The organism is Stenotrophomonas lacuserhaii (assembly GCF_039674585.1).
Lineage (GTDB): Bacteria > Pseudomonadota > Gammaproteobacteria > Xanthomonadales > Xanthomonadaceae > Stenotrophomonas > Stenotrophomonas pennii_A.
Genome location: NZ_JBDJNU010000003.1, coordinates 56,579 through 113,028, shown reverse-complemented (window position 1 = coordinate 113,028; position 56,450 = coordinate 56,579). Strand labels below are relative to the sequence as shown.

Below are 56,450 nucleotides of genomic sequence, written 5' to 3'. Positions count from 1 at the left end.
AACAGCCTATCGGCGTGAGCATAAAGGCTCTCGATGTACCGGAGCTTCTTGATTAGGCTGGACTTGGCGAGGTGGGATCCATCCATGAGTGTCCAAACGGCGACCCAGTACCTAGGAAGTCCATGCTTGCCGTCGACGAGCAGCGGCCCCTGGAGTAGCCCGGGCACATGATTGTCGGCAAGCTGCTGAAGCATGGCGAGTTCCTCGCTGCATGAACCGTGGCTTTTGTACCATTGATCAGCTCGGTGTTGCGGTAACAAGGTCTAGCCAAGGACCTTGCGCGCAACACCAGCAAAAGTACCAGCTTTTCGCATAATGTATATTATGTTATTGCGTCGCGCTGCTCTCTCATCGGATGAAACAGCTTTTGTCCGCAGCACCCTACCGATGTCATCTGCTCCTTAACCATGACATGCCCCTTAATGATGTCATCCCCTAAGGAATGTGCTCTGCAAAATCAATAAGCTAGCCGACTCAAAGGCTCTTGCTGGCGAGGTCGGGCTTATTGGCGATTTCCCTTAATCGTGTCGTGATCCGATATCGTGTCATCGCCCCGCACCATCACGGCTTCTTCTTACTTCCAAGACTTGGCGGCTTGTCGTTGGTCCTATTTGATGTCCTTCGATGAGCGCCAAGCAAGCCGGCACTCCTATTTCGTGGCCTTGGATGAGCTCTTCTTAGCCCGCTTTTGGGTGCTTGTCTTCCGTAGATCAGGAGTCACCTGGCTTCGCCTAAGCGCAGCCTCTAGATCCGCTGGTAAGTTCTGGAGCTTGGCCAGCTGATCTTCTAGAGCTTCACATCTGCCACGCTGCTTGTCCGCCATCTGTATTGCCGCCGCGGTGGCTGAGCGCGCCTTTTCAAGGCTGTGCCGCATCTCTGTTTCAATCGACGCATTCCTTTTTACTGCGCTGGCAAGCTTCGTCTGCAATGTCTTGGCCTCTTGTCTAGCGCGATCGAGATCACCCAGCGCTCGATTTTCGACAGATCTGACGTGCTCAGCCAGGGTCTCGCGCTCGGATCTCGCCGATTCCTCGGTCTCTTGCAGCCTGTCGTAGAGAACCTGCCGTGAGGTCTCCACTTGCTCAAGTCGCTGAATAGCGGAAGTTCGCTGCCCAGCGAGTTCCGCAGCCTGCAGCTGAAGCTGATCGACCAAGCGCTGCAATTCCGTGACCCGGGCGCAGGCTAGGCGTTCGGCGACAAGGGCCGCCTCCGACTTCGCATGGACAGCGCTCATCTCACCTGCGAGTGCTTGGGCCCGGACAAGAAGTTCCTCTTGTTTGAGTGTAAGCTCCTGGCGCACCTCGGAGAACTCAGCAAGGACGGCATCACGCGCATGTTCTAGCGCCAACGCCCACCATTGCCCAGCAAGCTTCCCCACCACAGCCGGAGCGTCTTTCACGCTTGGCTTCTCAGGATGCAACCGACTTCCAAGGCTTAGCCACCAAGTCTCAAGCAAGCGGGTAACCGTGTTGGGGGAGCCCGTACCCAGATGGGCCCGAACGCGCTCCACTGTCGGGCGCTCACCCTTTGCGACTAGCGCGTCAGCGGCGCCGTGCACGTCTAGTTCCGTGATGCCGCGAGCCATTGAATAGTCTCCTGTGCGGGCGCCCTGCCCCGTTGATTCCGTACTAGTGATAAGTGATGATTATCGTGGCTACGCCTACTTATTCGTAGCGCACATTACATACTATGAATGATAATTCCACTAGTGCCGCCCTCGTCCAGACCGTCCACCAGCTGGTACTGCCCGAACAGCTGGCGCAACAGGCGGCGGACGCGGTGCGCGAGCTGCTGGCCGAAGCAGCGGCCGAGAACACCACCCGCAGCTACACCAGTGCCCTGCGCTACTGGGCCGGCTGGCATGCGGCGCGCTACGGCATCGAGCTCGCATTGCCGGTGCCCGAAGCCACCGTGCTGCAGTTTGTGGTCGACCACGTGCAGCGCCGCTCGACTGAGGGTGAGCTGGCGTGGGAGCTGCCGCCGATCGTGGACCAGGCCTTGGTGGCGGCCGGCCTGAAGGCCAAGCTTGGGCCCTGGACCTTGGCCACCGTGCGGCATCGGGTCGCCGTGCTGTCCACCGCGCACAGGCTCAAACAGGCGACCAATCCCTGCGAACAGCCAGCGATCCGCACCGTGCTCAGCCGCGCCGCCCGAGCCGCAGTCAAACGCGGCGAGCGGCCGCGCAAGAAGACCGCGATCACCCTGCCCGAGCTGGAAGCCCTGTTGGCCACCTGCGACGACAGCCTTGAAGGAATACGGGATCGCGCCCTACTCTGCTTCGGGTTTGCCAGCGGTGGGCGCCGGCGCAGTGAGATCGCCGCCGCTGACTTGCGCGACCTGCGCCGGATCGGCGAGTCGGGCTACATCTACCGCCTGGAGCACAGCAAGACCCAGCAGGCCGGCGTCACCGCGAGCTCGACCCCGGACAAGCCGGTGCTCGATCGGGCCGCCCTCGCGCTGCAGGACTGGCTGGACGCAGCCGGGATCACCGAAGGGGCGATCTTCCGACGGCTGTGGAAGCAGCGCGTCGGCCCCGCCCTGTCTCCGGCCGCGGTAGGCGAGATCGTACAGCGGCGGGCGCGTTTGGCCGGGCTGGAGGGAGATTTTGGCGGGCACAGCTTGCGGTCTGGGTTTGTGACCGAGGCCAGTCGCCAAGGCGTGTCGCTGCCGGCGATCATGCAGTTGACCGAGCATAGGTCGGTGTCGAGTGTCGTGGGGTATTTTCAGACCGGCGGAGCCACAGCTAACCCCGCTGCTCGACTGCTTGAAGACTGAAGGGCGCCGCCATTAAGGCTTGTTGGAGCGGGTGATGGGAGTCGAACCCCTCAAATCGAAAATATTGAGGAGCGGAACGTAGCTTGTGCCGATGGGCGAAGGCTATAGAGCGGGCACCTTGAACCTGTCCCCCAACGACTATGCCAAGACACTGAAGCCAGCCGCGTGACCCGCTGCTTCTTGGCGTCCGTTCTTAGGGGGCAGGTTCAGAATTCCTGTCCGGTGGCCTATTAGACGACGTAGGAGGCACTCAGACATCGACCAAGTCGCTGCGGTCGCCCAAAGGACTGGGCTTTGCGACAATCGCTCGATGCACCCCCTCTTCGATATCCAGACCGACCACATCCGCGCCTTGGACGACGCGCAGGCTAGGGAGCTGTTAGCTCGTCTATGCCGCTCCCATGTTCAACGAGCAGGCCTCGACCCTGCTGCCGTGTTCTGGGCGGGGAACCAACGGGCCAGTGATGGCGGGGTCGATGTTCGGGTCGACTGCCAACCAGCCACAGACCTAAGCGGCCCCCTAAGCCGCAGCGTGGCCATCGTCCAGGTCAAAGCCGAAGTCTTTGAACCCCACAAGATCGGGCCAGAGATAGCGCCCAAGGGGGCCATCCGTCCTGCGATTGCTTCGCTGGCAACGGATGGCGGCATGTATGTGATCGCCTCCACCCGCGACGATCCCGCTGATCCGAGGCGGGCCGATCGCGTGGCTGCCATGGAAAAGGTGCTCGATAAGCACGGCTTGGCGGGCAAGATCAAGGTCGACTTCCTCGGCGCGCGACAAATCGCCGATTGGGTCGAGGAGTTTCCCCCACTTGCCATCTGGGTGCGCGAGCGCATCGGAAAGCCTATTCGGGGATGGAAGGGTTATGGTCCCTGGGCTTACAAGGAAACGGACCAGGATGCCGAGTTCGTTGTAGGCACGGAGCCGCGGGTTTTCGGGCCGGGTGCTACCGATGGAATGACTGATCTCCAAGCCATTGAGGCGATCCGGCGCGACTTGTCGGCGGGCGGCACGGTGCGCTTGATTGGGTTGTCTGGTGTGGGCAAAACCCGACTAGCACAGGCCCTGTTCGATCCTCGCATCCAAACCGACATGCCTGCCCTTTCCCAGGACTGGGCGATCTATACCGATATCTCGAACGGCCCTAATCCGTCCCCAGAAGCCATGATCGAGGCGTTTACGGGATCCAGCGCTCCGTCGATCTTGATCGTGGACAACTGCGGGCAGAAATCGCATGCGGCCCTCGTCGAGCGCAAGGCAAAGTCCGCCAAGACGCTTGGCCTGCTGACTATTGAATATGACATCCAGGACGACCTCCCCGAGGACACGGTGTTTTATCGTTTAGAGGGCGCATCTGACGAAACGATGTCGGTGCTCTTGCGTGCACGCTATCGGCATCTTTCGTTGAACGATGTGCACACCGTCATTGCCGCAAGTGACGGCAACTCTCGCCTCGCCTTCGCGCTGGCTTCCACTTCCAAATACACCGATGACTTGTCTTCACTGAAAGATGGTGAGCTGTTCCGGCGCCTGTTCGAGCAATCCCAGGGCGCCGGCGACGAATTATTGCGCTGTGCCAAGGCTGCGAGCCTGATCTATTCGTTCGATGGTGAGGATGTGTCGTCCACCTCCGAGATGGCGATCCTGGCGGCGTTCGCAGGCACCACGGTCGCCGATTTCCGGCGCAACATGCTCGACCTCAAGCGACGGGGTTTGCTGCAGGAACGTGGGAAATGGCGCGCATTGCTGCCCCATGCAGTTTCAAACCGTATGGCCGCGCAGGCCCTGGAAGAACAGCTCGCACCGGAGGTCGAGGATCGACTGTTCACCAATTCGCCAGAGCGTGTGCGTTCCTCGTTTGCACACCGCCTAAGCTTCTTGCATGGATCGAAGGCAGCCCAATCCCTAGTCGCTCGCTGGATGGCATCAGACGGTCCAATTGGAGCGCCAGCCTCGTTGTCCGACCACAGCTTCCATATATTCCAGCGCCTTTCTCCAGTTAATCAGGTGGCCACCTTGGATGCGGTCGAGCGATCTGTTTCCTCTAAGAAAGCCGATGATCTGGACGAGTTCCGGATCGAGAAGTTGGCCAACATCACTAGTTCCCTCGCCTATGAGGCACTCAACTTCGATCGCTGTATTGATGTGCTGATCAAACTGGGGCTCAAGCAAGCGGCCAACCGGAGCCACCGCGAGCGACAGCCTGAATACCTGATCGCGTTGTTTCAAGCGTATGGCTCCGGCACGCTAGCCCATGCCTCCCAACGCGCACCTCATATCAAGCGATTGCTGGCATCCGGCAATGGAACCGAATACGAGATCGGTGTTGCATTGCTGGCCGAGACGCTCAAGGTGCGCGGCTTCCGCAGACATGGCACGTTTCAGTTCGGGGCACGGACACGCACGCAAGGATGGCGGGCGAAGAACGGAGCCGAGCATCGCCAATGGTATGAAACCTTCCTCGCCATTGCCGAACCGATGGCGCTGCAAAACAACCAGAGCGGCAAGACCATGCGCGCCGCCTTGGCCAAGACAGTTGCAGGATTTGTCTACGATCCGTTGCTTCTACAGCATCTAGAACGCCTCGCGCCCGAGTTCATCCGCATCGACGGCTGGCTTCCGAGCTTACATGCAGTCAGGCAGCTGCTACGCGACAAGGAGCTGCGCGGAGACCCGCGCACGCGAGCAGAGGCGTTTGAGCAACTCGTGAGCCCCCAGGGGCTGCGTGCGCAAGTCCTGGCAGCAATTGCAATGCGAGACCCTTATGACTACGCCAAGCTTCGCGAAGATGGCGACGATGTCTATGAGCGAATGACAGCGAATGGTCTGGCCCTGGGCCGAGAGTTGGCGGGTGAACCCGCACTCCTACAGGACATCCTCCCCCGACTGTTGGAAGGCGAAATTTACGGTCAGGCGCATTCCATCGGTCAAGGAGTGGCTATCGCCTTTGCCGATACCAAGCCACTCATCGATATGGTGCGCACGGTGGTCCAAGCCGCAAGCGAACGGAAGTCGTGCAATCTGACTTTCGTCGGTGGCTTGTTTCGAGGTTGGCACGAGCGCGATCCAGCGTTGGCATCACGCCTTCTAGATGAAGCACTTAATGATCCGATCTTGGGCCCGTGGTTCCCGACTCTGCAGCTGCAGGTGCCATTGGACGCTACGGGAGCGACCCGGCTGGTCGCATCAATTGACGCCGATCTCGCTCCCATTCTGTCTTACCAGTTCCTCGGCCCCTCGCTGAAGACCCTCGATCTCGTCAACATCGCCTCCGTTCTCAATGCCTTAACTACTAAGGGCCCGGAAGGAAACTATTCCGCAATCGATGCTCTGTCATATGTCGTGTATGCAGCTAGCGATCGCGAGCCGGAGTGGAAAGACGCTCTGGCGACGTTCTGCCGAGACTTCATGGTGCGGGCAGAGTGGCCGCACATCCGCGAATTTGGTGAGCGCTTGGATCACGAAATATCTCAGATCCTCGCATTCGGAGTAAGGCATTCCCTATCCTTCAGGGACGTTCGTCCCTTGCTCAAACGTGTCGAAGACTACCGCAGAGAAAGCTCGGGCTATGTGCCAAGCGATAGCGGCAACTACTTGGCGCCGATCCTACAGCGCTACCCGGTGGAAACGCTGAGCGTTCTCAACCAAAGGCGCTCGATAGAGCAGCGGCACCGGGTGGACGACATGGTGCTGGGCGCCTGGCATACGGATCACCTGGGTTTGCCCGGGCCGGTGATGGCACCAGATACCTTGGTCGAATGGTGTGCCGGGGATCCTCCCAAACGGATCGCATTCGCATCTCGGATCTGCCCACTAGACTTGCCCGTCGAGGGAGCGCCTTCTGCGGTGGCACGGCTGCATGCACTCGCACCCGACAAAGGTGTCTTCATCCAAGCCGTCTTGGGTCGCTGCATGCGGGCGACCACTTCCAGCGAAGACCTTCCCAACTTAAATGCAGGCATCGAGCTTCTCAAAAATTTGCCGACAGCCTCTGGATCCCCAGAGGCAATCCAGCGAGATCAAGCTGTCCGGGACCTGCGAGAGCGCATCGAATGGTGGAACCAGATGCTGGGACGCACGGGGCGTGAGCGAGATGAAGGATTTGAGTGAGGGCCCTAGAGCCGATCCGGAAAACCAGTGTCGCGGTCCTCACCAAGACTTTTGCTGTTGGAGGCGACAAGAGAAGCTTTGCCTACCCTCGATAAATATCCCTAATCCTAAAACTGGATAGCGGCTCCCCTGTCCTATCCGGTGGGCCAAGGTCCGCTTTCGGCCAGAAGCGGACCACTGACCACCCACTCCGCTCAGATTCCGGCGAGCACGCCCGGATCACCGGTCCTCCAGACGTTGTCCACTATCACATGCTTGATCTCCCACCCCGCGTCGCGGCGGGCCAAGAAAACGTCATAGCGGTTCTTCATCAGATACTGGCGTGTGCCGTCGACCCTCGATACGTGCTGCGCTTCGACCAACACATCCACCCGGGCCGTATCACCGTCCACCGCCACCCTCGGGTTGCTGAACGAGTGGGAGGTATCGAGCCCGTTGAGCGAAGTGGACAGCGCCTCGACGATGGTTTCCCGCCCCTGCAGCACCGGGTACTCGAAGCCCGCCTTTGCGCCGGCGGGGCGGAAGTCGGAGATGGCGTCCTCTGTAAAGGCCGACGAGAGCAGCTTGCGGTCGCGCAGATCGATACCTGCGGCGAAGCGGTACAGCGTGTCGACCACGGCATGTGTATCGCGAAGAGTATCGGAAGCGTTGAGGGGCAATGACATGGGGTGGATTCCTTAGCGAGGCGTGGGGGTGGTTGGGTCAATGAAGGTGATACGGGTGTCGGCGATGGTCTCTGCGAAGCCGCTGCCGAATACACCTACAGGCGTCTGGAAGCCTGGGCGCGCTTCCCCTGCCAGCACACGGCGCGCAGCCACGACCGCGGCCAGGGGCGTGAAGCTGTAGCCGTTCACGGTATCCAGCACCGCGCGGGTGATGGCACCGTCGGCGCCTACCACCTCTACCGCTGCCTGGTACCGGTTGTCGGCGCGCTCCTGCGCGGTGGGTCCATCCGGCAGTGCATCGATGCCGCCTTCGGGGAACGCGCTGCCAGACACATGCACGTAGGTTTCGATATCGCCAACCCCGGTCTGCCTGGCGATGGTGATCAGGTCAGGCAGCGTCACCGGGAAACAACTCACCAGCCCATTGCCGAAATCGAGGTCCTGCAGCACGTCCGGCGCATGCGCCGTGAGCACATCATCCTTTCGCATCAGGCACGTGGCCGTTACGTGCTGGCTGGCACTGAGCGCCGATCCGCGCGACATCGACCCCGCCACATGCAACGCGATACGGATGGACAGCGGTGACGGCACACGCTCAACGGCACGTGCGGCCAGGCTGCCAAGCATCGCCACGCTACCCCCGCTACCCGGCATCAGCATTACCCCCGCCTCAGTGGCGCTCAGGTCATGGCGCTCGGCCAGCTGGTAGCTGTCCAGTTCGGCTGCAATATCCAGGTAGTGGACACCGGTACGCAGGCAAGCCTCCATCAGCGCCTCTGCGGTATGCGCGAACGGCCCAGCGCAGTTGAGCAGCACCGCGATCTCCTGCAACCCGTTGTCCACATCGCCAGCGTTATCCAGCGCGAACACGCGGTACTCCACGCCAAGGCGCGTGGCCAGTGCCTGCAGCGGCGCTTCGTCGCGCCCCGCCAATACCAGCCTCAGCCCAGCTTCCTTCGCGTGCGCGGCAGCCATGCGCCCGGTGTAGCCGGATGCACCGTAGATCATCAATGTTTTCATGGTGTGTTCCTCGCCACCCTATTCGAGGGCGGCGTCAATGCGGGAGATGCGGCCTGCGGAATCCACGGCCACCAGAAGCAATCCGATCTCGTGACCGAAATCGCCAGTGAAATCGACCCGGGCCCGTGCACGTGCATCGCCAAGACCTTCCAGCGACAGCAGCCGGGTAACCGTGTGGTAACCCACGAAGTACTTTTCCAGATAGTCCCGCACACCGGCGGGCTTGTTGAAGGTGCATCCGGTGGACGGGTCATCGATCACGGCCGTCGTGCTGAACAACGCGAGGGCCCGCTCGATATCGAAGGCGTTCGTTGCGCTGATGAAGGCCACTACCGTGGCCTGCACGGGGTGCGTCGCGGCTGCGTCATTCATGGCCGTGCTGCCAGCTCTTGTAAACGAACTCCAGGCTGTAGCCATCCGGATCGCGCACCTGCGCGGCGTAGTAGCGCGGGTCGTAGTGCAGCTGCGGGCCGGGCGGATGGATTTCGCTGGCGCCAGCGGCCATCGCGGCGGCGTGCGCTGCATCGACCATCGCCCTGGACTCTGCCACGAAACCAACATGTGCCGCCTGCGCCGCCGCCACGCCCTGCCGCAGCCAGAAGAAGACCCGGCCGCCTGCGCCGAAACCCTTCAGGTCCGGGTGGCCGGGTGGGCCCTGCCGGCCGTCGTAGTCGAGCCGGTTGACGATGCCCAGCGGGGCCAGCGCGGCCGTGTAGAACGCAACCGAGCGGGTGGTGTCGGTGACTGTGAGGAAAATGTGGTCGAGCATGTCGTACTCCCGTTGCGAACTAGATGTTGTAGCCGCCTGCCACTTCAATGGTCTGCGCATTGACCCAGGCCTGCTCATCACCGAGCAGCCCGGCAATGACGCGGCCCACGTCGTCCGGCTCACCTACCCGGCCCAGTGCCGTCTGCGCGGCCAGCAGGGCTTCGAACTCATCGTTGAGGCCGCCACCCAGTTCGGTACGGATCGCCCCGGGTGCGACGGCGTTCACGCGGATGCGGCGCTCGCCGAACTCCTTGGCCATGTAGCGGGTGAGCACCTCCAGCCCACCTTTGAAGGCGGCGTATGGCGCCACCCCGGCGGTGGCCACGCGCGTGGTGGCACTGGTGACGTTGACGATGCTCGCGCCAGTACTCAGCAGCGGCAGCAGTGCCCGCGTGAGGAAGAACGGCCCCTTCAGGTGCACGTTGAACAGACCGTCGAACTGCTCCTCGGTCACGGTCTCGATCGGATTGAACAGCCCGAACCCGGCGTTGTTCACCAGGCCACACAGCGCGGAGGCGCCCCAGGTGCCCTGCAAGGTGTCGTTCACCATCGCGGCGAATGCCGCAAAGCTGCCGGTGTTGGCCACATCCAGCTGCAGGGCCACTGCCGTGCCGCCTTCTGCCTGGATGCGCTCCACTACCTGCTGGGCAGCATGGGGCTGGGCGTTGTAGGTGAGGATGACGCCCATGCCGCGCTGCGCACAGTGCAATGCGGCGCTGGCACCAATGCCACGGCTGCCGCCGGTGATCAGTACATTTTTCATGCAGGTACTCCTGTGCAGTGAAGGGTGATCCACAGGCTAGGCTCGCTGGCCGTGGAGCGCCGCCCTGATCCTCGCTATTTCCTGCCTATTCCTGCTCCTCGCCTTGCCAGCCCGCTCCGGTGGGTGTCCAATGTGGCCATGGAAAACGCACTGGATGAACTGCGCCGGCTCGCGGCGCATGCCGAAAATCGCCGCACTGATACGGGTATTCCCCGTGTGGCCATGGTGCAGGGGGAGATCCCGGAGCATGCCTTGGCGGCCGTATACGAGCCGATGATCAACCTGATCCTGCAGGGCACCAAATCCATGACGGTGGGTGAGAAGACGCTCCACTACGACCCCGCCACTTATTTCATCATGTCCGTGGACCTACCGGCGGTGGGTGCCGTGCACCCGGCCAGCAGCGGCGAACCGTACCTGGCGGTGAGCCTCACGCTGGACCCGAGCATCCTCGCAGCGCTGCTGTGCGACACCACCGATGCCGCCACCGGGCGCGGCGAGCCCTCCACCCAGACCGAGGCCTTCAACGTCGCTGCCGTCACCCCGGAGCTGATGGATGCGTGGGTGCGCATGCTGCGCCTGATGGAACGCCCCGGCGAGATACCTGCACTGGCCCCGGCCTACGAGCGCGAGATCCTGTACCGCGTGCTGCAGGGACCACACGGATGCATGCTGCGACAGTTGGCCACGCCGGATTCGGCGCTGGCGCGTATCAGCAGCGCGATCCAGCGCATCCGTAGCGACTACGCCAAACCGCTTCGAATCGCCGCCTTGGCCGAACAGGTGGCAATGAGCGAGTCGGCCTTCCACCGTCACTTCAAGTCCGCCACCGCACTGAGTCCGCTTCAGTACCAGAAGCAGCTGCGCCTGCTGCAGGCACGCCAGCTGTTGACGGCGCATGGCAAGAGCGTGACCGCGACCGCGCTTGATGTGGGCTACGAAAGCCCGACGCAGTTCAGTCGAGAGTACGTACGCGCGTTCGGTCTGCCGCCTTCCCGGGACGCTGCACGCATCATGGCGAGCGTCCGCGGACCTGCACTCGCCTAGCCGGCGGGTGCAGCCCTGCCCCCGGTCAGCTCTGGGAAGCGCCACCGTCAGCAAACAGCTCTACGCCATTGACGTAGCTGGCTGCATCACTTGCCAGGAACGCGACGGCCGACGCGATTTCCTCCGGCTCGCCGATGCGGCCCAGCGGACTTTTTGCCGTCAGAAACGCCATGCCCGCCTCGGCATCGTCTCCGAAAGCTTCGCGCAGCGATGGCGTATTGGTCGGCCCAGGGCTCAGGATATTGATCCGGATCCCCGTCCCTTTGAGTTCGGCCGTCCAGCTCCGGACCATGTTGCGAACTGCCGCCTTGGTACCGCCGTAGATGCTCATGGTAGGGCCCGGATCCATGGAGGACGTCGACCCGATGATCACCACGCTCGATCCGGAGCCAAGCAGGGGCAGCGCACCCTGCAGCGTCAGCACTACGCCCTTTACGTTGGTCGAGAACTGCTGGTCGATCTGCTCCTCGGTGATCTTTCCAAGTGGTGCATGTACACCACCACCTGCGTTGGCCACCAGCACGTCGATCCCGCCGAAAAGCCGTTTCACCTCGGTATACAGCGCCTCCAGGCTGGACGCGCTGCTGACGTCGGCGACCAGCCCGACCGCGTTTTCGCCCAGCGTGGCAAGCGCTTCATCCAGTACCTGCTGGCGCCTGCCTGTGATGACCACCCGGGCCCCCTCCTGCGTCAGCCGTTTGGCGATCGCCAGGCCGATTCCACTGCCACCGCCAGTCACAACAGCTGTTTTATTGTTCAAGTTGTACATTGCACGCTCCGCGTTGTAGTGATCACTAATCTAGAATATAGTGACCACTAAAGCAACGGACGCAAACATGCCACTGCGTCCTCGCAACACTTCGCCACCCACGCAGCTACGCCGACGTCGGAGGAAACCATGAGCCAGAAACTTCCAGGATCGACCCGCTTCAAGGATTCGCCTTCGTCGGCGCGGCCATCACGGCGCCCCTTTGACCGCGAGGCGGGCGTTCTCATCGCAAAAGATCTTTTCCACGAACGGGGATATGACGCGGTGGGCATCTCCGAGCTCGTCCGCGCGCTCGACATCAATCCACCGAGTCTGTACGCCGCCTATGGAAACAAGGCTGGCCTGTTCGAGCGATGTCTAGCGGTTTATGTGGAAGAGGCGAACCTGCCAGCAGACAGGATCCTGACGCCTGATCGGCAGCTGGGTGAGGCCATCAGCGACCTCCTGCTGCATGCCGCAGCCCTCTATACCAGATCGAAATCCCGGCGTGGCTGCATGGCGGCCGAAGGGATGCGCGCTGATGATCCGCAGGCGCGTGCATTGGCCGGTGCCTACGCGGACGCCTCTGCCACCTTCATCGAGCATTACATCAGCCGGTCAGAGCCGCAGCGTGCGCGCGAACTGGCCGATTACGTCGTGACGACATTGCAGGGCTTGTCTGCTTCGGCACGCGCCGGATTGTCCAGGCCCCGAGTGACTTCGGTCGCCAAACTTGCCGGCCTCGCCTTCGAAACGTTCTTAGCTACCTCGGAGCAATCCACGTCATGACGATCCTTGATCACATTGAGTTTGCGGTCAGCGATGCTGAGACATCCCGGCGCTTTTACGAAGCCGCCCTGGCTCCTCTAGAAATCCTCCTCGTCATCACCATTGGCCCCGAGCGCACTCGCACCGGCGGCTCCCGCCATGGTTTCGGCAAGGAGGGCTATCCATGCCTATGGATTCACGACCATGAGGCACCGGGGACGGGCACGCACATCGCGTTCGCGACCGACAGCCGGGCAGCCGTCGACGCATTCCACCGTGAGGCGGTGGCCGCTGGTGGTGTCGACAATGGGCCACCTGGCATACGGCTGCAGTATCACCCGCACTACTACGCCGCCTACGTGCTGGACCCAGATGGCGTCAACGTGGAGGTGGTCTGCCAACGTCAGTCCTGACCGTGCAGAAGCTTCCTGCCTTGGTGATCAGCAGTATCTGCTCCCGCATGTTTAAGGAACTAGTAGGAATAGTTGGACTAAGGGCTTTCTCTAGCAAACGGGGACGCGCGGGCGACGGTGTGGTCTCGTCAACCTTAGTCGTGATCTGGAGCCCTGATCCATTGCTCGGGGAACGCTTGCTTCTGCCAGTAGCGAAACTCCGCCTACCCCCGATAAACATTCCTAATCCAGCGGCGGAATTCCGGCATTTCCACCCCGTGGTCCTACCGGTGCCTGGCTCGCCGCATGTGGCAACCAGAACAGTTGACGGCGGTGGTGGCTCCGCCGGACTACCTGCTCAAGCATGGACTCTCGGAGACACTGCATGACCCGATCGACCGCACCTGGTGGACTGTACGCGAGAGTTCGAGGAAATGGGCCGTCCTTAGAATGCGGATCGACCATCGGCTGGTGTCAGCGATATGGGCATCGTGCTGCTGGCAACTGCTCAGTCGTTTGGGATCGCCTTCGCGCTTGAAGAGCTGGTAACAGGCCTCATCGAGGCGGGCACACTTGTTCGACTGACCCGTACTGGCGCCCTGCCTTTCCCGGTTACAACACCTATTACCCACGCCGCCACCAGCCGTCGGCGGCATTCGCCTTGTTGGTGAGCGAGCTGCGCTCACGCGCCACCGAGGCGAAGACTCCATCCCGCATTGATGCACTGGGCACATAAGAGCATTCGCGAATCGTGCGGTTTTAGATAGCACCGCCTCGGCTAGGATCAGTGCAGTGAATCGGTGCCAGCACTTTCCTGCCAGCTGAGAGGCCCAGCATCATGACCCTGCTCGCCCGGGCGTACGCACGTCCTGATTTCTGCGTGGTGGAAAGCCGTCCCGAGGCATCTCGCCCATGACGGACGTTCGATTGACCCGAAGAGAGCTGCTGGCAATGGGCGCGACGACCACGGCGGGCGCCGTGGCAGCGCTCACTCCCTTGCCCGCCCATGCGACCGCCAGGGAAGATCACTCGAGAGCGTTGCCGGTCCACGAATCCACAGTCTCGCTGGAGGTCAACGGACGCCCCCTCGTGCTGCAGGTCGACAACCGAAGCAGCCTGCTCGATGTGCTGCGCGAGCAACTGCGCCTCACGGGGACCAAGAAAGGCTGCGACCAAGGACAATGCGGCGCCTGCACGATCCTCGTCGATGGTCGACGGATCAACTCCTGCCTGACATTGGCGGTCATGTTCGAAGGCGCTTCGATCACCACCATCGAGGGAATTGGTACGGCAGCGCAGGCTCACCCGCTGCAGCGGGCGTTCGTGAAACATGATGGCTACCAGTGCGGTTACTGCACGCCGGGTCAGATCTGCTCGGCGATCGGCGCCCTGGATGAGATCGAACGCGGCGTTCCCAGCTTCGCCAGTGACGATCCTGCCGCCATGCCTGAGCGGACGGAACCTGAGATCCGCGAGCGGATGAGCGGCAACCTCTGCCGCTGCGGCGCCTACCCCAACATCGTCGCGGCGATCCTCGAAAGCGTGGAGACCTGAGATGAAGCAGTTCACCTTCGAGCGCGCGACCTCGCCTGCCGATGCCGTCCAGAAAGCAACCCATACACCGGGCGCCCGCTTCATCGCAGGCGGTACGAACCTGCTTGACCTGATGAAGCTGCAGATCGAGTCTCCTGCCCACCTGATCGACATCAATGCCATCGGCCTGGACACCGTCGAATCGACGCAGGATGGCGGAATAAGGATCGGCGCACTGGTGCGCAATGCCGACCTGGCGGCGCACCCGCGCGTGCGCAATGAGTACGGCGTGTTGTCGTCGGCCCTGGTATCAGCTGCGTCGGGCCAGCTGCGAAACCGGGCCACGACCGGCGGAAACCTGTTGCAACGCACGCGCTGCCCGTACTTTTACGACACCAACCAGCCGTGTAACAAGCGACTGCCCGGGTCGGGGTGCGCAGCCCTTGGCGGTTACAGCCGCCAACTGGCCGTCGTGGGTGCGAGCACGGAGTGCATTGCCACCCATCCCAGTGACATGGCCGTGGCACTGCAGGCCTTGGGCGCGGTGGTGGAAACACAGCAGCCAGGCGGTTCGAGCGGACAACACACGCTGGAGGCGCTGTATCGCGCACCCGGCTCCACACCGCACCTGGAGACGGCGCTGATGCCAGGTGAGCTGATCACCGGGGTCCGCCTGCCCCCTCCCCCTGCGGGCCGCCAGGTGTACCGGAAACTGCGCGACCGCGCGTCTTACGCGTTTGCGCTGGTGTCAGTGGCGGCGATCGTTGATGGCCCGGCCATGCGCGTGGCCGTGGGCGGCATATCGCACAAGCCCTGGTCGCCACGCGGGCACGCTGGACATTCCGCTGCCGCGATCATGTCCGCACTCCGCGCTGAAGCGACAACCTCGGCGATAGCCACCGAACAGAACCGCTTCAAGCTGGATCTCGTCGAGCGCACTCTCGCTTCTATCCTCAACCGCACCACGTGATGCGCCATCTCCCGATGGAAGGAGGAACAACGTGAAGTTTGACCAACCCGCAGGCGAGAATCCGATTGATCGGCAGACCGTGGTCGGAAAGCCACTGGACCGCATTGACGGCCCGCTCAAGACCGCCGGCCAGGCACGCTACGCTTACGAACAGCATGACGTGGCGACTGGCCAACTCTACGGGGTGATTGTTGGCGCTTCCATCGGCCACGGGCGCCTGCTGGACATCAACACGGACAGGGCCCGTTCCGCGCCCGGGGTTCTCGCCGTGCTGACCGCGCGCAACGCAGGCCCTCTTGGCAAGGGAGAATTCTATGCCGCGACGCCGCTGGTTTCCGATGCGGTTTCGCATTACCACCAGGCGATCGCCGTGGTGGTCGCCAGCACCTTCGAGCAGGCCCGCGCGGCCGCGCATCTTGTCCACGCACGTTACGAGAGAGTGCGTGGCGCCTTTGATCTTTCATCCGCGGTATTTCCCGAGGAGCCGCCGGCCAACAGCCCCGACGTGCACATCGGCGATTTCGACGCCGCCTTCGCAGCCAGTGCCGTGACGGTCGACGAAATCTACGAAACACCGGACCAGTCCCACGCCATGATGGAGCCGCATGCCACGGTCGCCACCTGGAACGACGGCAAGCTGACGATCTGGACGGCGATCCAGATTGTTTCGTGGGGCATGCGTGACCTGTCGAAGATTTTCGGGACGCCGCAATCCGACATCCGCATCATCTCGCCCTACATCGGTGGCGGCTTCGGCGGAAAGGCCAGCGTCCTCAGTGATGCCGTGCTGGCGGCGGCGGCCTCGCGTCTTTGCGGACGCCCGGTCAAGATCGCCCTGGAACGCAACCTGATGTTCAACAACACCTCGCACCGGCCAGCCACCCGGCAGCGCGTGCGGATCGGCGCGGACAACGCGGGGCGGCTGCAGGCGATCGGTCATGAGACCTGGTCCGGCAACCTAGTCGGTGGGCCCGCGGAGCGCTCCACCATCCCCACTGCGTCCCTGTATGCGGGGGCGAACCGGCTGCTGCGCACACGGCTGGCCAGGCTGGACCTGCCCGAAGGCAACGCGATGCGCGCGCCCGGCGAAGCGCCTGGCCTGATGGCCTTCGAGGTGGCGATGGATGAGCTGGCAGAGAGGCTGCAGCTGGATCCTCTTGAGCTTCGCCTGCGCAACGATACGGACAGAGACCCGACGCTGGACAAGCCATTCAGTACACGCCGTTTCACCGATTGCCTGCGCATCGGCGCGGAGCGGTTCGGCTGGGACCGCCGCGCGCGCGTGCCCGGCTCCGTCCGCGATGGGGATGAGCTGGTGGGACTGGGGCTGGCAAGTGCCATCCGCGGCAACAACGTGACCAACTCAGCGGTGCGCGTCCGCCTGCAGGCCGGCGGCAGGCTCATTGTTGAAACGGACATGACCGACATCGGCACCGGCAGCTATACGATCATCGGGCAGACCGCGGCGGAGATGCTTGGACTGCCCCTTGAGCGTGTCGATGTGCGACTGGGGGATTCCAGTTTTCCCCGGGCGTCGGGCTCCCTCGGCCAGCGCGGGGCGAACAGTTCAACCTCGGGCGCCTTCGCGGCATGCCAGAAACTTCGAGAGGCGCTGTGCGCGGCCGCCGGCGCGGACCTTGCTGAGTGTGAGTTCCAAGGCGGTGAGCTGCTGCATGATGGCAAGCGCATACCGCTGCAGCAGCTGGTCGTGGGGCGTGAGCTCGTTGCCGAGGACGGCATCGAGTTCGACACGGCGCGGGGCGGGCTGGCCCACCAGACCTTCGGGGCGCACTTCTGCGAGGTACGCGTCAACCGTTTCACCGGCGAACTGCGCGTTACGCGGATGCTGGCGGTGTGCGCGGCAGGCCGCATACTCAATCCAAAGACAGCCCGCAGCCAGGTCATCGGGGCGATGACCATGGGCCTGGGCGGCGCACTGATGGAATCACTCGCCGTGGATCGGCGCCTGGGCTATTTCGTCAATCATGACCTGGCAAGTTACGAGGTCCCGGTGCATGCGGACATCATTGACCAGCAGGTGATTTTCATCGACGAACTGGATCCGCACTCCTCACCCATGAAAGCCAAAGGGGTGAGCGAACTCGGCATATCCGGGGTGGCAGCGGCCGTTGCCAATGCGGTCTACAACGCGACTGGCGCACGCGTACGCAGCTACCCGATCACGATCGAGAAGATCTTCCCGCACCTGCCTGCCTGAGGTGCAGGCAGTAATGCGCGGCGATTCATACCGTGGGCGAATGACTGATATCCGTTCCATGTCCTTCCGCCATGAGTCCGCGGCCGTTAGCGTTAGGACCTGCTACCGCGCGCTTCAGTGAAAGCCGCCGCGGTGATCGCGAATCTGGCTGAAAGGAACACCATGACCCGAACCCTCCTGCGCGCCACGATCCTGGCGGCGATGACCGGCCTGATGGCAGGCAACGCCGCAGCTGCAGACTACCGCCTCAATCCGTACTCGCTGGCTTACGAGGGGGCCATTTCCACCAATGCCGCCGGACAGGTCAACATCTATCCGGTCGTCTACCCGCTCAACGGGGTGGAAATCGCAGCGAACATCTACACCCCGGCGGGATATCCGTCAGCTGGCTCCTACCCTGCGGTGGTCGTGGCCCATCCCAACGGCGGCGTGAAGGAACAGGTTGCCGGACTGTACGCCCAGCGCCTGGCGGAACAGGGTTACATCGCCATCACCGCCGATGCCGCTTACCAGGGCGGCAGTGGCGGAACACCGCGCAACGTGGACAAGCCGGCCTTCCGCATTGAGGACATCCATGGCATGGCGGACTTCATCTCGCGCTATCCGGGCGTGGATAACGCGCGACTGGGCCTGCTCGGCCTGTGCGGCGGCGGCGGCTATTCACTGGCCGCTGCCGCAACGGACAAGCGCTTCAGAGCGGTGGCCACCATCAGCATGTTCAACTCAGGGCGCGTGCGCCGGAACGGATACGCTGATTCGCAGTTGCAGACCATCCAGCATCGGCTGCGGCAGGCCTCTGACGCGCGCGCGCAGGAGGCCGCAAGCGGCGAAGTCCTTTATTCCGGTGACGCCATCCTTTCCGAGGAGCAGATCGCCTCCCTCCCGTTCGATCTCTATCGGCAGGGGTATGAGTACTACTGGAAGACCCATGCGCACCCGCGCTCCACCTTCCGCTACACCACCAGCAGCCTGATGGATCTCATGCGCTGGGATGCGACCGACCAGATGGCGCTGGTCGACCAGCCGCTGTTGATGATTGCCGGCACCAAGGCCGACAGCTTGTACATGTCCGAGGATGCATTCGCCAAGGCGACCGGTACCGAAGACAAGGAGCTGTTCACCCTGGACGGCGCAACCCACATCGAAACCTACTGGGTGCCCCGCTACGTCAATGCTGCCGTCAGCAAGCTGGCGACCTTCTACGCACGCACTCTGGCGCCCGCAACCACCGGAGAGCGCTCGTGATCAGACTGATACTCGGAACCGCCCTGGCCGCAGCCGCCCCCTTTGCACAGGCCGATTCCGAGGTGGCCGGCGGGCAGACGATCATCCGCAAAGGCACGCGGCCTTCGGTGACCGGCCCGGCGGATCGGTTCACCGGCCACGTGCGTGTGGATCCGCTGTTTGCCGCTGATGAGGAGATCCCGGCAAGCGCAGCCTACGTGACCTTCGAGCCCGGTGCGCGCTCGGCGTGGCACGTGCACCCTGCCGGGCAACGGCTGGTTGTAGTCGCCGGTGCTGGCCTCACCCAGCAGTGGGGAAAGCCCGTGCAGGAGATCCATCCCGGCGATGTAGTGGTATGCCCTGCCGGGGTGAAGCACTGGCATGGTGCAGCGCCCGACAGCCCGATGACCCACCTGGCAATGGGCGGCGTGTCGGAAGGGAAAACCGTTCAGTGGATGGAGGCCGTCACCGATGACCAGTACCACGCCCGCTAGGCCCCGTTGGCTGTGCATGGCAGTTGCCTGTGCGTTGGCCGCGGGAGGCTTGATCTCATCTGCGCAGGCCATTGACAACCCAACGGAATCCTCGAACATGACCGTGTCCCCGCCGACCTCGCAGACTCTTACTGCACGTAAGCAGTCGATTCCCCTCATCACCGCCGCCGCCGCCACCGGCAACCTTCCGCAACTCGACATCGCACTGAATCGTGGGCTTGATGCCGGCCTTACCCTCAGTGAGGCGAAGGAAATCCTGGTGCAGCTGTATGCCTACGCAGGCTTCCCCCGCAGCCTCAACGCGCTGGGCGAATTGATGAAGGTCGTCGAAGCGCGCCGACAGCAGGGCATCGAAGATGCTCCAGGCCGCGAGCCGACCCGCGCGGTACCTGTTGGCGATGCGTTGCTGGCCGTCGGCACGGCCAACCAGACCCGCATTTCCGGTGCGCCGGTCAAAGGTCCGGTCATGGAGTTCGCACCGGTGATCAACCAGTACCTCCAGGCCCACCTGTTCGGTGACATCTTCGAGCGTGACAACCTGGACTGGCAAAGCCGTGAACTGGCCACCGTCGGCGCGCTGGCAGCGATGCCTGGCGTGGAGGCCCAGTTGCGCTCGCATATGGCAGCCAGCACCCGCGTGGGATTGTCCATCGCGCAGCTGCGGCAGGTTGTGCAACTGCTGGAGGACGCGGGTGAGGCGGCGGCAGCAGGACGGGCCCGCGAGGCCCTGGACCAGCATGTCGCCGCTTCGCGCTGACCCGCCGCATGGCCGCACCGCCGCCCTGTCGAAGCCGGCGCGCCCCACCAACCTGACCTGGAGTCCACGATGAGCACCCAACCAACCGATTCAAACCGTCGCAGGCTGCTGATCGGTGCAGCAACACTGGCCGCGGCCCCGATGGCCGCCTCACTGGTGGCGGGACACGCCGCCGCAGCGCAGCGCGCTGCACGCGTTGGAGGCACCGCAGCGGCGTCTACTGCACTCACCCGGCGCAGGAAACTGGGTGCGCTGGAGGTCTCTGCCGTGGGGCTTGGCGTGCAGAACATGAGCCGCACCTACCAGACCACCGTGCCGTCGCGCAGCGAGATGCACAACATCATCCGCACCGCGTTTGATCGCGGCCTGACCTTCTATGACGCGGCGGAAGCTTACGGTCCGCACGAGGTCGAGCGGATCCTTGGCGAGGGCGTCGCGCCGTTCCGCGACGAGATCGTGATCGCCACGAAATTCGGCTGGAACATCGACCTGCAGACCGGTGCGCGAGGGCCGGGCCTGATCAGCCGGCCCGACCACATCAAACAGGCGGTGGACGGCATGTTGACCCGCCTGCGCACTGACCGTATCGATCTGTTGTACCAGCACCGCGTTGATCCCCAGGTGCCGATCGAGGATGTGGCCGGCGCGATCAAGGACCTGATGGACGCAGGCAAAGTGCTTCACTGGGGGCTCTGCGAGATGGGGCCGCAGACGCTGCGCCGGGCGCATGCCGCGCTGCCGGTGACGGCCGTGCAGAGCGAGTACTCGCTGCTCTGGCGCGGACCGGAGCACCAGGTGCTGGGCATCTGCGAGGACCTGGGCATCGGCTTCGTGCCGTGGAGTCCGTTGGGCGTGGGCTTCCTGACCGGCGCCATTGATGAGAAAACCCGCTTCGCGCAGGGTGACATCCGCGGCAATGAAACGCGGTTCACCCCGGAAAAAATCACCCACAACCTCGCCCTGGTACGCGTCCTGCAGGCCTGGGCCGACCGCAAGGACTCCACGCCAGCACGCATCGCATTGGCGTGGCTGTTGGCGCGCAGGCCGTGGATCGTGCCGATACCGGGCACCACCCAGATGGCCCACATGTTGGACAACATCGGCGCGGCAGACGTGGTGTTCAGCAGCGGCGAACTGCAGGCGCTGGACGCGGCGGTTTCAGCGGTGACCGTGCAAGGCGAGCGCCTGCCGCCTGCGGTGCAGGTCTTCAGCGATGTCGAGGCGCCAACCCGGTAATACCGCTGCCAACCGACCGCATGCGATCCCCTCAGTCTTCGAACCGCAGGGCATCGCGCAGCAGGGTGAACGCCGGCGACGACTGCCGGCGACTGGGGTAGTACAGGTGGTAACCCGGGAACGGAGGGCACCAGTCCGCCAGCACCCGCACCAGTGCGCCGGACGCGATGTGGGCATGCACCAGGTCCTCGGGCATGTAGGCCAACCCGAGGCCTTCCAGCGCTGCCGACAGGCGCATGGCGATGTTGTTGAATACCAGCTGCCCCTCGACCCTGACCTTGAGTTCCTGCCCTTTCTTCTCGAACTCCCACGCGAAAATTCCCCCATGCGTCGGCAGCCGGATCGTGATGCAGTTGTGCTGGGTAAGCTCGTGCGGCGACTTCGGCCTGACATACCGCCGGAAGTAATCAGGCGAGCCCACCACCGCCATCCGCAGCTCCGGGCCGACACGCATCGCGATCATGTCCTTGGCCACCTGCTCGCCCAGGCGGATGCCGGCGTCATACCCTTCGGCGACGATGTCGGTCAGCCCGTAATCGACGATCACCTCGATGTTGAGATCGGGGTGTTGGGGTAACAGGCGGCCGAGCACGGGCTGCATGATGGAGATCGCCGCGTGTTCGCCAGCGGTGATGCGCAGGCGTCCCGCCGGCTTGTCACGGAACGCGTTGAGCTGGGCCAGCTCAGTGTCGATCTCTTCAAATCGAGGCGCAATGACCCGCAGCAGCTGCTCACCCGCTTCGGTGGGGGAAACACTGCGCGTGGTGCGCGACAGCAGCCGCACTCCCAGACGCTCTTCCAGTTGGCGCATGGAGCGGCTCAATGCCGGCTGGGACATGCCCAACTGCGCGGCTGCACGGGTGAAGCTACGCTCGCGCGCCACCAGCGCGAACATCGCCAACTGGTCGTAGTTCTCGACACCCATTGATGCAGCCCCGATATAAGCGATATCCGATTATGCCACTACAAGTCGAAGTCCGGCGAGCGTAGATTGGCTGCATGACGACTTCATCGCACAATGCCGGCCGTAGAACGGTCATCGCCGCCATGGCAGCACTTCCCTTGGGCTGCACAGCCGCGACGTCCGACTCCCCCGCCGCTGAAGCCCCCGTGCCCCGCAGCGGCGCGCGCACGCTGGTTGCATATTTCTCGCGATCGGGCAACACCCGCGTCATCGCGGGCCTGATCCATCGCAGCCAGCCCAGTGACCTGTTCGAGATCCAGCCTGCCGCTGCTTACCCGGATGATTACCTGGAGACGGTCGCACAGGCCCGCCGCGAACGCGACGAGGGCGCAGAGCCCGCCCTGCACGCCCTGATTCCCGGCATCACCGACTACGACACGGTGTACCTCGGCTTCCCCATCTGGGGCGAGACCGCGCCGCCGATCATCCGTTCGCTTTTGTCGCGGCACGACCTGCGTGGAAAGACGCTCATACCGTTCATCACCCATGGCGGCTTCGGCGTCGGCAGCAGCCTGCGCGTGCTGGCCGAGCATGCACCCGGCGCCCGCATCCAGGACCCCTTCACGATGGAGGCCGACCAGGAGCGCAGGACCATGGAAACCGTCAACCGCTGGTTGCAGAAATCAGCATGAACACTACTTGGAGCGAACCATGAAAATCCGCACACTCGGCCAGGGCCTGCAGGTATCGGCCCTCGGCCTCGGCTGTATGGGCATGAGCGCGAATTATGGCCCCGCCGCAGACAAGCACGAGATGATCGCGCTGATCCGCAGTGCCGTGGAACGCGGCGTCACACACTTCGATACAGCCGAAGTGTATGGGCCCTACGTCAACGAAGAACTGGTCGGCGAGGCGCTGCAGCCGGTGCGCGACCAGGTGGTCATCGCCACCAAATTCGGTTTCGATCTGGATCCGGTTACGCGGGCCCGCAGCGGCGGTACCAACAGTCGGCCCGAGCAGATCAAGGCGGTCGCCGAGGCGAGCCTGAAGCGGCTGCGCACTGACCGCATCGATCTTTTCTACCAGCATCGGGTCGATCCGGCGGTGCCGATCGAGGACGTCGCCGGCGCCGTCAAGGACCTCATCCAGGCCGGCAAGGTCAAGCACTTCGGGCTGTCCGAGGCAGGTGTGCAGACCATCCGCCGCGCCCATGCGGTACAGCCGTTGACCGCGATGCAGAGCGAATTCTCGCTGTTCTGGCGGGAGCCACTGCTGTCGTTGCTGCCCACGCTTGAGGAACTTGGCATCGGATTCGTACCGTTCAGCCCCTTGGGTGCTGGGTTCTTGACCGGGAAGATCAACGAGGAGACGCAGTTCGACCCCGGTGATTTCCGTAATGCGGTTCCACGTTTTTCTGCCGAAGCCCGGCGAGACAACATGGTGCTGGTGGAGGTGGTCAAGGCGCTGGCGGCGGACAAGGGCGCGACGCCGGCCCAGGTCGCCCTTGCGTGGCTGCTCGCACAGAAACCCTGGATCGCGCCGATTCCCGGCACCACGAAACTGCATCGCTTGGACGAGAACCTGGGCGCGCTGGACCTGACGCTGGACCAGGCGGACCTGCAGCGGATAGCTGACCAGCTCGCCAACATCCGCATCAGCGGCGAGCGACTGCCCGAAGCCGCGATGAAGATGACCGGCCGCTAGCCGGTCCAGCAGTTCCCTCCCCCGCGCGATGAAACGGCGCCCCGTTATCGGGGTGTCGTCTCCATCAGCGTGCGCTTTGCCGTGCAGGAATCCATGAACACCTCCCCCACTTCCTTACTCGCCCACCAGACTGCGGTACTGGGCATCATCCTGACCAGCTATCTACTTATTATCCTGGACGTGTCGATCGTGATCACCGGATTGCCGCGTATCCAGGAGGAATTGCAGTTCTCGCAGGCACAGTTGGCCTGGGTGCAAAGCGTATATACGCTGTTCTTCGGCGGCTTCCTGTTGCTGGGGGCCCGGGCGGGAGACATCCTCGGACGCCGACGCATGTTTCAAACCGGGCTGGCTGTCTTTACGATCGCATCGCTCGCGGTAGGCCTCGCGCCCAGCGCCAACTGGATGGTGGCGGCGCGAGCCGTACAAGGGGTCGGGGCGGCCATCCTTGCGCCCTCCTCGCTTGCGCTGCTGGCCATCCACTTCCCTGAGGGACCGCAACGGCGCAGGGCAACGTCGCTGTACGGTGCAGTGGCCGGTATCGGCGCCAGCATCGGGTTGGTGATGGGGGGGTTGCTCGCGGACCTCTGGAGCTGGCGCGTCGGCTTCTTCATCAATGTACCGGTAGGAATCGCGCTTGCATTCGCCGGCGCGCGTTACATCGAAGAATCCGAACGACATGCAGGCGACTTCGACCTGCTCGGTGCGGCACTGTCCACGGCCGGCTTCGGCGCTTTGATCTGGGGCATCGTCAACCTCGGCGACGTCGGCTGGCAGGACGTTCCTTCCCGTATTGCCGTCGTCATCGGGCTTGCCTTGATCGTGCTGTTCATAACCCACGAATCTCGTGCGCCACAGCCGATCATGCCACTGCACCTGTTCCGCCACCAGGCCCGCTCGGCCGCCTATCTCGCGAGGTTTCTGCTCCTCGGCGGCATGGTGACCTTCTTTTTCTATTCAACGCAGTTCATGCAGTCGGTTCTGGGATTTTCAGCGCTTGAAGCGGGCTTGGGCTTTCTACCAATGACACTGGTCAATTTCGCTTCTGCGCTCTACGGCTCCAAGCTCCTGCCCAAAGCCGGCCCTGCTGCGCAGACGTTGACGGGCCTGATGCTGATCGTGGCCGGCATGGCCTGGCTGTCGCAGGTAGATGCCAGCGCAACCTATCTGCTGGATGTCGCACTTCCGATGGTATTGATCGGCGCCGGTCAAGGCCTGTGCTTCGGGCCCCTCACCGCCGCTGGCGTTGTGGGAACAACGCGGCAGGACGCGGGTGCCGCCTCGGGCGTGGTCAACGTTGCCCATCAGCTGGGCAGCTCGGCAGGACTGGGGGCAATGGCAGCGCTGGCAACGGCCGCACAAGCCGGCGGCTCGGGTGCGGCCGCTGCCGCTCGCGGGGTCTCGGCCGCCCTACAGGGTGGAACGGTGCTGCTCGGGCTGGCTGCTGCGGTGGCGATGATGCTGTTCGCTTCCAACTTACGACCGACCGGTGGGGCCGAGCCTGGCGTGGAGTAAGCGAAGCTGCCAGTGCACCATGAAGCACGCGTGCCGGCAGCCAGTACCTTCGATAACGATCCCTGATCGCCAGCCCACGCCAGCATCGCCGTCGCCATAGCATCTTTTGATGCGGGCGCCTGACCTCTCCGATCAACATCGAAGCGTTTCTCTTCGGTGACGCCCTCCCCGCTTGACCAGCGCTCGTAGCTGAAATGGGATGCCGACAATCAGCGCCAGCAGGAGCGTGCCTTGGACGCCCAGCAGGAGCGGATCCTTCAAGCCGGTTGCCAGCGGGGCTTCGGCAGGAAGCCTTCGCATCGTCTCGCTTACTGTTGGCACCATCAGGAGAAACACCGTAATGGTGAGCGCGACACATTGGAGGTATGTCCACAAACGCTTCGCCGGTCGCCCCAGCGCGATGCCATATCCGAACAGAAGCAGGATGAGGGTGACGCTCGCGATGATGGTGCTTACCGATTGATGCGCGATCGGATACACCGTAAGTACGCCCAGCAGCATGAACCAGAAATAGGCACGCCCAGGTGAGGTCCCAGGGACGATTCGTCCGTGCTTGACAAGCATGTAGACCGCAAGCGGAATCGCGGGAAGACTGCCCAGCGTGTGGAGCCATCCGATTGGAGAGATGTTCATCGTTCATTCCATTCTGATCAAGCGATATCTGACTAATGCCGGAGAGGCAGAGAAACAGTCCGGAGGGACTCGGGTCACTTGGCCGCCGCCTTGCTGGCGTCGACGTTCTTCAGGTCCAGCTTGCTGCCAGCCAGCCTCCTGCTGAGAACTGCAGCCGCCGTCATAGCGATGCTGATCAGGAGGCATGCGACCGCAAAGCTTGATTCCACGCGATCGGCAGCCGCTCCATCGGGCGCCAGTGTGAAGAAGGCCCCGCCGACCAAAGCGACTGACAGTGCGGCGCCAAGTTGCATTGCCGCGCTGACCATGCCGGCCGCGAGGCCCGCCCAGCGGGGCTCCACCAGATCGATGTTCAGCCGCACCAGCGCGGGTACGGCAATACCCTGGCCGACACCGATAAGCACCAGGGGCAAAGGAAAAACAGACGGCTTGCCGATCACGACCGCGCCGGCTGTCAATACCAGGCCCGCCACCTCCAGCCCCATACCGAACGCAGCCGCGTTCGACCCCAACCATCGCGAGAGCCGCAGGCCCAACGGCGGCCCCAGCAGCTGTCCCACCCCGACCGGAAGGATCGCGAGCCCCGCAGCCAAGGCATCGCGGTGTAGACCCGCTTGCTGATACACCGCGAAGGTCAGGAAGAACGCCGCCAAGGCGTAGAAAAGGACCGCGGCCGCCAGGCCGAGATACAGCCCATTGGCTGCCGACACGACCGAGGGCGGCACCAGGGGCGTCCCACCCCAGCGTTCCCGATGCTTTTCGTAGCGCCAGAAGATGACGAGGAGTGATGGACTCAGGCCCAGCAATCCCAGACTCCACCAGGGCCATCCATGCTCGCGTCCTTCAATGAGGGGCACCACGAGCGCGAGAACGCCGAGTGCCAGCAACACCGCCCCTGGAAAATCCATTCCCCCTGCATGTTCTTCCTTGGTCTCGCGCACCAACCTCAATGCGGCAGGCACGGCAAGAACAATGACGGGAATGTTGATGAGGAAGACGCTGCGCCACGCCATGCCCCAGAGGTCTGCCGAGACCAGCACACCTCCAAGAAGCTGGCCGCCGACAGCGGCCAGCCCGAATGTTGCCCCGTACAGACTGAGCGCACGACTCTTCTCGCTTGCCGGAAACATCGCATGAATGGACGCCAGTGCCTGCGGTGCCATCACGGCCGCAGAGATGCCTTGCAGCAGCCTGCCCAAGACCAGCACACCGGCCGAGCCTGCGAGCCCACAGATCGTCGATGCCAGCCCGAATCCGAGCATGCCTGCAACAAATGCGCGACGACGCCCATGGATGTCACCGAGGCGACCGCCAAGGATAAGGGTGACGGCGTACGCCATCGCGTAAACAGATACTACGAGCTGCGCCACATCCGCTGACGCATGCAGATCCGTCCTGATCGAGGGCAATGTTACGTTGACAATGAAAAAGTCCAATGGCGGCAGAAGCGTGCCGGTCAGGAGAACGGCCAAGGCAGGCCAGCGGCGCGCGTCGGTCGCACCCGGATTGGAATCAATGGGCATGGAGCTGGTCCTGGTAAGTTTCGCTCGGTCTTCGGGTCAGCGCATGCCGCCGGCGCCAATGATGCGTTCGCCGGTCACCCAGGCCGCATCAGAAGACGCGAGAAACGAGACGATCGAGGCGATCTCTGTTACCTGCCCAATCCGTCCCAGTGGTGTCTGCTGCTCGTTCCACACCTGAAAGTCAGACCCCATCACGCCATTGGCGTGCGTACCGTCCGTCTCGATCAGCCCTGGGTTTACTGAGTTGACGCGGATTCCACGTGGCCCCAGCTCGCGCGACAGCACGCCTGTGATGGCGTCGATGGCTCCCTTGGTACCGCTGTAGATCGAGCTCTCGGCCGGCAATATCCGCGTCACGAAGGAACTGATATTGATGATGCTGCTGCCTTCGGCGAGGAATGGGGCGGCGGCGCCGGTGACCAGAAGCGGGCCAAGCACGTTCAGATCAAACTGCTGGCGATACAGTGCCTCGGTGGTGGCCTCGATCTTTGCGAACTGGTAGATGCCAGCGTTGTTGACCACGATGTCCAGCCGACCGAAATGATCGATGGCCGACTTGATCAGGCTATCCACTTCCGGCTTGTTGCGGACGTCGGCACGCACCGCAATCGCGCGTCCACCCTCCCCTTCAATTCCGGCGACCACGTCCTTTGCCTCGCTTTCGCTCGTCGCATAGTTCACAACCACCTCGGCGCCTTCGGCTGCCAAGCGGCGCGCTATGCCCGCGCCGATTCCTTTGGATCCGCCCGTTACCAGCGCCACTTTACCGTTCAGCTTACTCATGTCGTCCAACCCCGATGGCAGCAACTTCAATGCAGGGCGGCATGTTGCCCCTGACAGGGTTGTTTGGGGACTGCCATTCCTGCATATTCCGCGTACATTCTTGAACGGGTGGCTGCAGCGTGGACTGGAGTGATATCCGCATATTTCTTGCGGTCGTCCGCGGAAGATCGCTGGGCGAGGCAGCTCGAACCTTGGGCGTGAGCCATCCGACGGTGGGCCGTCGGATAAAGGCGCTCGAGGACGAGGCCGAGCAGCCGCTCTTTCGTAGAACGAAAGACGGCCTGGTGCTCACCGATACCGGAGACGCGGTGCTCTCACTTGCGGAATCCATGGAGGAATCGGCGCTGTCCATGGAGCGGCGCCTGGCTGGCAACCATGGGCGCCTGGAAGGCATCCTGCGGATAGCCGCGGCCGATTGGTTCGCCGCCTACGTCCTGGCGCCCGTTTTCATGGAACTCGGGCGGCTCCACCCTGCCGTCGTGCCCGAGGTAATCGCGAGCTACCGCCTTCTTGATCTCTCCCGTCGCGAGGCCGACGTTGCCTTTCGCATCGTGCCATTCAGTGAGCCAGACATTGTCCAACGCCGACTGATGACCATGCCGTACGGCCTGTACGGATCGGCAGCAGCGGTGCAGGCGGTGATCGATGACCCGCAGTCGGTGCGTTTGATTCTCATGAATTCAGCCCAGGCCCACTTCCCTGATGTCACGTGGCTGCTGGACCGGTTCCCACACTCCAAGCGCTCGCTGACCAGCACCAGCCGTAGCGTTCAGGCTCAGATTTGCCTTCAAGGCCACGGCGTTGCTGTGTTGCCAAGACCATTGGCGGAAGGCATGGAAGGTCTTCGCCGCATCGATCTGCTCGGGCAGCCCCCCGGTAGGGACATCTGGGTTGGTTACCACCAGGACCTTCGCCACATGGATCGGCTGCGCGCACTGCTGGAGATCACTGAACGAACGCTACGTGAACCCGCAAATCCTCCCGATGGCCAGAGAAAACTAAGCGCGAGGGCCGGGCACGCGTCAGACGTTGGGCAAACCTGACAGCCGCGCCAGCACATCCGCCCGGCACACATCCAGGATCTCGTTCGCCAGCGGTGAGTCGTCCGGGCAGGACCGGGACAACACCATCGCGCCGACGGCCTGGGCCATCAACGCGATACGCCGCGTACGTGACTGTTCGGGTGTGGGACTGTCGGCCTGACCTGCCGGGTAACGGGATACGGCCAGCTGCGCCTCGATGCCTGCTGCGAAGGCCGCCTTGACCAGGTCCGGCTGACGCGACGCGTCGGTGGCCAGCGCTGACATGGTGCAGCCCTGGCCTGGCGCATCACGGTGCTGCCTGGACAGGTAGTAGCTCATGAAGCTCGCCAGGTCCATGTCGGCCGCGGCATCGGCAGATTTCGCCAAGCCGCAGCTCGCCGCCTCGGCCATCAAGTCCGCTTTGGACCCGAAGTGTTTGTAGAAGCCGCCGTGGGTAAAGCCCGCAGCGGCCATCAGGTCCGCCACGCCTACGCCGTCGAAGCCCCGTTCCCGGAAAAGCGTGGATGCGGTTTCGACGATATGTGCCCGGTTGGCGTGCGCTTGTGCCTTGGTGACCTTCATGACGGCTTGCCTCTTGGTGCTCTGCCCTGCTGGAAGCGCAGTGTACCACGGATAGATTATTACCATCATCCAACCATTGACATCCAAGATTACGACCATCATCATTGCGCCATTCCCCACACCCGAGTCCTCCGCGCCATGACAGCGACGACGCTCTTCCAGCCCTACTCCCTTGGCCGTGTCAGCCTGGCCAACCGCATCGTGATGGCACCGCTGACGCGCAACCGCGCCGGGGCCGGCCTGGTGCCCAGTCCGCTGGCTGCTTCCTACTACGCCCAGCGCGCCTCGGCCGGCCTGATCATCACCGAGGCCACGCAGATCTCGGCGCAGGCCCAGGGCTACCAGGACACACCCGGGCTTTACACGCAGGACCAGATAGAAGGCTGGCGCAAGGTCACTGATGCCGTGCACGAACGCGGCGGACGCATCTTCGTGCAGCTATGGCACGTGGGCCGCATCTCGCACGTGGATCTGCAGCCGGGCAACGCCGCGCCTGTATCCGCCTCGGCCATCCGGGCGCAGACCAAGACCTTCGTTCACAACGATTTTGTCGATGTGTCCGAGCCCCGTGCATTGGAGATCGACGAGCTGCCGGCCGTCGTCGACGACTTCCGCCGCGCCGCTGCCAATGCGATTGCGGCCGGGTTCGACGGTGTGGAAATCCACGGTGCCAACGGCTATCTGCTTGAACAGTTCATCAAGGACGGCGCCAACCAGCGCACCGATGCCTACGGCGGTTCGATCGAGAACCGTGCGCGCCTGCTGCTCGAAGTCACCACCGCCATCGCGGAGGAGATCGGCGCCGATCGCACCGGCGTGCGGATCTCACCGGTCTCCCCGGCCAACGCCATCGCAACCCTCAGCGACCCGCAGCCGCAGTACGACTACATCGTCGACCAGCTCAGCGCGCTGGGCATCGTCTACCTGCATGTGGTCGAAGGCGCGACCGGCGGCCCCCGCGATGTCGCCGCGTTCGACTTCGACGGCCTGCGCCGCCGTTTCAGCGGCACCTACCTGGCCAACAACGGCTACGACCTGGAGCTGGCCAACACGCATCTCGCCGCTGGCAAGGCCGACCTGTTCGCCTTTGGCCGTGCCTTCATCAGCAATCCGGATCTGGTCGAACGCCTGAAGACCGGCGCGCCCTTGAACGCCCTGGACCCGGCCACGTTGTATGGCGGCGGCGCGCAAGGCTACACGGACTATCCCACCCTCGCCGACACGCCCGCGCAGTAACCCCGTCTCCCTCGCCATCACGGCGTCCCCGCTGCCACATTCCCTTTCAAGAGACACACCATGAGCCTGCCCACTGTCCTCATCACCGGCGCCTCCAGCGGCATCGGCACCGTTTACGCCGAACGTTTTGCCCGCCGCGGCCACGATCTGGTCCTCGTCGCGCGCGACAAGGGGCGGCTGGATGCACTGGCCGAGCGCCTGCGCCACGCCACCGGCGTTGCCATCGACGTACTGCCGGCCGACCTCACCCAGCGCAGCGACCTGGCCACCGTTGAAAGCCGCCTGCGCGACGATGCCCGCATCGGCATCCTGGTCAACAACGCGGGCATCGCCCAATCCGGCGGCTTCACCGAGCAATCGGCCGACAGCATCGAACAGCTGCTCACGTTGAACACCATCGCCCTGACCCGCCTGGCCGCTGCGGTTGCCCCGCGCCTGGCCAACGCCGGCGAAGGCGCGATCATCAACATCGGCTCGGTGGTTGGGCTGGCGCCGGAGTTCGGCATGTCCGTCTACGGTGCGTCCAAAGCCTTCGTGCTGTTCCTGTCGCAGGGACTGAGCCTGGAGCTGACGCCCAAGGGCGTGTATGTGCAGGCTGTGTTGCCGGCGGCCACGCGTACCGAAATCTGGGAGCGCGCCGGCATCGACATCAACACGCTGACGGACGTGATGGATGTCGGCGAGCTGGTCGATGCCGCCCTGGTCGGCTTCGATCGTCGCGAGACCGTCACCATTCCGCCGCTGCATGTTGCCGAACGCTGGGACACCCTGGACGCCTCCCGCCAGGGACTGCTCTCGGACATCCGGCAGGCGCAGGCGGCGGAACGTTATCGCCCCGCCCGGTGAAGCCCTGACCGCACCGCCCCCCCTGCCCCGCAACCCGACAGCACTCCCCAACCAGAGGCACACCGCCCATGAAAGCCTTCCTGATCGAGCGTTATGGCAAGAAGGAGACCGGCCGCATCGGCGACGCCCCACAGCCGTCGCTGCGGGATGACGATGTTCTCATCCGCGTGCACGCGGCCAGCGTCAATGCGCTGGACACCAAGATCCGCACCGGGGAGTTCAAGCTGATCCTGCCCTATCGCCTGCCGCTGATACTCGGCAACGATATGGCCGGCACGGTGGTCAGGGTCGGTGCCGCAGTGCAGGACTTCAAACCGGGCGACGAGGTGTATGCGCGTCCCGATGATGATCGCATCGGCACCTTCGCCGAGTTCATCGCGGTCAACGCAGCCTCTGTTGCCCTCAAGCCCAGCAACCTCACCATGGTGGAGGCCGCCTCGCTGCCATTGGTCGCGCTGACCGCGTGGCAGGCGCTGGTCGAAACCGCGCAGCTCAAACCCGGTCAGAAGGTCTTCATCCAGGCCGGCTCCGGCGGTGTCGGTACCGTCGCGATCCAGCTGGCCAAGCATCTGGGCGCCTTCGTTGCCACCAGCACCAGTACCGCCAACGTGGGCTGGGTGAAGGAACTTGGCGCGGATGTCGTGATCGATTACAGGCGGCAGGACGTCGTCACGGAACTGCGAGACTACGATGTGGTGCTCAACAGCCTGGGCAAGGATGAACTGGACCGCTCGCTGCAGATCCTCAAGCCGGGCGGGCATCTCATCTCCATCTCCGGGCCGCCCACGCCGGCATTTGCTGCGGCGCGCGGGCTTGCCTGGCCGCTGAAGCAGGTGCTGCGCCTGCTCAGCCGTGGCATCCGCAGCAAAGCCAGGCAGAAGGGCGTGACGTACACGTTCCTGTTCATGCGGGCCGACGGGCGTCAGCTGGGCGAGATCGCTTCACTGGTGGAGTCCGGTGCCATCCGCCCGGTCATCGAACGGGTCTTTCCCTTGCAGGAAACCCGCAGCGCGCTGGCCCACGTGGAGAGCGGGCGGGCCAAGGGCAAGGTGGTGGTGGAGGTGCTGTAGCGCGCAATGCCTTCGGTAGGCAAGGACATGGCAACGGTTTAGAAGGTCCGACCCGCAGAATGGAATACAAGGTAATGAACTGAATCGTCCCGGCCACGCATAACCTTGAATCGATAGCGACGCAGCGTTTCACTTGCTGCAACGTCAAGCACTCTATCTCCCGAACTCTCGTCGATGGCCAGGTCCACCGGAACCCCGGACCGATCGATCTTGAAGCGAGTTCGGGTACAGGATCCAGCCACAGGCTCTTCGCCCATCGGCCCGCGTGGAATCACGAATGGCTCCCGGTGAACGATGAGGGCTTCGGTTGCCAGAATCCGAGCGTCTGTTGCGCCGCACGGAGATGGCGCAGGCGCTGGCGGAGACAGATGCCAATGCAGGTTGATGAGCAGTCGATCGCAGATGGGGGGATCGCGGTTGCTCAGGCAGGCCATGGTCATGTCATTGGTGGGATAGACCGAAAGCGCCGCGCTGGTCCCAGCCGCGCCCCCGCCGTGTCCCCAATGCGGGAACTCTTCCGGGCCGGAAGAGATGAAGCCGTAGCCATACCAATCGGTCTGCTGCTTGATCGCCTCCTGCAACAGCGGCAACGGGATCAAGGTGCCTGCCTTGAGCGCGCCGACGAATCGCAACTGATCTTCGACGGTCGAAACTCCGCCCCCGGCTGGCGATCCTCGCCACGGTAGCTGGCTGGCACTGGGCACCAGCTTCCCGTCGTCGTCCCGGGTGTAGCCGCGTGCGATTCCCGACATGTGTTCCCTGTCTGGATAGTGGGTCGCCGCCATGCCGGCGGGATGGAAGATGTGCTCATCCAGATAGGCGTAGTAGCTCTGTCCGCTTACCTTTTCCACCAGCGCGCCGAGGAGCAGGAAGCCGTAGTTCGAGTAATCGAAGGCTGATCCGGGTGCAAACGACGGGCCGCGATCACCGTTGAGCTTTATGAGGTCGTCGATGGTGCGGGCCCAGGCGCGATTGACGCCCTCCTCCGGCTGGAGTACGCCGGTATCGCCGGTGCCACCCTGATGGGTGAGCAGTTGCCGGATGGTGACCTTCGCCATCTCCTTGTTCGGATAGTCCGGCAGGTACTTCCCGACGGGATCGTCGAACTGCAGCGTGCCGGCGTCGATCATCTGCAACACCGCAACCGCGGTGAACATCTTGCCTTGGGAGGCGAACAAGAAGGGGGTGTCCAGATGCACCGGCACCTGGTTCTCGCGATCTGCCAGTCCGAATGCCTTGCCGTACAGACGCTTGCCATTGCGTTCGATGACGAGCGCGCCAGAGAAACGGTCGGCCCTCGCAAGCTGCGTGGCGAATGAATCCAGCGCCTTCAGCGCCTCATCCTTCGGCAACGGCTGCGGTTCCTGCTTGATCTCAGCGAGTTTCGTGTCGCCGGCCTTGCCAGCCGTGATCGTGATCCGCCGGTACGCCGGGAAACTGCGTTCACGTGTCATCGCTACGAAGACGCTCGGCTCATTCCGCTCAACCGTCACCACATCGAGGCCGCCGGTTTCTTCGCGGCTGTCGAGCAGGTAGTCCAGGTTGAGATCCGCGTCGGCGAAGTGATGCGCGTTGAACGCCTGAAGCTTGGCCTTGTCGTTGCTGTTGAACGCCAGCAGCCAGGCATCAAACGCGGCTTCGGCAGGCGGCTTGGCAACGGCGGTTGACGCCAGCACAAGCAGCGCGGTCACCAGACCCATGCGTTGTAACGGAATCATGCTTGTCGCCACGGTCATGTGCTCTCCATTGCTTGCCGGCCGAGTTGACTATTGGACCAGACGCAAGCGCAGTCAATGCCCGTACCTGCGGAACCGGCCGGTTTGCCTGAAGTAGCCCTTATCACCGATCATTCGGCGATAACGTTTTGCACCCACGGAGAACATCATGAAAGGACTCTTGCTCAACATCGCCATTTCGTTGACGGCGGTGACGATCTCGCTTTACGCCCTGCATGAAGCGGGCCAGGCAAATGACCCATCCCGCATCCTGGAAGCCCGTGGCCTGATCGTCAGGGACGCCTCCGGAGTGGCCCGCGTGGAGATAGGCGCACCGGTGAATGGGCCGATGGTCCTTGGAAGACGCGAAGAACGCGTCGCGCCAGCGGCGGGCATCCTGCTCAATGGTCCAGACGGCAATGAGCGCGGCGGCTACCTGACGGTCGACACCGGCGATGAGGCGGTGCTGACGCTGGATGGTGCAGGCGACGGCGGTGAAGTCTTCAAGGTGGTGGCCAATGAAAAGGCCGGTGCGTCCTTGTTCGTCATCCACCAGAACGGGTCGGTCGCCATGCTGACGACCTACCAGGGGCATCCTGAGCTCCGCTTCATCGAGAAGGATGGCACGGTCAGCTATTCGCAGGGTGCCAAGGAGTAGCGCGCTTGCGGCGCCCTACTCCCCTTCTGCGTGTTGAAACGGGCGCTAGGCCATCACCTTGTCCGGGGTGATCGGCGTACTGCGGATGCGCTTGCCCGTGGCGTGATGGATGGCGTTGCAGATCGCCGCCGACACGCCCACCAGGCCGATCTCCCCCACTCCCTTCGCTCCGAGGCTGCTGACCACCCGGTCGTCTTCCTCCACGAACAGCACGTCCACGTCATGGATATCCGCGTTGACCGAAACGTGGTACTGGGCCAGATCGCGGTTCATGAAACGCCCAAACCGATGGTCGGATTCGGTGTGTTCGTGCAGCGCCGCGCCGATGCCCCACACCACCCCGCCGATGATCTGGCTGCGTGCCGTAGTGGGATTGAGGATGCGACCTGCGGCGATCGCACTGACCACGCGCATCACCCGCACCGTGCCGAGCTCCTCGTCCACCCGTACCTCCACGAACACGGCGCTGTGCGTGGCGCGGGTATAGCGGCGCTGCTTCAACACATTGGGCAGCAGCAGGTACTTGGCTTCGATGCTGGCTTTGCCGGCGTCGGCCAGCAGCGTGGTGAGCGCAACGGCGCTGCCCGGGTCAGTCCGCAGTGCCATGCTGCCATTGGCGAATACCACGTCATCCATGCCGGCGCGGTTGAACGCCGAGTCCTTCCGTCCAGCAGCAAGCGCGAGCAGCTGCCGGCGCAGCTTGGCACAGGCCCCATCCACTGCCGAGCCCACCGTGCTGACATGCGATGAGCCGCCCTCGATCGGGGCCACCGGCAGCGTGGAATCACCCAGCTGGAAGGTGACTTGTTCCAGCGGCAGGCCCAGTGCTTCGGCGGCGATCATGCTCATCACCGTATAGGTGCCGGTGCCGATATCGGTGGCCGCACTGCTGACCACCAGCCGGCCATCGGCATGCAGCTCGGCATGGGCCCGCGCGAACATCTGCATCGCGTCCCACTGGCCGGTCGCCATGCCCCAACCGACCCATTCGTTGCCTTCGCGGCGGGCCCGCGGCAAGGGCGCGCGATCAGCCCAGCCGAAGCGCTCTGCACCGCGGCGGTAGCACTCGCGCAGGGCCTTGGTGGAGAACGGTTTGCCATCGGCAGGATTGGTTTCAGCGTAGTTCTTCAGCCGCAGCGCCAGCGGGTCCATCCCGATCTCATTGGCCAGCTCGTCCATCGCCACTTCCAGCGCATGCATGCCATGCGCCGCGCCCGGGGCGCGCATGTCGATCGGCGTGTACTGGTCGAGGTCGACCAACTTGTAGCCCACGTGCACGTTGTCGCAGGCGTACAGCTGGCCGCTCCAGTTGACCACCACCTCCACGTAGTCCTCGATGCGCGATGTCTCGGCCACGGCCTCGTGCCAGATCGAGCGCAGGGTGCCGTCGGCATCGGCGGCGAGCTTTACCCGCTGCACGGTCTCCGGACGGTGGCCGAAGGTGAACATCTGCTGGCGCGTGAGGACAACGCGCACCGAGCGTTCCAGCGCCAACGCGCCCATCACCGCCAGCGCAAGCTGGTACTGCGGGCGAAGCCCGGAGCCGAACGCACCGCCCACGTAGGCATTGCGCACCGTGACCTTGCGCTTGGGCAGGCCGAACACATGCGAGACATACCAGCGGCTGTTCTGCGAGCCCTGGGTCTTGTCATGGATGGTCAGGTGGCCGTCGTCACCGCGGATCACCGTGCTGGCGAACAGCTCCATCGGGTTGTGGTGTTCCACGCCGCTGTAGAAATCGGCCGATATGCGGTGCGCGGCCTGCGCGTAGGCCTGGTCCGGCTCGCCTTTGCCCTTCGGCGGCGCGGAGAATCCGGCCTTCATCTTGCGCGGCTCACGCGCTCGTTCAACGGAGGTGACCAGATTGGTCTCGTGCGCCTCGACCTCATACCGCACGCCCACCAGCCCGGCCGCGTGACGCGCCGCCTCGAAGGTCTCGGCCAGCACCAGCGCCACCGGCTGGCCGCTGTAGCGGACCTGTGCGTCGTACAACGGCCGGAAGGGCGATCCTGCAGGGGCGGTCATGTCCTTGTAGAAGATGCCGGCACCGCGCATGTGCGGACGGTTGAGGTGGGTCAGCACCTGCAGTACGCCCGGTACCGCCAGCGCGGCGTCCAGGTCGAAGCCGAGGATGTGCCCCTTTGCGATGCTGCTGTTGACCACCACGCCATGGACCAGATCCTCGGCCGGCCATTCGGCCGCGTAGCGCGCCTGGCCGGTCACTTTGGCCCGGCCATCGATGCGCGGCGTTCCGGTCCCGGTCGGCACGTGGCCGGTTCCCGGCTCGGCTACGGGCACCTGCGGTTGCTGGGGATAGGCGCTCATGCGGCATGCTCCGGTTGGCCGCGGCGTTGGCCACGATTGTCGATGGTGCCCTCGGTGGCGGCCTGCAGGGCGCGCACCACCGCGCGTCGTGCAAGCGGGATCTTGAAGGCGTTCTGCCCCTGCGACTGCGCGCCTTCGAGCAGCCGCCCGGCCGCTGATTCGAAGGCTGCATCGCCCGGCGTCGCGCCGATCAGCAGCTGTTCGGCGTCGGTGCGGCGCCATGGCTTGTGCGCTACGCTGCCCAGGGCCAACCGCGCATCGGTGATGCGTCCGTCGGGGCCGATTTCCAGCGCGGCGGCGACCGACACCAGCGCGAACGCGTAGGACAGGCGCTCGCGGATCTTCAGGTAGGCACTGTGCGCGGCGAAACGCCCGCCTGGCGGAAGCGTCAGATGGGTGATCAGCTCGTCTGCGGCCAGGGTGCTGTCCTGTCCGGGCTGGTCGCCCGGCAACCGATGGAACGCGGCGAAGGGAATTGCGCGGGTGCCGCGCACGCTGGCGACATGCACCGTGGCATCGAGCGCCGCCAGCGCGACGCACATATCGGAGGGGTGCGTGGCGATGCAGTGCTCGCTGGCGCCGAGGATCGCGTGGTACTTGGTCAGCCCGCCCACGGCTGAACAGCCGCTGCCCGGTTCGCGCTTGTTGCAGGGCGTCGCACGGTCGTAGAAATAGGTGCAACGCGTGCGCTGCAGCAGGTTGCCGCCGTTGCTGGCCATGTTGCGGATCTGCGGCGAGGCCGCCGCCAGGATCGCTGCCGAAAGCAGGGGATACCCGCGTTCCACCAGCGGGTGGTACGCCGTATCGGCATTTCGAGCGGTGGCGCCGAGCTGCAGACCGCCCTCTTCGGTGGCGGTGATGGCGTCCAGCGGCAGCGCGTTGACATCCAACAACCCGCTGGGCTGCATCACCTGCAGCTTCATCAGGTCGAGCAGGTTTGTGCCGCCGGCGATGGGCTGGATGGGGCGCGCGGGGGGGCTGGCAAGCTGTTGCAAGGCCTGCTGCAACGACGCGGCGCGTTCGTAGGTGGGGGGAATCATGCGGGCACCGTGCCGGGTGTCCAGTGCGCGGGGGATGGCTCGGGGGCATCCGGCGGGCCTTGGGTTTCTTCAAGCACCGTCATCACCGCATCGGTGATCTGCGGGTAAGCCCCGCAGCGACAGACGTTGCCACTCATCAGTTCGCGTACCTGGTCACGGGTGCAAGCCTGGCCCTCATTGATCAATCCCTGCGCCGAACACAGCTGGCCGGGCGTGCAGTAGCCGCATTGCAGGGCATCCTTGGCGATGAAGGCCTGTTGCAGGGGATGCAGCGCATCCCCGTTCGCCAGGCCCTCGACCGTGGTGATGTCGGCGCCTTGCTGCATGACCGCCAGGGTCAGGCAACTATTGATGCGGCGGCCGTCGACCAGCACCGTGCACGCGCCGCACTGGCCATGGTCGCAGCCCTTCTTGGTGCCGGTCAGCTGCAGGCGGTCACGCAGCAGGTCCAGCAGGCTGACCGTGGATTCGACCTCAAGCGCGTGCGCCTCGCCGTTGATGGTCAGGCGCAGCGGATACCGGGGGGAGGCATGCGTGGCTGAGGGCGGCGGCGTGGCCGCCGCCCGGGATGCAGGGAAATCGCTCATGGCAGGTCCGGCTGGGGCGTCTGCCACCCACCCTGCGCCTCGGCTCGTCTATGCCGGGTGCACGTTGCATGTGCTGCGTGCGAAGTCGTGCCGGACGAGCTCGGCGGTTGCCTTCTCTACAGCGCCCGGAAGCGCGATGATTGCTTTGCTTTCCGCAGCGGAGGCCGGGGAATGGCCTGCTGCCGTTGGGAACACGACGGCAACGCCGAGGGTGAGCAGTTGTCGGGTGCACATGGGCACGTCTCCTTGAACGAGGATCAGCCAGCGGGCGGGGTCAGGGGCGGGTATCCCGCTTCGGCAAGTGCGGCGAGGAACACGGCGGGCTCCAGCACCGTGTCCACGCTCACCGTCCGCGCTGCCATGTCGATCTGGATCCCTGCCGAAGGGTCGGCATCCAGCAGGGCGGCCCTTACCGGCTTGGCGCAGGAACCGCACGTCATCTGGGGAATGTGGAACTGAAGCATGGTCATCTCCTGGTGGGTTGGCACGCCGACTACTTTCGGCGTTGCCAACGTGGCAAGGTCAACCCGCTTCTTCAAAGTAATCGCGACGTCCTTGGCTTGCGTTCATGTGGTCGCGGATGCTGCCGACGGCACTCCGGTTCAACCTTTGCGCGGCAGGCTCCCGCGGGCACGCGGCGAAGCCGGCATATCCGTGCCGAAGCGCGGCGTCCTGCGCGGGGATGCCGCGGGGACGCTGTCTTTCCCGGCACCGACGGGCTCTGCGAGCTCTTCGATGATCGGGCAGTCGGGGCGATCGTTGCCGTGGCAGCTGCTGGCAAGATCACGCAGCGTGCGCGCCATGGCCTGCAGCCCGCTGATCCTGTCTTCCAGTTCGGCAACGTGCGCCAAAGCGACCCGCTTCACGTCCGCGCTGGCACGTTCGCCGTCACGCCATAGCAGCAGCAGCTCGGCGATCTGTTCCACCGTGAAGCCAAGATCGCGCGAGCGGCGGATGAAGCGGAGGGTGTGGGCGTCCTGCTGGGTGTAGCAGCGATAGCCGGCCTCCGACCGGGCGGCGGGCGGGATCAGCCCGATGCCTTCGTAGTAACGGATCATCTTGGCCGACACGCCGGAGGCCTTCGCTGCTTGTCCGATGTTCACGCTGGTTTCCCTTGCACGCTGTGCGGTCAGTATGGAGCACGCGCGAGCGGTGCGCGGAAGCGCTTCAGCCGCAGCGCGTTCACCAGCACGAAGATGCTTGAAAGGGCCATCGCCGCGGCGGCGAAAACCGGTGACATCAACGTGCCGTTGAAGGGATACAGGACGCCGGCCGCGACCGGGATCAGCACGGCGTTGTAGGCGAAGGCCCAGAACAGGTTCTGCTTGATGTTGCGCAGCGTGGACCGGCTCAGTGCGATGGCGTTGACCACCCCGCGCAGGTCACCGGCCATAAGCACCACGTCGGCCGCTTCGATCGCCACATCGGTCCCGGTACCGATCGCCAGGCCCACGTCCGCTTCAGCCAGCGCCGGCGCATCGTTGATGCCATCACCCACGAAGGCCACCCGTGCGCCATCCACGCGGAACCGCTTGAGCGCGGCCACCTTGCCATCGGGCAGCACTTCAGCCGCCACGTCGTCGATGCCAAGCTGGCGGGCGATCGCCGCTGCGGTAGCGGCGTTGTCACCGGTGATCATCGCAACGCGCAGCCCGAGCGCATGCAGCGCCTTGATCGCCTCCGGCGTGGTGTCCCGGATCGGGTCGGCTACCGCGATGATCGCCGCCAGGCGACCGTCGATCGCGGCATACAGAGGACTCTTGCCCTCCGCTCCCAGCCGCTGCGCGACCGGCAGGAACACGCTGGCATCCAGGCCCAGCCGGGCCATGAAACGGTCCGCTCCGACGGCCACCTGCTGACCGTCAACGGTTGCCGTCACCCCGAAGCCCGGGGTCGCATCGAAGCCTTCGGCCGTCCCGACGGCAAGCCCGTACCGGGTGGCAGCGGCCACGATGGCCTCGGCGATCGGATGCTCCGAGCGGGACTCCACGGCCGCGACCAGCGCCAGCACCCGGTCATGATCGAAGCCTGCGGCCGGTACCAGATCGGTCAGTTCAGGGTGGCCCTTGGTCAGCGTTCCGGTCTTGTCCAATGCCACCACGCTGACATCGCGCAGGGCCTGCAGTGCCTCGCCTTTCCGGAACAGCACGCCGAGTTCGGCCGCGCGGCCGGTGCCGACCATGATCGACGTCGGCGTGGCCAGCCCCATCGCACACGGGCAGGCGATGATCAGCACGGCCACCGCGTTGACCAGCGCGAAGGTCAGTGCTGGCGAAGGCCCGAATACCAGCCACGCCACGAACGTCAGCGCCGCCGCCGCCATCACCGCCGGCACGAACCACAGCGTCACCTTGTCCACCAGTGCCTGGATCGGCAGCTTGGAGCCCTGCGCCTGCTCGACCAGGCGGATGATCTGCGCCAGCACCGTGTCCGCGCCCACCCGGGTGACCCGGAAGCGGAACGCGCCGGTCCGGTTCAGGGTGCCACCCACTACCCCGGCCCCTACGCCCTTGGATACGGGCGCCGGTTCGCCGGTGATCATGCTTTCGTCCACCCAGGAAGCGCCTTCGACGACCTCCCCGTCCACCGGTACCTTTTCACCGGGCCGGACCGACACCACGTCGCCTGCCGCCACCTGGTCCAGCGGGATCTCCACGCTGGCGCCGTCGCGTTCTATCCGCGCGGTCCGCGGCTGCAGTCCGACCAGTCGCTTGATCGCCTGCGAAGTGCGTCCCTTGGCGCGCGCCTCCAGCGTGCGGCCCAGCAGGATCAGCGCAACGATCACCACGGCAGCTTCGAAGTAGACGTTCGCGGTGCCGGGCGGCAGCACCTGCGGGGCGAACGTTGCAACCACCGAGTAGGCATAGGCTGCAGAGGTACCGAGCGACACCAGCGAGTTCATGTCCGGCCCGCCGCGCAGCAGCGCCGGCACGCCCGCGCGGAAGAAGCGCAGACCCGGCCCGAGCAGGACCAGCGTGGCCAATGCGAACTGCAGGTACCAGCTGGTCTGCTGGCCGAGCGTATGCATCACCCAGTGATGCACGGATGGCACCAGGTGGGAGCCCATCTCAAGCACGAAGACCGGCAGACCGAGGACCGCGGCAAGCCACAGTGAACGACGCAGGCCCGCCGCTTCGGTCTCGCGGCGCGCGGCCTCCTGGTCTTCCGCCCCGCCATGCGCACCCATCACCGGATGCGCACGATAGCCGGCCTTTTCGATGGCACCTGCGAGCTGGCCGAGGCTGACCACCCCGGCAAGGTGGCGCACCTGGACGCGTTCGGTGGCCAGGTTCACATCGGCCTGGACCACACCGGGAACCTGTCGCAGGGCTTTCTCCACCCGCCCCACGCAGGAGGCGCAGGTCATGCCCTGGATCATCAGCGCGCTGCTTTCTTCCGCCACCGCATAGCCTGCCTTGACCACCGCATCGGCCACTGCCTGCGGGTCGGGCACGCCGTTGAAGGTGACCTGCGCACGTTCGGTAGCCAGGTTGACCACGGCTGCTGTCACGCCGGGAACCGCGTTGAGCGCGCGCTCGACGCGCGCGGCGCAGGACGCACAGGTCATCCCCGTGATCGGGACGCTCAGCGCCCCATTGGACGGGTCGCCTCGCCCGGAAGCGTCTGGAAGAACGGCCGAAGCCATGGCGTATACCTCGAAAGCCCAAGTTGCGGACAGCTTGGGGATTCCCACCGTGGGAAGGTCAAGGTGGCGCCTCCCGGCCGCGCCGACCCGGCGGGCCCGGCACACCGGAACCACCGGCTTTCAGTGCGGCGGCTTGTATTTACGCAGTTCCGTGGTCAACACGCCAACTTCCTGTACGGCCCGCTTGAGCTGGTCTTCGTCCAGGCCCAGCTCCTTCGCCCAGAAGCGCAGCTCCCATTCTTCGTTGATGTTGATCCGGTCCGGATCCTTCGGCTTGCCGCCCGGGGTCTGCACGGGTTTGGGTGGCTGGGTCACGGGGCTCTCCTGGGGCGGTGGTCCCGGAAAATCTAGCGGGCCGGCAGCGAAGGCGCCCTGCTTCCGGCGTCGCGGCGATGGCAACGCAGCGGCGCTTTTCGTCACCCGCGCTGAACCCTCGGGCAGGCCGTCAAGCGCGCGTGACCTGTGTGTCTACGCCTGTGCCCCATCCGCACACAGCTGCATCTCACCGCGTTGCCGGGCCAGGCGGCAGCATCCAGCTTCCTCATCCATGAGATCCGCGCCATGTCTTTCATCGTTCCCCTGCGTGCCACCGTCGTCGCCCTGGGCCTGATCGGCAGCAGCGCCGCCAGCGCACAGACGAGTGCAGCCCCTTCCCCCTCCAGCAGCGCCGCGTCCACCGCCAACGCTCCGTCTGGCGAACTGCGCCAGCAGCAGGCCCTGGGCGTGCTTTCGGCGATCAACCAGGCGGAAATCAACGCCGGGCAACTTGCTCTGTCGCGGGCCCAGACCGAACCTGCGCGACAGTACGCGCAGGCCATGATCCGCTCGCACACAGAAAACGAGAAGATGCTGGCGGCGTGGAAGCCCGACCGCAGCAGCGCACCGGCGCAGGCCAAGACGGCCGAGGCAAAGACCGAGGCCGCCGCACTGGCCAGGCACCAGGGCGCCGCGTTCGACACCGCTTACCTGCAGGCGATGGTGAAGGACCATCGCAAGGCGCTGCAGACGTTGGACGACAGCCTCCTGCCTGCGGCAACCGATGCCCAGGTGCGCGCCTTCCTGCAGAAGACGCGCGGGCACGTGGCCGATCACCTTGCCCAGGCCGAGCGCCTGGCCGGCACCCCGGCCACCGGCCGCTGATCGACGGAGTCGGCCATGCACGTACCCGATCCCCATGACAGCGATGCCGCCCGCCCGGCGCCGATCCGGCGGGCGATCACCCTCCAGGCAAGTGCCGAGCGCGTCCTGGATGCATGGACGGACCCGGCAGTGCAGTCCGTCCTGTTTACCGGCTTCGCCGATCTTCTCGAAGCGAGCGCGGAAGGCAGTCGTTGGCGGGTGAGCGCACCGCTGGGCCAGCATCCGCTTGTCTTCCTGCGTACCGTGGGGCGGTCCGCACTGCGGGTGCAGCAGGACGTGGAGGGCGACGCCGGCGTGCTGGCGTCGCTCTCGCTCACCGTCAGGCCCTGCCTCAACCGCGACGGCGTGGAAGCCGAACTGCAGGTGCGTTACGCGCCGGACGGCGTAGTCGAACGGCTGGCAGCGCGATTGCTGGATCCCGCCCCCGCGGCCTTGGCCGGGCAGATCCTGCGCCGCCTCCGCGCCGGCCTGGAAACCGGCGAAGTCCCTACCCTGCAGTCCAATCCGGCCGCACGTTGAGGCCGAACAGGAGATTCCCCCATCCATGCCCTCTGCTGGAATGGTGTCAACGACCTGCGGGTGGAAACCACCCCCGATCCGATCCTGGTCAACCCGGGTGATGCGATCATCAAGGTCGGCCTGAGCACGACCTGCGGCTCGGACCTGCATTTCATCGATGGCTACATCCCGGGCATGCGCGAAGGCGACATCATCGGCCACGAGTTCATGGGAACGGTGATGGAGGTCGGCCCGGCGGTCACCGCGATCCGTCCTGGCCAGCGCGTGGTGATCCCGTCCTTCATCTCCTGTGGCCGCTGCTGGCACTGCGGGCGAAACGAATTTTCGTTGTGCGACAACACCAATCCGAATGGTCACCTGCAGGAGCCCGTGCTGGGCTACCCCACTGCCGGGATCTACGGGTACACGCACGCCTTCGGGGGCTATGCCGGTTCGCACGCCGACTACATCCGCGTGCCGCATGCCGATGTCGGCTGCTTTGCCATCCCGGACGATGTCAGTGACGAAGATGCGCTGTTCCTGTCCGACGCCGGACCGACCGGATTCATGGGCGCGGATTTCTGTGACATCCGGCCCGGCGACGTCGTGGCGGTATGGGGCTGCGGCGCGGTGGGCCTGATGGCCCAGCTGAGCGCACGCCTGCTGGGCGCCGAGCGGGTGATCGGCATCGACCGCCTTGCCGAGCGCCTGGCCATGGCGCGGGACGTGGTGGGCAGCGAAACCCTCGACTACAGCGCCGTGGACAGCGTGCCCGACGCGCTACGCGAACTGACCGGCGGCCGCGGCCCCGACGCCTGCATCGATGCGGTGGGGATGGAAGCCCATGGCACGGGAGCCGGCTACGCCTATGACCGCGTGAAGCAGGCGCTGCACCTGCACACCGACAGGGGCCAGGCGCTGCGCGAAGCGATTCTGGCCTGTCGCAAGGGCGGCACGCTGTCGGTGCTGGGCGTCTACGGGGTCATGGACAAGTTCCCGCTGGGCACGCTGATGAACAAGGGCGTCACCGTGCGCACCGCGCAGCAGCATGGCCAGTACTACCTGCCCCGGCTGCTCGCGCTCGCCCAGCAGGGCGATCTGCTGCCGCGCTTCATGGCCACCCATCGCATGCCGCTGGAGGACGCGGTGCGTGGCTATGACCTCTTCAAGCACAAGAAGGATGGCTGCGTCCGCGCCGTATTCGTACCCGGCGCGTGACCCGCACCGGGACACCGGAAAAGCCCGGCCATGGCCGGGCTTTTTCAATGCATGATGGTTCCAGCGCTGCGCTCAGGGCTCGCGGGGCCGGCGCAGCACGGCGCCGGCGCCCACGCCAGCACCCAGTTCGGCGCCTGTCGCCGGTTCGATTTCCGGGTTGGACATCGTTCGCAGGGTCATTTCCTCCACTGCCGCCTGCTCGGCCGGCGTCAAGCCCACGGAGAAAGACCCGTCGCCGCCGTCCAGGGCCGCCTGCGCGTCGCGATCGGTGACCCGTTCCCACAATTCCCCGCTGTTCCAGCTGCCAACCTGGTCACCCTCGCCCTGGGACATATCCATGTACAGATCGGTGAACGCCGGATCGCCCGGCAGCTTGCCCGGCGGGAAGTTCGGCGTGATGCTGTAAAGGGCCTTTTCGAAGGACTTCTGGTGGGCCACTTCGCGGGTCATCAGGAAACGCAGTGCATCCTTGATGCCCGGATCGTCGGTCACGTTTATCAGTCGTTCGTAGACCAGCTTGGCGCGGGCTTCGGCGGCGATGTTCGATCGCAGGTCCGCGGTCGGCTCGCCGATGGAATCCACGTAGGCAGCAGTCCACGGTACGCCGCTGGAGTTGACCAGGGCTGGGCCGCCACCGTAGAGGATCTGCTCGGTATGGCTGGTGCTGTTCTGGCTGAGCAGCCGCATGTCCTCGACCTCGGCCATCGCTTCGGACTGCACGGCCTTGGGGCCCCTGTTCAACATCGCGATGATCGTACCGATGATCTCCAGGTGGCTGATCTCTTCGGTGGCGATGTCGTACAGCATGTCCTTGCGCCCGGGATCGCATTCGCCCAGTGCCTGGGTGAAATAGCGCATGGCGGCCGCCAACTCACCCTGCGGTCCACCGAACTGTTCCAGCATTAGGGTGGCAAGCGCTGGATTGCTTTCCCGCACGCGGACCGTGTACATCAGCTTTTTGTGGTGAAGAAACATCAGCAACTCCTCTGTTTGCGACGGCGCCGCAGCGTCTGCGCGGTGCGCGCACGCTGGGTCCGATGGCTCGACATTGATGGTGTGCGCCCAAGGCTTCCGGCCCACGCAACGAGGATGCGCGTGGCGCCCGTGCACGGCCGTGGATGGCACGTGGGCAACGCATGAGTGCTGGCGAGCGCGATGCTGATATGACGTTCACGAACGGGTCGCCAGCGCATTAAAAAACCCCGGCCATCGCCGGGGTCTTCCTTTCGCTGCTCCCGCGGACTGCTTACTTCTTCGCGGTCACGCCGGGGGTCGCGTCGCGCACGAGGAACTCTTCGGTAACTTCCGGGAGGTTCTCGAGCAGCCAGGCGGCCATCGCCTCTTCCTGGACAAGGATCTCACCGCACACCTGTGCGACTTCATGCTCGCCGGCCGTGCGCGCCGCAGCGATCAGCGAGGTGTAGCTGGCGATCTCGAAGCACTCGAACACATAGCCCGCCATCGCGCCCTTGACGATCTCGTCCGATGCGGTCATTCCGCCGATGGCCTGGCCCATCGCCGCCATCTTGCCCAGCGCATCCTTCACGATGGACGGCGACCCGCCCAGGTTGCTGATGCACTGTTCCAGGCGCTCACGCTGGCCCACCGTCTCCTGGATGTGTTCTTCGATGCGCGCCTTGAGTTTTGGATAATGATCGATCCGGCCTGCCTGTGCTTTCAGCATCTGCTCGGCCTGCTGTTCCATTGCATGGGCGTCACGCAGCCAATCCAGCAGGTTTTCCTTGATCTCTGTCATGTCGTTGCTTCTCCGCGGGTGGGAAGGGACAGCATGTCCGCAGGCCCGTCAACCAGCCGCCAACGGGCCGTGGAAAGCATGTCCTTTTACGGTGCAGGGGCCGTTAGCCCATGCGTGTCACGGTTGCTCACCCGCGCTTCGACCGTGATGAAAAAAGCCCGGCACCCACGCGCGGGGCGCTTCGGGTGCCGGGCCCAGGGAGGGGAGCTGCAGATTACCTCTGCTGGCGCCCGCCCTGCTGGCGACCTCCCTGCTGGTTGCCCTGGTTGCCGCCCTGGTTGCCACCGTCGTCCTGGCGCTGCTGGCCACCCTTCTGCCCGATCTCGGACATATGCTCACGGTCCTGGCTTACCGCCTCGCCGCCCTTGCGGCCGGCCTCGCGGGCTTGTTCCGAACTGAACTCATGTGCGTTGCCGGATTCATGCGCGGCACGTCCGCCCTGCGCGGCGATCTCGCGCTGCTTGTCTTCGTCCATGCCAGCGAAACCACGATTGGACTGGTTGTTGTTGTTTGCCATTTCGTTCTCCTGGATAGCGTAGAAGTCGGTGGAAGTACCGACGTGCAAAGCGTAGGCGGCACGGTTTGAAAACGCCGTCGAACGCATGACGATGCCACGTGACACCAGGCGCGGCAGTACTGCACGAGACGGTGACGCGGACGGCGATTGCCTGTGTGATCACGCAACCGCGCCGCCGCAGGCGTGCCTTCAAGCAGCATTGTCGGCGCACGCACGCGCTTGGCGCGCTGCAGACGCAGCGCGCATCCTGTGCAACACGGTCACGGAATCAACGTGCGCTGGAGGTTCCCGCACCTGCGTCACGGCCCAGCAGTCGGAAACCGTCGATGGCCTCGATGCGCCCCCGCCACAGCGAAAGCGCAGGGGCCATTGCATCTGCGCTGCCGGCTGCCGTGACGCGCACATCGATCAGGTGCAGATAGTCAGGTGGGTCGGTGCTGTCGTCGGCGTTGCGGCTGCCGTAGCGCGCCGCATGCATGGCGATGCTGTCGTGCGCGATCTGGCGCTGCGCCTGGTCGGCGAGGTCGAGCGCATCCGGAAACGCGCGCGCGAAACGTTCGAAGTAAGCCGTGCCCGAAACCAGGGTCCCGCTAATCTCCAGCCCATGCACATGCAGCACGATGCCAAGGCGCAGGTGCGGGCGATGGTTGACCAGGCTGACCAGTGATTGCAGGAACCAGTCGCCCGGGCGACTACCGCCCGCACCCACATCCGGCCACGCCCGGCTGGCCGGATCATTCGCGGCCGCATCCTCCACACGACGGCGCATCGGGTCCGTCATGCCACGGTCCCGGCGCGAATAGGAAACACGCAGGCGGTCAGCACCGCAGCGCCAGGTCGTCCGCGCGGCGTAGCGGACGGCGCTGCGTGCGCAGCAGGCGCGACGTGCTCATTCGGGACGAGGGATCGCAGCACGGGGTGGCGCATCCTTAAGCCGGGGTTGCAGTCACTATCGGCGGCGCCCGTCATACGGCACGTGGCCGGCAGGTAAGGAACGCATCAACCCCGGTGTCACGTGCCGTCACACTCCCTGCACGCGGTGTATCCGCGTGCGTTGGACGACCGTGTCCACACAGTGTGGTAACCCCCTGCGGCGGCATGATGCCCGGTATTGAATCGGTTGACACATCCACCAGACGGCGGCGAGCATGGCCACTATTTCTCAATTCGGGGCACACCGCGACATGGTGTCAGAAGGAAAATTCCACGTCGTCGGCATCGGTGCTTCCGCTGGGGGCGTAGAAGCGCTGGAGGGGTTCTTCCGCGGCGTTCCCAACGACACGGACATGGCATTCGTGGTTGTCACCCACCTGAATCCTTCACGCAGGACCCAGCTTCCGGAGATCATTGCGCGCTTCACCCCACTGCCCGTGGTGCAGGCCGAAGAGGGCATGCCGGTCGAACCCCGCAATGTATACGTGATGCCAGAGGACAGCGTGCTGGGCATCCGCGAAGGCAAGCTGACACTGCAGGATCTGCACGGCCATCGCGAGCCGAAGCCGGTCGACATCTTCCTGAGCGAGCTGGCCGACGATGCACAGGCGCTTGCGGTGGGCGTGATCCTGTCCGGCGGCGACGCCGACGGCACGCTGGGCCTGAAGGCCATCCAGGAAAAAGGCGGCATGACGCTGGCCCAGGTCGCGGACGGATTCGGGCCCCAATATGCGGACATGCCCGATTCGGCCATCCAGCTGGGCTTTGTTGATTTTGCATTGCCGGTTGAATCCATGGGGCCCAAGATCGCCGAGTTCGCCGCCAACATCGGCATGCTCGACCAGGCCATAGCCGGCGCGCGGACGCAGCGCTCCTCGGCCCAGGACGCCGATTCGGTGGCTGAGATCTACATGCTGCTGCGCAGCCAGGTGGGCCATGATTTCAGCGGCTACAAGACCCGCACGTTTTTGCGCCGCGTGCACCGGCGCATGCAGGTGCTTGGCCTGCGCGACCTCGGCGCCTACGTGGACGCACTGCGGAAGGATCCACAGGAACCGGGGCTGCTGTTCCGTGACCTGTTGATCAATGTCACCAATTTTTTCCGCGACCACGATGCCTTCAAGAGCCTGGAGGACAACGTCATCCCGCAGCTGCTGGCCAACCGCGGGCCCGAAGAAACGGTGCGCATCTGGGTACCTGGCTGCGCGACCGGCGAAGAAGTCTATTCGCTGGCGATCCTGATGCTGGAGCACATGGCGACGTTGCCGGTTGCCCCGCGCGTACAGCTGTTCGCCACCGATATCGATGATCGCGCGCTGGCCGTTGCACGCGCCGCGCGTTACCCGCGGCCGCTGTTGAGCGCGGTCAGCCAGGAGCGCCAGCAGCGCTTCTTCGTCCCTGACGGCGAAAGCATGGTAGTGGCCAAGCAGGTGCGCGAGCTGTGCATCTTCTCGCCCCACAGCGTGATCCGCGATCCTCCTTTCTCGCGCATCGACATGGTGTCCTGCCGCAACCTGCTGATCTATTTCGGCGCGGACGTGCAGGCGCAGGTGATCCCCACCTTCCACTATGCGCTGCGCCCGGAAGGCTTCCTGTTCCTGGGTACTGCCGAGAACCTGAGCCAGTTCGACGAACTGTTCGTGGCCGTGGACAAGCGCAACCGCATCTTCCGGCGCCGCAACGGCTCCACGCCAAGCGTGCGGCTGCCGATGTCGCTGATCCTGCCGCGGCAGCAGGCCGCGACCGACAGCAGTACCCGGCGCCTGCCCGCGGCCGGCTCCATGCGCCACAGTGCCGAATCGCAGGTGCTGGACCGCTATGCCCCGCCCCACGTGGTGGTGAGCAGCGAAGGCGACGTGGTGTACTTCTCCGGCCGCACCGGCAAGTACCTGGAAGTCCCGGCCGGCGCGCCCACCCGGCAGCTGCTCACCCTTGCACGGAGGGAGCTGCGGCTGGACCTGCGCACGATCTTCCGTGAAGCGGTGGAAAGCGGCCGCAGCGCCCAGCGCAGCGGGCTGGCGATGGAAGTGGACGATGGCCGGGTGCAACTGGTCAACATGGTCATCGAACCGCTCAACGAGCGCATGGGCAGCGAAGGCCTGTTCCTGGTGCTGTTCGTGGACCAGGGCCCGGCGCTGACCCGCGAAGAAGCCTCCGAACGCGCGATCGGCCAGGGCGGGGACCGTGCCGACCACGCCTCGCAGACCGAGCGCGAGCTGCATGAGACGCGTGACCGCCTGCAATCGCTGATCGAAGAATACGAAACCGCGCTGGAAGAACTGAAGTCCTCCAACGAGGAGCTGGTGTCGGTCAACGAAGAGATGCAGTCCACCAACGAAGAGCTCGAGGCCTCCAAGGAGGAGCTGCAGTCGGTCAACGAAGAGCTGCACACCGTAAACTCAGAACTGCACGGTAAGCTGGAGGCGCTGGACCGCGCCAACAATGACCTGGTCAACCTGTTCCGCGCGACCGAGGTAGCGACCGTGTTCCTGGATGAGCGGCTGGCGATCCGCTCCTTCACTCCCGCGGTCGAGTCCATCTTCAACATCCGCAACAGCGACCTCGGGCGGCCGATCACCGATCTGTCGGTCCGCGTGGCCCTGCCCGGCTTCGACGCCGACTTGCACCGGGCGCTGAAGGAAGAAGTGATGATCGAACGGCGTGCTTCCTGCGCCGACCGCGGCTGCAGCTACCTGGTGCGCGTGGGTCCGTACGTGGACGCCGCAGAACGTTCCAACGGCGTTGTGGTGACCTTCCTGGACGTCACCAGCCTGATGCGTTCGGAAGAGCGCCAGCAGATGCTCATCGCCGAACTGCAGCATCGCACCCGCAACCTGCTGGGCGTCGTGCAGGCCATCGCACTGCGCACCCTGGGCAAAGGCGAGGACGTTGCCGATTTCGGCCAGCGGCTGGCCGCACTGGGACGCGCGCAGAGCCTGCTGGGCGGTACGCTGGCTGGCGAAGTCGACCTGGGCGAAATGGTCCGCACGGAGCTGGCGTCGCTGGGCGTGCCCATGGAGCGCGTCAGCTTGAACGGCAATGCGATCGCGCTGAGCTTCGACATGGCCCAGACGTTCAGCCTGGCACTGCACGAGCTGTCCACCAACGCAACCAAGTACGGGGCGTTCAAGGTGGACGGCGGCCAGCTGCGGGTCGCGTGGGAACTGAAGGAGAACGAAGGCCAGCAGTGGCTGGCCCTGGCCTGGAAGGAGACCGGCGTTCCGATCGACCACGCGCCTTCCCGGACCGGCTTCGGGACGCAACTGATCGTGCACGCGATGTCGCACACGCTCAACGCCGAAACACGACTGGAGTATGCAAGCGACGGGGTCTTCTGCAGCATCGAGGTGCCCTACGACCACACACATTGACAGCCATTCGCGGACGGGGGGCCGCCTGGCGGGAGGTTGAGATGGGCAACGATATTCTGGCCGGATGCCGGGTGTACGTAGTGGAAGACAACTACCTGCTGGCCCTGAGCGTTTCCGAGTTCCTCGAATCGGCAGGCGCCGAGGTACTGGGGGTCACCAGCAAGCTGGCCGAAGCGCAGCGCTACGTGGCCGAGCACGACGACCAGATCGACGCGGTGCTGCTGGATGTGAACCTGCGCAGCGAGATGTCCTATCCACTAGCCGACCAGCTGGTTGCCCTGGACATCCCGTTCCTGTTCACCACCGGCTACGATGCCGCGGCCATCGACGCACGCTTCGGCGATCGCCCGGTGTGCAGCAAGCCGTTCGTTCCGGCGACCCTGTGGGAGATGGTCAGCGCGATCTGCACCCGGCACTGAGCTGGGGCGCGGGCCGCGCCGACGTGGTCTCGACGCTGCTGCGTGCACCATGGACCCTCCCGACCACAGGTAATGCGATGGCACCGCATTCGACGGCGATCTATCAACTTGACGTTTCCCTGTTCCGTGATGGCAGCGGGAGGGGCTGGGGCACCCTGTCCGGTGTCGTCGAGAAGCTCGACTATCTGCAATGGCTGGGCATCACCCACCTGTGGCTGTTGCCGACCTACCGCAATGGCGGCCGCGACGGTGGCTACGATGTGATCGACCACTGCGCGATCGATCCGCGCATCGGCGATTTCGACAGTTTCGATCTCCTGATCCGGGAAGCCACGCGGCGTGGCATCGGGGTGATCGTCGAGCTGGTCATGCAGCATACCTCCGACCAGCATCCCTGGTTCCTGCAGGCGCGCAGCGGCGACGCGCGGATGGCAGCGCGGTACATATGGGCGGACTCGCCGCCGGAGCAAGGGCCGGACCCCATGTTTCCCCCGATCGAAGCGTCGGTGTGGAGCTGGGACGCGGATGCCGCGCGGTTCTACCAGCATCGGTTCTACCGGCATGAACCCGATCTGGAGCTGGCCAATGCCGAGGTGCGCGAAGAGATGGGACGCATCATCGCCTTCTGGCTGGACAAAGGCGTGGCGGGTTTCCGCATCGATGCGGTGCCCTACATGGTGGAACGCGCGGCCCTCGCCGACCCGCGCGACGAAGGCCGCTGGCTGCTGGAGCTGATGCGCGGACAAGCGGCCGCGCACCACGATGCGCCCATCCTCATCGGCGAAGCCGACGTTGAGGCGGGCGAGTACGGGGAGTATCTTGGCCACGGGCGGCGCCTGTCCCATCTGCTTGATTTCCACCTCAACAACCATCTGTTCCTGGCGTTCGCGCGGGAGGACGCCGGCCAGATCACCTCGACCCTGGCCGAGTACAACGCCGATGCGCCGGCACGTTCGCGGCTGGCATGGTTGCGCAACAACGACGAACTGGACCTGGAGCAGCTGAGTCCCGAGGAACGCGCCTGCGTGATGGCCCGGTTCGCACCCGAGCCGGGCATGCGTGTCTACGAACGCGGCATCCGGCGCCGGCTGGCCCCGATGTTCGACCACGACGTGGACGCGCTGGCGATGGCCCACGCCGTGCTGCTTTCGCTGGGCCAGGTGCCGGTGCTGCGCTATGGCGACGAGATCGGTCTGGGCGATGACCTGCGCCTGCCAGAGCGCGATGCCGTGCGCGTGCCGATGCAGTGGACCCCTGGCCCGCGAGCCGGCTTCAGCGATGGCTCCGCGCCGCCCTGGCGCGCCGCGCTGTCCAGTCATGACCGCGGCCTGGCCAGCGATGCGGTCAATGTGCAGGCGCAACGCGACGACCCGGATTCGCTGCTTGGTCGCGTGCGTGAACTGCTGCAGGCGCGCCGTTCGCTGCCTTGGCTGGAACAGGCCGCCGAAGCGCTGCCCGGCCTGCCGCGCTCCGTTCTCGGGCTGCGCTTCCGCAGCGGCGACAGTGCCTTGCTGACCCTGGTCAACGTGGGTCGCACGCCCCAGCGCCTGCACCTGGCCGAGGCAACCGACGGACGCCCGGTCGTCCTGCGCGGCGCGGATGTCGCGCAGCAGACCGTGGTGCTGGCCGGCTACGGCTACGCTTGGCTGCTGGTGGACAGCGGCGGGAGCTGAAGCGTGGGCAGCACCCGGGTCGCGAAGTCGTCGATGAAACGTTCCTGTTCAAGGTTGACGTTGTGCAGGTACAACCGCTGGAAACCCATGTCCAGGTAGCCCTGCAAGGCCTCACGATGCACGCCGGGATCGTGGGAGACGATCACCCGCTCGGTGAGCCGTTCATCGCTCACCTGGTGGCCGAGCTGTTCATAGGCTTCCGGCTGGCTGAGCTGTTCACTCTGTTCGGCGCTCAGCACGTTCTGGCGCCACTGCTCGCGCGCCCCGGCGAGCGCGGCGTCGTAGCTGCGCGCATAGGAAAGCTTGACCTGCAGGTACATCGGTTTGCCCGCGCCGCCGCCTGCTTCGAAGGCGCGCACTACCTTACCCAGATCCTCCATCGGCATGCTGGTGGTGATCAGCCCATCGGCCCAGCCGCCCAGCCAGTGGGCGGTTTCCGGGGTCAGCGCAGCGCCCAGCAAGGGGATCGGGGTGGTGGGCCGGCTGTACAGCCGCGCCTCGCGCACCTGCACGCCCTGCTCGCCGTCCAAGCTGACCTTGTCGCCGGCCCACAGACGGCGGATCACCTCTGCGGACGCGCGCAGGCGCGCGTTGCGGATGTCCTTGCTCGGCCAGGGCTGCCCGGTGATCGCCTCGTTCAGGGCTTCCCCGCTGCCCACTGCCAGCCACACCAGGGTGGGCGCGAACTGTTCCAGCGTGGCCACTGCCTGTGCCACCACGGCGGGATGGTAGCGCCCGGACGGGCACGTCACCATGCCCAGCGATACCGGCACCTGGCCGAGCAGCGCCCCGGCCCACGCCCACGCCTGGCCGGACTGCCCTTGGCGGCGCGACCAGGGATGGAAATGATCCGAGCACATCACCGCATCGAACCCACTGTCCACCGCGCGCCGTGCAAGGGCCAGCAGACTGGCGGGGGCGAACTGCTCATGCGAGGCATGGAATCCAATCACGGCGCGCTCCTGTGCGTTTGACACGATTGCAACAGGACACGATTTAAAACCGCGTCATGAACATGCCAAAAGAATGCATCGGCCACCGCCGCTGGGCGATCGCCGAAGGGTACATCCCAGGCTGGAGCAACGGCCCACAGCCTGCGCTGGAAAGCCACGAAACCTGCTGCATCCTCAATACCTGCGAACGACCTGCACAGGTTGAACTGTGGCTGTACTTCGAGGACCGCGAACCGGTGGGGCCGTATCGCGTGGAAGTGCCGGCGCGGCGCACGCGCCATGTCCGCTTCAACGACCTGGACGATCCGATGCAGGTGCCGCGCGAAACGCCGTTCGCCACCCTCATCCACTCCAGCGAACCGATCATCGTGCAGCACACGCGGCTGGATTCGCGGCAGGCGGAAAACGCGCTGATGACGACCATCGCTCACCCGCTGTGACACCGCACTGACACCGCATCGGCAGGTCATTTACGGGCGAGCGCGCAGCATCGGTATCTCCTTTCACCGCACTGGAGAACGCGATGTCCCTCCCCGACTATCCACGCCCCCCCTTCAAGCCGCAGCAGCAGGGTTTCCCCGGCAAGACCGGGCCGATGGAACCCACCCCCGACCACGGCGAGACCACGTACCAGGGCCATGGCCTGCTGGCCGGCAAGCGGGCCTTGATCACCGGTGGCGACAGTGGCATCGG

General features: G+C 64.7%; 54 protein-coding genes (2 of these 54 running past the window's edge). 28 read left to right on the top strand and 26 right to left on the bottom strand.

Features of this window, described 5'->3' with window-relative positions:
- On the bottom strand, positions 1-194 hold the 5' end (the start) of the coding sequence (locus tag ABE522_RS02135) for a site-specific integrase (RefSeq protein WP_346590236.1). The gene continues 1,024 nt to the left of window position 1, outside the view; only the first 194 of its 1,218 coding nucleotides appear in the window; it begins with the start codon at positions 192-194; its stop codon lies off the left edge, out of view.
- Positions 195-649: 455 nt separating this feature from the next.
- Complete coding sequence (locus ABE522_RS02130) at positions 650-1,585, bottom strand: DNA-binding protein (protein ID WP_346590235.1); 936 nt, start codon at positions 1,583-1,585, stop codon at positions 650-652.
- A gap of 104 nt (positions 1,586-1,689) precedes the next feature.
- Here ABE522_RS02130 and ABE522_RS02125 point away from each other — a divergent pair, with 104 nt between their 5' ends.
- Together ABE522_RS02125 and ABE522_RS02120 are read left to right on the top strand one after the other, a co-directional pair.
- Positions 1,690-2,775, top strand: coding sequence for a site-specific integrase (locus tag ABE522_RS02125; protein ID WP_346590233.1), 1,086 nt, complete (start codon positions 1,690-1,692; stop codon positions 2,773-2,775).
- 310 nt (positions 2,776-3,085) lie between these two features.
- The gene (locus ABE522_RS02120; protein WP_346590231.1) at positions 3,086-6,886 is read left to right on the top strand and encodes a hypothetical protein; all 3,801 of its coding nucleotides are present in this window, start codon (positions 3,086-3,088) and stop codon (positions 6,884-6,886) included.
- Between the two features lie 194 nt (positions 6,887-7,080).
- Here ABE522_RS02120 and ABE522_RS02115 read toward each other — a convergent pair whose 3' ends face one another.
- Genes ABE522_RS02115 through ABE522_RS02095 form a run of 5 tightly spaced genes read right to left on the bottom strand, consistent with a single transcriptional unit; the run spans position 7,081 to position 10,103 of the window.
- The gene (locus ABE522_RS02115) at positions 7,081-7,551 is read right to left on the bottom strand and encodes a nuclear transport factor 2 family protein (RefSeq protein ID WP_192083505.1); all 471 of its coding nucleotides are present in this window, start codon (positions 7,549-7,551) and stop codon (positions 7,081-7,083) included.
- 12 nt (positions 7,552-7,563) lie between these two features.
- Positions 7,564-8,571: a saccharopine dehydrogenase family protein gene (locus tag ABE522_RS02110; RefSeq protein WP_346590230.1), complete on the bottom strand. Its 1,008-nt coding sequence runs from the start codon at positions 8,569-8,571 to the stop codon at positions 7,564-7,566.
- A gap of 18 nt (positions 8,572-8,589) precedes the next feature.
- Positions 8,590-8,943, bottom strand: coding sequence for a Cif family virulence factor (locus tag ABE522_RS02105; protein WP_192083503.1), 354 nt, complete (start codon positions 8,941-8,943; stop codon positions 8,590-8,592).
- Complete coding sequence (locus ABE522_RS02100) at positions 8,936-9,340, bottom strand: VOC family protein (RefSeq protein ID WP_192083502.1); 405 nt, start codon at positions 9,338-9,340, stop codon at positions 8,936-8,938. Before ABE522_RS02100 ends, ABE522_RS02105 begins: the two co-directional genes overlap by 8 nt.
- A 19-nt stretch (positions 9,341-9,359) precedes the next feature.
- Positions 9,360-10,103 carry an SDR family NAD(P)-dependent oxidoreductase gene (locus ABE522_RS02095; protein WP_192083501.1) on the bottom strand — a complete coding sequence of 248 codons (744 nt, stop codon included), beginning with the start codon at positions 10,101-10,103 and terminating at the stop codon, positions 9,360-9,362.
- A gap of 222 nt (positions 10,104-10,325) precedes the next feature.
- On the opposite strand from ABE522_RS02095, the gene ABE522_RS02090 reads away from it, so the two are divergent.
- Positions 10,326-11,150, top strand: a complete 825-nt coding sequence (locus ABE522_RS02090) for an AraC family transcriptional regulator (RefSeq protein WP_197974308.1) — start codon at positions 10,326-10,328, stop codon at positions 11,148-11,150.
- Positions 11,151-11,175: 25 nt separating this feature from the next.
- On the opposite strand, the gene ABE522_RS02085 is transcribed toward ABE522_RS02090, so the two are convergent.
- The gene (locus ABE522_RS02085) at positions 11,176-11,919 is read right to left on the bottom strand and encodes an SDR family NAD(P)-dependent oxidoreductase (RefSeq protein ID WP_192083499.1); all 744 of its coding nucleotides are present in this window, start codon (positions 11,917-11,919) and stop codon (positions 11,176-11,178) included.
- A 129-nt stretch (positions 11,920-12,048) separates the two neighbouring features.
- Between ABE522_RS02085 and ABE522_RS02080 the strand changes: the two genes are divergently transcribed.
- From ABE522_RS02080 to ABE522_RS02040, 9 genes are all read left to right on the top strand, one after another.
- Complete coding sequence (locus tag ABE522_RS02080) at positions 12,049-12,687, top strand: TetR/AcrR family transcriptional regulator (RefSeq protein WP_192083498.1); 639 nt, start codon at positions 12,049-12,051, stop codon at positions 12,685-12,687.
- Positions 12,684-13,079 (top strand): VOC family protein, encoded by a 396-nt coding sequence (locus ABE522_RS02075; RefSeq protein ID WP_192083497.1) that lies wholly within the window; start codon positions 12,684-12,686, stop codon positions 13,077-13,079. Before ABE522_RS02080 ends, ABE522_RS02075 begins: the two co-directional genes overlap by 4 nt.
- Before the next feature lie 891 nt (positions 13,080-13,970).
- Complete coding sequence (locus tag ABE522_RS02070) at positions 13,971-14,612, top strand: 2Fe-2S iron-sulfur cluster-binding protein (RefSeq protein WP_346590229.1); 642 nt, start codon at positions 13,971-13,973, stop codon at positions 14,610-14,612.
- A gap of 1 nt (position 14,613) precedes the next feature.
- Positions 14,614-15,561, top strand: a complete 948-nt coding sequence (locus ABE522_RS02065; RefSeq protein WP_346590227.1) for an FAD binding domain-containing protein — start codon at positions 14,614-14,616, stop codon at positions 15,559-15,561.
- 31 nt (positions 15,562-15,592) lie between these two features.
- Positions 15,593-17,779 carry a xanthine dehydrogenase family protein molybdopterin-binding subunit gene (locus ABE522_RS02060; protein WP_346590225.1) on the top strand — a complete coding sequence of 729 codons (2,187 nt, stop codon included), beginning with the start codon at positions 15,593-15,595 and terminating at the stop codon, positions 17,777-17,779.
- Between the two features lie 117 nt (positions 17,780-17,896).
- Positions 17,897-19,024 carry an alpha/beta hydrolase gene (locus ABE522_RS02055; RefSeq protein ID WP_346590223.1) on the top strand — a complete coding sequence of 376 codons (1,128 nt, stop codon included), beginning with the start codon at positions 17,897-17,899 and terminating at the stop codon, positions 19,022-19,024.
- Complete coding sequence (locus ABE522_RS02050) at positions 19,021-19,497, top strand: (R)-mandelonitrile lyase (protein ID WP_346590221.1); 477 nt, start codon at positions 19,021-19,023, stop codon at positions 19,495-19,497. Before ABE522_RS02055 ends, ABE522_RS02050 begins: the two co-directional genes overlap by 4 nt.
- A gap of 97 nt (positions 19,498-19,594) precedes the next feature.
- Positions 19,595-20,254, top strand: coding sequence for a carboxymuconolactone decarboxylase family protein (locus ABE522_RS02045; protein WP_346590219.1), 660 nt, complete (start codon positions 19,595-19,597; stop codon positions 20,252-20,254).
- A 69-nt stretch (positions 20,255-20,323) separates the two neighbouring features.
- A complete protein-coding gene (locus tag ABE522_RS02040) occupies positions 20,324-21,490 on the top strand; it encodes an aldo/keto reductase (RefSeq protein WP_346590218.1) in 1,167 nt (388 codons plus the stop codon).
- Positions 21,491-21,521: 31 nt separating this feature from the next.
- On the opposite strand, the gene ABE522_RS02035 is transcribed toward ABE522_RS02040, so the two are convergent.
- Positions 21,522-22,415, bottom strand: coding sequence for a LysR family transcriptional regulator (locus ABE522_RS02035; protein WP_346590217.1), 894 nt, complete (start codon positions 22,413-22,415; stop codon positions 21,522-21,524).
- 185 nt (positions 22,416-22,600) lie between these two features.
- Here ABE522_RS02035 and ABE522_RS02030 point away from each other — a divergent pair, with 185 nt between their 5' ends.
- The 3 genes from ABE522_RS02030 (at position 22,601) to ABE522_RS02020 (ending at position 25,613) form a co-directional block, all read left to right on the top strand.
- Entirely contained in the window at positions 22,601-23,086 is a 486-nt protein-coding gene (locus tag ABE522_RS02030; RefSeq protein WP_346590215.1) for a flavodoxin, read from the top strand.
- 19 nt (positions 23,087-23,105) lie between these two features.
- Complete coding sequence (locus ABE522_RS02025) at positions 23,106-24,098, top strand: aldo/keto reductase (RefSeq protein ID WP_346590298.1); 993 nt, start codon at positions 23,106-23,108, stop codon at positions 24,096-24,098.
- Between the two features lie 93 nt (positions 24,099-24,191).
- Entirely contained in the window at positions 24,192-25,613 is a 1,422-nt protein-coding gene (locus ABE522_RS02020; RefSeq protein WP_346590214.1) for an MFS transporter, read from the top strand.
- Positions 25,614-25,745: 132 nt separating this feature from the next.
- On the opposite strand, the gene ABE522_RS02015 is transcribed toward ABE522_RS02020, so the two are convergent.
- The 3 genes from ABE522_RS02015 to ABE522_RS02005 form a co-directional block, all read right to left on the bottom strand.
- Positions 25,746-26,246: a hypothetical protein gene (locus ABE522_RS02015; RefSeq protein WP_346590212.1), complete on the bottom strand. Its 501-nt coding sequence runs from the start codon at positions 26,244-26,246 to the stop codon at positions 25,746-25,748.
- Positions 26,247-26,320: 74 nt separating this feature from the next.
- Positions 26,321-27,769, bottom strand: a complete 1,449-nt coding sequence (locus ABE522_RS02010; RefSeq protein WP_346590210.1) for an MFS transporter — start codon at positions 27,767-27,769, stop codon at positions 26,321-26,323.
- A gap of 36 nt (positions 27,770-27,805) precedes the next feature.
- Positions 27,806-28,552: an SDR family NAD(P)-dependent oxidoreductase gene (locus ABE522_RS02005; protein WP_346590209.1), complete on the bottom strand. Its 747-nt coding sequence runs from the start codon at positions 28,550-28,552 to the stop codon at positions 27,806-27,808.
- 119 nt (positions 28,553-28,671) lie between these two features.
- On the opposite strand from ABE522_RS02005, the gene ABE522_RS02000 reads away from it, so the two are divergent.
- A complete protein-coding gene (locus ABE522_RS02000; protein WP_346590207.1) occupies positions 28,672-29,595 on the top strand; it encodes a LysR family transcriptional regulator in 924 nt (307 codons plus the stop codon).
- Here the strand turns inward: ABE522_RS02000 and ABE522_RS01995 are convergent.
- Positions 29,575-30,156: a TetR/AcrR family transcriptional regulator gene (locus tag ABE522_RS01995; RefSeq protein ID WP_346590206.1), complete on the bottom strand. Its 582-nt coding sequence runs from the start codon at positions 30,154-30,156 to the stop codon at positions 29,575-29,577. The two genes, ABE522_RS02000 and ABE522_RS01995, sit on opposite strands and share 21 nt — an antisense overlap.
- A gap of 138 nt (positions 30,157-30,294) precedes the next feature.
- On the opposite strand from ABE522_RS01995, the gene ABE522_RS01990 reads away from it, so the two are divergent.
- The 3 genes from ABE522_RS01990 (at position 30,295) to ABE522_RS01980 (ending at position 33,308) form a co-directional block, all read left to right on the top strand.
- Entirely contained in the window at positions 30,295-31,392 is a 1,098-nt protein-coding gene (locus ABE522_RS01990; protein ID WP_346590205.1) for an alkene reductase, read from the top strand.
- Positions 31,393-31,452: 60 nt separating this feature from the next.
- Complete coding sequence (locus ABE522_RS01985; RefSeq protein ID WP_346590203.1) at positions 31,453-32,238, top strand: SDR family NAD(P)-dependent oxidoreductase; 786 nt, start codon at positions 31,453-31,455, stop codon at positions 32,236-32,238.
- 68 nt (positions 32,239-32,306) lie between these two features.
- Positions 32,307-33,308, top strand: a complete 1,002-nt coding sequence (locus ABE522_RS01980) for an NADP-dependent oxidoreductase (RefSeq protein WP_346590202.1) — start codon at positions 32,307-32,309, stop codon at positions 33,306-33,308.
- 38 nt (positions 33,309-33,346) lie between these two features.
- Here the strand turns inward: ABE522_RS01980 and ABE522_RS01975 are convergent, their stop codons facing one another.
- Entirely contained in the window at positions 33,347-35,044 is a 1,698-nt protein-coding gene (locus ABE522_RS01975) for a serine hydrolase (RefSeq protein WP_346590200.1), read from the bottom strand.
- Positions 35,045-35,204: 160 nt separating this feature from the next.
- Here ABE522_RS01975 and ABE522_RS01970 point away from each other — a divergent pair, with 160 nt between their 5' ends.
- Complete coding sequence (locus tag ABE522_RS01970; RefSeq protein WP_346590199.1) at positions 35,205-35,681, top strand: hypothetical protein; 477 nt, start codon at positions 35,205-35,207, stop codon at positions 35,679-35,681.
- 45 nt (positions 35,682-35,726) lie between these two features.
- Here the strand turns inward: ABE522_RS01970 and ABE522_RS01965 are convergent, their stop codons facing one another.
- From ABE522_RS01965 to ABE522_RS01935, 7 genes are all read right to left on the bottom strand, one after another.
- Entirely contained in the window at positions 35,727-38,006 is a 2,280-nt protein-coding gene (locus ABE522_RS01965) for a xanthine dehydrogenase family protein molybdopterin-binding subunit (protein WP_346590197.1), read from the bottom strand.
- Positions 38,003-39,070, bottom strand: coding sequence for an FAD binding domain-containing protein (locus ABE522_RS01960; RefSeq protein WP_346590297.1), 1,068 nt, complete (start codon positions 39,068-39,070; stop codon positions 38,003-38,005). The genes ABE522_RS01965 and ABE522_RS01960 overlap by 4 nt, the downstream gene beginning before the upstream one ends.
- On the bottom strand, positions 39,043-39,633 hold the full coding sequence (locus ABE522_RS01955) for a (2Fe-2S)-binding protein (RefSeq protein WP_346590195.1): 591 nt from the start codon (positions 39,631-39,633) through the stop codon (positions 39,043-39,045). The genes ABE522_RS01960 and ABE522_RS01955 overlap by 28 nt, the downstream gene beginning before the upstream one ends.
- A 257-nt stretch (positions 39,634-39,890) precedes the next feature.
- A complete protein-coding gene (locus ABE522_RS01950) occupies positions 39,891-40,097 on the bottom strand; it encodes a heavy-metal-associated domain-containing protein (protein ID WP_346590193.1) in 207 nt (68 codons plus the stop codon).
- Between the two features lie 138 nt (positions 40,098-40,235).
- Positions 40,236-40,736, bottom strand: a complete 501-nt coding sequence (gene cueR, locus ABE522_RS01945) for a Cu(I)-responsive transcriptional regulator (RefSeq protein WP_346590192.1) — start codon at positions 40,734-40,736, stop codon at positions 40,236-40,238.
- Between the two features lie 26 nt (positions 40,737-40,762).
- Positions 40,763-43,279 carry a heavy metal translocating P-type ATPase gene (locus ABE522_RS01940; RefSeq protein ID WP_346590191.1) on the bottom strand — a complete coding sequence of 839 codons (2,517 nt, stop codon included), beginning with the start codon at positions 43,277-43,279 and terminating at the stop codon, positions 40,763-40,765.
- A 120-nt stretch (positions 43,280-43,399) separates the two neighbouring features.
- Positions 43,400-43,573 carry a DUF3606 domain-containing protein gene (locus tag ABE522_RS01935; protein ID WP_101100494.1) on the bottom strand — a complete coding sequence of 58 codons (174 nt, stop codon included), beginning with the start codon at positions 43,571-43,573 and terminating at the stop codon, positions 43,400-43,402.
- Positions 43,574-43,840: 267 nt separating this feature from the next.
- Between ABE522_RS01935 and ABE522_RS01930 the strand changes: the two genes are divergently transcribed.
- The 3 genes from ABE522_RS01930 to ABE522_RS01920 are packed head-to-tail and all read left to right on the top strand — an operon-like array spanning position 43,841 to position 46,135.
- Positions 43,841-44,419 carry a DUF4142 domain-containing protein gene (locus tag ABE522_RS01930; protein ID WP_346590189.1) on the top strand — a complete coding sequence of 193 codons (579 nt, stop codon included), beginning with the start codon at positions 43,841-43,843 and terminating at the stop codon, positions 44,417-44,419.
- 15 nt (positions 44,420-44,434) lie between these two features.
- Positions 44,435-44,938: a hypothetical protein gene (locus tag ABE522_RS01925; RefSeq protein ID WP_346590188.1), complete on the top strand. Its 504-nt coding sequence runs from the start codon at positions 44,435-44,437 to the stop codon at positions 44,936-44,938.
- Positions 44,939-44,959: 21 nt separating this feature from the next.
- Positions 44,960-46,135 carry a zinc-dependent alcohol dehydrogenase gene (locus ABE522_RS01920; RefSeq protein WP_346590296.1) on the top strand — a complete coding sequence of 392 codons (1,176 nt, stop codon included), beginning with the start codon at positions 44,960-44,962 and terminating at the stop codon, positions 46,133-46,135.
- Between the two features lie 72 nt (positions 46,136-46,207).
- Here ABE522_RS01920 and ABE522_RS01915 read toward each other — a convergent pair whose 3' ends face one another.
- The 4 genes from ABE522_RS01915 to ABE522_RS01900 form a co-directional block, all read right to left on the bottom strand.
- On the bottom strand, positions 46,208-47,110 hold the full coding sequence (locus ABE522_RS01915; protein ID WP_346590186.1) for a manganese catalase family protein: 903 nt from the start codon (positions 47,108-47,110) through the stop codon (positions 46,208-46,210).
- A gap of 271 nt (positions 47,111-47,381) precedes the next feature.
- Complete coding sequence (locus ABE522_RS01910) at positions 47,382-47,891, bottom strand: ferritin-like domain-containing protein (RefSeq protein WP_101100490.1); 510 nt, start codon at positions 47,889-47,891, stop codon at positions 47,382-47,384.
- 214 nt (positions 47,892-48,105) lie between these two features.
- A complete protein-coding gene (locus ABE522_RS01905) occupies positions 48,106-48,408 on the bottom strand; it encodes a KGG domain-containing protein (protein WP_346590184.1) in 303 nt (100 codons plus the stop codon).
- A 268-nt stretch (positions 48,409-48,676) separates the two neighbouring features.
- Positions 48,677-49,189: a hypothetical protein gene (locus ABE522_RS01900; RefSeq protein ID WP_346590182.1), complete on the bottom strand. Its 513-nt coding sequence runs from the start codon at positions 49,187-49,189 to the stop codon at positions 48,677-48,679.
- A gap of 367 nt (positions 49,190-49,556) precedes the next feature.
- On the opposite strand from ABE522_RS01900, the gene ABE522_RS01895 reads away from it, so the two are divergent.
- The 3 genes from ABE522_RS01895 to ABE522_RS01885 all read left to right on the top strand — a co-directional run bounded on the left by ABE522_RS01895 (position 49,557) and on the right by ABE522_RS01885 (position 54,804).
- Positions 49,557-52,712, top strand: coding sequence for a CheR family methyltransferase (locus ABE522_RS01895; RefSeq protein WP_346590181.1), 3,156 nt, complete (start codon positions 49,557-49,559; stop codon positions 52,710-52,712).
- Positions 52,713-52,753: 41 nt separating this feature from the next.
- Complete coding sequence (locus ABE522_RS01890) at positions 52,754-53,131, top strand: response regulator (RefSeq protein ID WP_346590179.1); 378 nt, start codon at positions 52,754-52,756, stop codon at positions 53,129-53,131.
- 77 nt (positions 53,132-53,208) lie between these two features.
- Entirely contained in the window at positions 53,209-54,804 is a 1,596-nt protein-coding gene (locus tag ABE522_RS01885) for an alpha-amylase family glycosyl hydrolase (protein WP_346590178.1), read from the top strand.
- Here ABE522_RS01885 and ABE522_RS01880 read toward each other — a convergent pair.
- Positions 54,768-55,757, bottom strand: a complete 990-nt coding sequence (locus ABE522_RS01880; protein WP_346590176.1) for a TIGR03885 family FMN-dependent LLM class oxidoreductase — start codon at positions 55,755-55,757, stop codon at positions 54,768-54,770. The genes ABE522_RS01885 and ABE522_RS01880 overlap by 37 nt on opposite strands.
- Positions 55,758-55,813: 56 nt before the next feature.
- Between ABE522_RS01880 and ABE522_RS01875 the strand changes: the two genes are divergently transcribed.
- Together ABE522_RS01875 and ABE522_RS01870 are read left to right on the top strand one after the other, a co-directional pair.
- Positions 55,814-56,197 (top strand): sensory rhodopsin transducer, encoded by a 384-nt coding sequence (locus tag ABE522_RS01875; protein WP_346590175.1) that lies wholly within the window; start codon positions 55,814-55,816, stop codon positions 56,195-56,197.
- Between the two features lie 83 nt (positions 56,198-56,280).
- Positions 56,281-56,450 carry the 5' portion of an SDR family oxidoreductase gene (locus ABE522_RS01870; protein ID WP_346590173.1) on the top strand. Its footprint extends 697 nt past the window's final position, so the window shows 170 of its 867 coding nt (coding positions 1-170); the start codon lies at positions 56,281-56,283; its stop codon lies beyond the right edge, outside the window.

Bases quoted from the DNA above. Each gene is read 5' to 3' on its own strand.
- ABE522_RS02130 (WP_346590235.1), bottom strand. From the start codon at position 1,585: ATGGCTCGCGGCATCACGGAACTAGACGTGCACGGCGCCGCTGACGCG.
- ABE522_RS02125 (WP_346590233.1), top strand. From the start codon at position 1,690: ATGAATGATAATTCCACTAGTGCCGCCCTCGTCCAGACCGTCCACCAG.
- ABE522_RS02120 (WP_346590231.1), top strand. From the start codon at position 3,086: ATGCACCCCCTCTTCGATATCCAGACCGACCACATCCGCGCCTTGGAC.
- ABE522_RS02115 (WP_192083505.1), bottom strand. From the start codon at position 7,551: ATGTCATTGCCCCTCAACGCTTCCGATACTCTTCGCGATACACATGCC.
- ABE522_RS02110 (WP_346590230.1), bottom strand. From the start codon at position 8,571: ATGAAAACATTGATGATCTACGGTGCATCCGGCTACACCGGGCGCATG.
- ABE522_RS02105 (WP_192083503.1), bottom strand. From the start codon at position 8,943: ATGAATGACGCAGCCGCGACGCACCCCGTGCAGGCCACGGTAGTGGCC.
- ABE522_RS02100 (WP_192083502.1), bottom strand. From the start codon at position 9,340: ATGCTCGACCACATTTTCCTCACAGTCACCGACACCACCCGCTCGGTT.
- ABE522_RS02095 (WP_192083501.1), bottom strand. From the start codon at position 10,103: ATGAAAAATGTACTGATCACCGGCGGCAGCCGTGGCATTGGTGCCAGC.
- ABE522_RS02090 (WP_197974308.1), top strand. From the start codon at position 10,326: ATGGTGCAGGGGGAGATCCCGGAGCATGCCTTGGCGGCCGTATACGAG.
- ABE522_RS02085 (WP_192083499.1), bottom strand. From the start codon at position 11,919: ATGTACAACTTGAACAATAAAACAGCTGTTGTGACTGGCGGTGGCAGT.
- ABE522_RS02080 (WP_192083498.1), top strand. From the start codon at position 12,049: ATGAGCCAGAAACTTCCAGGATCGACCCGCTTCAAGGATTCGCCTTCG.
- ABE522_RS02075 (WP_192083497.1), top strand. From the start codon at position 12,684: ATGACGATCCTTGATCACATTGAGTTTGCGGTCAGCGATGCTGAGACA.
- ABE522_RS02070 (WP_346590229.1), top strand. From the start codon at position 13,971: ATGACGGACGTTCGATTGACCCGAAGAGAGCTGCTGGCAATGGGCGCG.
- ABE522_RS02065 (WP_346590227.1), top strand. From the start codon at position 14,614: ATGAAGCAGTTCACCTTCGAGCGCGCGACCTCGCCTGCCGATGCCGTC.
- ABE522_RS02045 (WP_346590219.1), top strand. From the start codon at position 19,595: ATGACCGTGTCCCCGCCGACCTCGCAGACTCTTACTGCACGTAAGCAG.
- ABE522_RS02040 (WP_346590218.1), top strand. From the start codon at position 20,324: ATGAGCACCCAACCAACCGATTCAAACCGTCGCAGGCTGCTGATCGGT.
- ABE522_RS02035 (WP_346590217.1), bottom strand. From the start codon at position 22,415: ATGGGTGTCGAGAACTACGACCAGTTGGCGATGTTCGCGCTGGTGGCG.
- ABE522_RS02025 (WP_346590298.1), top strand. From the start codon at position 23,106: ATGAAAATCCGCACACTCGGCCAGGGCCTGCAGGTATCGGCCCTCGGC.
- ABE522_RS02020 (WP_346590214.1), top strand. From the start codon at position 24,192: ATGAACACCTCCCCCACTTCCTTACTCGCCCACCAGACTGCGGTACTG.
- ABE522_RS02015 (WP_346590212.1), bottom strand. From the start codon at position 26,246: ATGAACATCTCTCCAATCGGATGGCTCCACACGCTGGGCAGTCTTCCC.
- ABE522_RS02010 (WP_346590210.1), bottom strand. From the start codon at position 27,769: ATGCCCATTGATTCCAATCCGGGTGCGACCGACGCGCGCCGCTGGCCT.
- ABE522_RS02005 (WP_346590209.1), bottom strand. From the start codon at position 28,552: ATGAGTAAGCTGAACGGTAAAGTGGCGCTGGTAACGGGCGGATCCAAA.
- ABE522_RS01995 (WP_346590206.1), bottom strand. From the start codon at position 30,156: ATGAAGGTCACCAAGGCACAAGCGCACGCCAACCGGGCACATATCGTC.
- ABE522_RS01990 (WP_346590205.1), top strand. From the start codon at position 30,295: ATGACAGCGACGACGCTCTTCCAGCCCTACTCCCTTGGCCGTGTCAGC.
- ABE522_RS01985 (WP_346590203.1), top strand. From the start codon at position 31,453: ATGAGCCTGCCCACTGTCCTCATCACCGGCGCCTCCAGCGGCATCGGC.
- ABE522_RS01980 (WP_346590202.1), top strand. From the start codon at position 32,307: ATGAAAGCCTTCCTGATCGAGCGTTATGGCAAGAAGGAGACCGGCCGC.
- ABE522_RS01975 (WP_346590200.1), bottom strand. From the start codon at position 35,044: ATGACCGTGGCGACAAGCATGATTCCGTTACAACGCATGGGTCTGGTG.
- ABE522_RS01965 (WP_346590197.1), bottom strand. From the start codon at position 38,006: ATGAGCGCCTATCCCCAGCAACCGCAGGTGCCCGTAGCCGAGCCGGGA.
- ABE522_RS01955 (WP_346590195.1), bottom strand. From the start codon at position 39,633: ATGAGCGATTTCCCTGCATCCCGGGCGGCGGCCACGCCGCCGCCCTCA.
- ABE522_RS01950 (WP_346590193.1), bottom strand. From the start codon at position 40,097: ATGCTTCAGTTCCACATTCCCCAGATGACGTGCGGTTCCTGCGCCAAG.
- ABE522_RS01940 (WP_346590191.1), bottom strand. From the start codon at position 43,279: ATGGCTTCGGCCGTTCTTCCAGACGCTTCCGGGCGAGGCGACCCGTCC.
- ABE522_RS01930 (WP_346590189.1), top strand. From the start codon at position 43,841: ATGTCTTTCATCGTTCCCCTGCGTGCCACCGTCGTCGCCCTGGGCCTG.
- ABE522_RS01925 (WP_346590188.1), top strand. From the start codon at position 44,435: ATGCACGTACCCGATCCCCATGACAGCGATGCCGCCCGCCCGGCGCCG.
- ABE522_RS01915 (WP_346590186.1), bottom strand. From the start codon at position 47,110: ATGTTTCTTCACCACAAAAAGCTGATGTACACGGTCCGCGTGCGGGAA.
- ABE522_RS01910 (WP_101100490.1), bottom strand. From the start codon at position 47,891: ATGACAGAGATCAAGGAAAACCTGCTGGATTGGCTGCGTGACGCCCAT.
- ABE522_RS01905 (WP_346590184.1), bottom strand. From the start codon at position 48,408: ATGGCAAACAACAACAACCAGTCCAATCGTGGTTTCGCTGGCATGGAC.
- ABE522_RS01900 (WP_346590182.1), bottom strand. From the start codon at position 49,189: ATGACGGACCCGATGCGCCGTCGTGTGGAGGATGCGGCCGCGAATGAT.
- ABE522_RS01895 (WP_346590181.1), top strand. From the start codon at position 49,557: ATGGCCACTATTTCTCAATTCGGGGCACACCGCGACATGGTGTCAGAA.
- ABE522_RS01890 (WP_346590179.1), top strand. From the start codon at position 52,754: ATGGGCAACGATATTCTGGCCGGATGCCGGGTGTACGTAGTGGAAGAC.
- ABE522_RS01885 (WP_346590178.1), top strand. From the start codon at position 53,209: ATGGCACCGCATTCGACGGCGATCTATCAACTTGACGTTTCCCTGTTC.
- ABE522_RS01875 (WP_346590175.1), top strand. From the start codon at position 55,814: ATGAACATGCCAAAAGAATGCATCGGCCACCGCCGCTGGGCGATCGCC.